The organism is Pseudomonas sp. KH_024_B2 (assembly GCF_057839965.1).
The window spans coordinates 1,005,001-1,061,900 of the sequence record NZ_CM174502.1 but is presented as its reverse complement, the minus strand read 5'-3'; the positions used below and the strand labels follow the sequence as shown (position 1 = coordinate 1,061,900).

Here is a 56,900-nt window from a genome sequence, read left to right as displayed (position 1 = left end):
CTTCTTGGCTGATACGCAGCATCGCGGGGGCTCCCGAGCGGGAAAATGGAAGCGCGCCATTATACTCAGACACCCCCCTGAGCTCAATGTAAACCTTGGCCTATTATTGACAGAGCGATAGGAGGGGGATTTCAGGACCGCAGCGCCTGCATCGCGAGCAATCGAGCGTCGACCGGCTGCTCCTACAAGGACCGCGCGTATTCTGTAGGAGCGAGCTTGCTCGCGATAAACGATAACGCGGTAATCGGGGTTATTTAAAGCTCGACCTTCACCCAGGTCACCGGCTGATCGAGCCAGTCGGCAAACTCGTCGATAAAGCTCTGTTTGAACCCGGCCTCGGCCCAGTTATTAAAGATGAAGCCCAGATTGGAAAAGCCGCATTCCTGCAAAAACAGAAAGCCGTTGATGTCGTCCTCATGACCGCATTCCGGGCAGATGAAGTTGTCCGTGCGCCCGGGCATCCAGTCTTCCAGGCTATCGAACAAGGCTTCGCCCACTTCTTTTCGGCATTCGGCGCAGCCGGCTTCTTCGAGAAAGCCCTTGGCCGGCGTATAGATGCAACGCTTGGTGATGATCTCCAGGCCGTTCACCGCTTCACCGAACGGCAATGCCTCAGGGTGCAGCACCACGCTGCGGGCTCCCGCTGCAATGGCATGGGCCATGCGGTTGCCCGTGCGGCCGCAGGTGGTCAGCTGTTCTTCGATAATGTTCTTGCGCACCAGCCAACGCACGATCGCCCGCGCCCGGGGTTCGTGCACCGGCAGTGTGGAAATTTTCGGGACGATGATGCTTTGGGAGTTCATGGTGGGGCCTGAAGCGTCTAAAGGGGATATTTGCGTTGCACCGTCAGCCGTCTTCGCGGGCAAGTCGGATCGCCGCACCGCCGCTCCCACAGGTACTGTGCTGACCTTGTGGGAGCGGGCTTGCCCGCGAAAGCGATCTGGAAGTCAGCAGCTTAATCCCTGACAAAACCAGGTCAAGTACTCAAATAACGGCTAATCAAGGCAATGCCACTGGCCAGTACCAGCCAGGCCACCAGCGCCGTACCGAAGCCGGCGATGCCGAACACGATATAGGCCAGGGCGACACCCAGAACTCCAGCAACACACATTCCTTTTATTACCGGGCCTGCCAACAGTCCCTTGTAGGAGCGAGCTTGCTCGCGATGACGGTTTAAAATCCAGCATAAATATTGAATGTCACACCGCAATCGCGAGCAAGCTCGCTCCCACATAAGCCCACCCCCAAGGGATTTGTGCTGACTCATGGAGATTGATTGCCGAATGCCTTTAAACTGCGCCCCATGATTAAAGATCCCTTTGCAAGACTCGGCCTCGACCGCGAAGTCCTGACTGTCAGCCAGCTCAACGGCCGTGCACGGGTGTTGCTGGAAGATGTGTTCAGCAATATCTGGGTGGAAGGCGAAATCTCCAACCTCTCCCGCCCGGCGTCCGGCCATGTGTATTTCACCCTCAAGGACAGCGGTGCCCAGGTGCGTTGCGCGCTGTTTCGGCAGAACGCCGCGCGGGTGCGTCAGGTGTTGAAAGACGGTCTGGCGGTGAAAGTACGCGGCAAAGTCTCACTGTTCGAAGGCCGTGGCGACTACCAACTGATTCTCGACACGGTGGAGCCTGCCGGTGACGGTGCGCTACGCCTGGCCTTCGATGCGCTGAAGGAAAAGCTCAGCGCCGAAGGCCTGTTCAGTGCCGAACGCAAAGTACCCCTGCCCGCCCATCCGCAGCGCATCGGCATCATCAGCTCGCCGACCGGCGCGGTGATACGCGACATCATCAGCGTCTTCCGCCGCCGTGCGCCGCACGTCCGACTGACCCTGATTCCGACTGCCGTACAGGGCCGTGAAGCCACCGCGCAGATCGTCCGCGCACTGAAGCTGGCCGACGCCCGCGGCTTCGATGCGTTGATTCTGGCGCGCGGCGGCGGTTCACTGGAAGACCTCTGGTGCTTCAACGAAGAAGCCGTCGCCCGTGCGGTGGAGGCGTGCGTGACGCCGATTGTCAGCGCCGTGGGCCATGAAACCGATGTGTCGATCAGCGACTTCGTCGCCGACGTTCGCGCACCGACGCCTTCCGCTGCCGCCGAATTGCTGGCCCCGGACTCCAGCGATCTGCAACGCCGGGTCGAAAGTCTGCATCGCCGTTTGGTGATGCGTATCCGTGATCGACTGATGCGCGACCGCTTGCGCCTGGAAGGCATGGCTCGTCGCTTGCGCCATCCTGGGGAACGCCTGCGCCAGCAAGCGCAACGCCTGGACGACCTGGACATGCGCATGCGCCGCGCTTTCGAGCGCAGCCTCAATACTCGGCGCGAGCGGCTGATTCGCCTGGAAACCCGGCTCGCCGGGCAACATCCCGGTCGCCAGCTTGCTCTTCTGAGGCAACGCCTCGACAGCCTCGCCGAACGCTTGCCGCGTGCAATGCGCGAAGGTTTGAAGGCGCGCCGCATGCAACTGCAAAGCCAGATGCAAACGCTGCACGTGGTCAGCCCGCTGGCGACCCTCAGCCGTGGTTACAGCATTTTGCTGGACGAGCGCGGCCAGGCCATTCGCAGCGCTGCACAGACCTACACCGGTCAGCGTCTGAAGGCCAAACTCGGCGAAGGCGAATTGCAGGTGCGCGTCGAAGACAACCACCTGACGCCTGTCACCCTTTCTTTACTGGATTGATTCATGTCGCGTTTTCTTGGCTCCCTGCTGTTGCTTTGCCTGACGTTCAGCGCCCACGCTGACAGTTACATCACTCGCCTGCTGAACAAACCGGTGCCCGGAGGCGTCGCGGTCGTCGACCTTGGCGCTTCGGCGCAAGCACCCAAGGCCAGTTATCAGGGCAGACCGGTGCTGGTGGTCAAGGAACAGAACAACTGGCTGGCGATTGTCGGCGTGCCGTTGACGGTCAAACCGGGCAGCCAGCAGATCAGTGCGGGCGGCCGCAGCCTGAACTTTACCGTCGGCGACAAAAAATACCCGGAACAGCGCATCACCCTGAAAAACCAGCGTCAGGTCAATCCGGACCCGGCGGATCTGAAACGCATCGACGCCGAGTTGGCGGACCAGATTCGCGCCTACCGCAGCTTCAGCCCGAACACACCGAGCAACCTGCTGCTGGACAAACCGGTCAACGGCCCGCTTTCCAGCAAGTTTGGCGTGCGCCGTTTCTTCAACGGCGAAGAGCGCAATCCCCACGCCGGGCTGGACTTCGCCGTGCCCGCCGGCACTCCAATCAAGACCCCGGCCGCCGGCAAGGTGATCCTGATCGGCAATTACTTCTTTAATGGCAACACGGTGTTCGTCGATCACGGCCAGGGCTTTATCAGCATGTTCTGCCATATGTCGAAAATCGACGTGAAGGTTGGCCAGCAACTGGCCCGCGGAGGTGTGGTCGGCAAAGTCGGCTCCACCGGCCGGGCGACCGGGCCGCATATGCATTGGAATGTCAGCTTGAATGATGCTCGGGTTGATCCGGCGATTTTTATCGGTGCATTCCAGCCCTGAATCATTGGCGCGACACCCGGCCTCTTCGCGGGCAAGCCCGCTCCCACAAGGACACCGCATTCACCTGTGGGAGCGGGCTTGCCCGCGAAAGCGGTTGCAAGGTCACATCGCAACAAAGCCAGGCAAACTCTTCAAAACTCAATTGCTGACCTTCAAACATCAGCGCAATTTAACCAACGACAAACTCAATCCACAGCTACAAAATCTCGATAGATCCTCAAAAATCAGAAATCCTCTCAATTTTTTTCACCTGCTTGCCATCTTTCCCCCCAATGGTTAGGGTTGAAGGCATGAAAACCTCTCACACCCTCATTCAGCGTCGCCAACACCGCAGCCTCTGCCTAGTCAGTGCACGACTGCCAGGGTGAATCGCGGTGCCTCGCCCCCAGCTTCATCGATAGAACATTTGATTCAACGGCAGGCCGCCTCTTTTCGGCCAACACCATAGGGATTTCCTGATGACCATGCTCAAAGACCCGTCTTCCAAGTACCGCGCGTTCCCGACCATCAACTTGCCGGATCGCACCTGGCCGTCGAAAACCATCACCGCCGCGCCGATCTGGTGCAGCTCGGACTTGCGCGACGGTAACCAGTCGCTGATCGAGCCGATGGATGCGGTCAAGAAGCTGCGTTTCTGGAAAACCCTGGTCGCCGTTGGCGTGAAGGAAATCGAAGCCTCCTTCCCTGCCGCTTCGCAAACCGACTTCGACTTCGTGCGTACCCTGATCGAAGGCGGCCACATCCCGGACGACACCACCATCCAGGTGTTGACCCAGGGTCGTGAAGACTTGATCGAGCGCACTTTCGAATCCCTGCGCGGTGCGAAAAAAGCCATCGTTCACTTGTACAACGCCACCAGCCCATCCTTCCGCAAGATTGTCTTCAATCAGGACAAGGACGGGATCAAGGCGATTGCCGTGAACGCCGCCAAGCTGTTCGTCAAATACGCAGCCCGGCAGCCGGAAACCCAGTGGACCTTCGAATACTCCCCTGAGACTTTCAGCGCCACCGAGCTGGAATTCTCCAAGGAAGTCTGCGACGCAGTGATCGAGGTCTGGAACCCGACGCCTGAAAACAAGGTGATCCTCAACCTGCCGGCCACCGTCGAATGCGCAACGCCGAATATCTATGCCGACCAGATCGAATGGTTCGGTCGTCACATCAATCGTCGTGACAGCGTGTTGATCAGCCTGCACACCCACAACGACCGTGGCACCGGCGTTGCCGCCACCGAACTGGGCCTGATGGCCGGTGCCGATCGCGTCGAAGGCTGCCTGTTCGGCAACGGTGAGCGTACCGGTAACGTCGATCTGGTTACCGTGGCGTTGAACCTCTACACCCAGGGCGTCGATCCTGAGCTGGACTTCTCCGATATCGACGGCGTGCGCAAGGTCGTTGAGGAGTGCAACCAGATTGCGGTGCACCCACGTCACCCGTATGTCGGCGATCTGGTTCACACCGCGTTCTCCGGCTCGCACCAGGACGCCATCCGCAAAGGCTTCACCCAGCAAAAACCCGACACCCTCTGGGAAGTGCCGTACTTGCCGATCGACCCGGCCGACATCGGTCGCAGCTACGAGGCGGTGATCCGCGTCAACAGCCAGTCGGGCAAGGGCGGTATCGCTTACCTGCTGGAACAGGAATACGGCATCAACTTGCCACGTCGCATGCAGATCGAGTTCAGCCAGGTGGTACAGCGTGAAACCGACCGTCTGGGCCTGGAAATGACTGCCCAGCAGATCCACGCCTTGCTCCACACCGAGTACTTGCAGGCCAACCTGCCTTACGCGCTGGTCAGCCATCGCTTGCAGGAAGAGAACGGCCACAGCGCGGTCGATGTCGAGGTTCACTGCGACGGCGAAACCCAGCACTGGCGCGGCAAGGGCAATGGCGCCCTGGAAGCATTGGTGGCCGGTCTGCCGATCGCCGTGGAGATCATGGACTACAACGAACACGCCATCGGCGCGGGCACCAATGCCAAGGCTGCGGCCTACATTGAACTGCGCGTGAACGGCGAACGTGCGGTGCACGGCGTAGGCATCGATGAAAACATCACCACCGCCAGCTTCAAGGCCCTGTTCAGCGCGCTGAACCGCTCCCTGAGCCAGACACAAGCCCAAGAAGCGGCATAACCAGTCGTTGAAATACAAAAGGCCCCGGGGTGAATACCTCGGGGCCTTTTGCTTGCCTGCAGTTTTTGTGTTGCCTGTCCGGGCCTCTTCGCGAGCAAGCTCGCTCCCACAGAGGATTGTTGGGTACACAAGATCTGTGTTCACATCGGTCAAATGTGGGAGCGGGCTTGCCCGCGAAGAGGCCCTGACTGGCGGTGATGTTTTCAGGTGAACTGAAAGGTATCGGCATCCAGATTGGCCGGGAACCGCGTCCGGTAAGCCGCCAGCTCGGCAGCGTTCAGGCATACCTGAAACACCCCATCCGCCTCGCCCGCGCTGAGCAGGGTTTCGCCCTGGAAATCCAGCACCTGGCTGTCACCGGTATAAGCAAAGCCTTTGCCATCGGTTCCCACCCTGTTCACCGCTGCCACATAGCAGAGGTTTTCGATGGCGCGCGCCGGCAGCAGGCGGTTCCAGTGCTGACGCCGGGCGCCGGGCCAGTTGGCGGTGTACAGCAGCAAGTCGGTGTCCTGAGCATCGCGGCTCCACACCGGAAAGCGCAGGTCATAGCAAATCAGCGGACGAATCCGCCAGCCTTTGAGCTCGAACTGCACCTGACGCTCGCCCGGCGTGTAGTGGTTGTGCTCACCGGCCATACGGAACAAGTGGCGCTTGTCGTAATGCCAGACTTCACCGTCGGGACGTGCCCACAACAGGCGGTTGCGATGGCTGCCATCGGCGGCCTGGACGATTATGCTGCCGGTAATCACCGCGTCCAGTTTCGCAGCCTGAACCCGCAACCATTTACTGGTGGGACCGTTTTCCGGCTCGGCCAGGGCTTCGGACTCCATGGAAAAACCGCTGGTGAACATCTCCGGCAGGATGATCAGGTCCGCGCCTCGGGCTTGTTCGAGCAGTTGCTCGAAATGCTCGAGGTTGGCCTGACGGTCATGCCAGGCCAGTGTCGTCTGAATCAACGCAACGTTCAGATTCGGTAAGGCACTCAGATCACGCATAGTTTTTCCGCTGCCTGACGCAACGTCTCCTCGCGTTTGGCAAAACACAGACGGACCAGGCGCTGCTCTTGCGGTGGGTTCTGGTAGAACACCGAGATCGGGATGCTCGCCACACCGTGCTCACGGGTCATCCATAGCGCCATGTCGACATCATTAAGGTCCGGGCGAATCTGCGAATAGTCCACCAACTGGAAATAGGTACCGGCGGCGCGAGTGAAACTGAACCGCGAAGGCATCAGCAAATCGCAGAACAGATCGCGCTTGGCCTGATAGAAATCCGGCAGTTCTTCGACATGTTCAGGGTGCTCGGCCATGAAGTCGGCCAAGGCATATTGCAGCGGCGTGACACCGCAGAAACTGACGTACTGGTGGACCTTGCGCAACTCGGCGGTCAGGGCCGGCGGTGCGACCACGTAGCCGGTTTTCCAGCCCGTGACGTGGTAAGTCTTGCCGAACGAACTGACCACAAAGGCCCGCTGATAAAGTTCTTCATGGGCCAGCACGCTGACGTGAGGCACGCCGTCGAACACCAGGTGCTCGTAGACCTCGTCGCTGACCAGGTAAATATCGCGATCGCGGATCAGCGCCGCCAATTGATCCAGCTCGGCACGCGATATCAGTGCGCCACTGGGGTTGTGCGGAGAATTGAGGATGATCATCTTCGTACGCGGGCTCAGCGCTTCGCCGAGTTTTTGCCAGTCGATGGCGAAGTCATTCAGGCCCAGTTGCACATGCACGCAGCGACCGCCGGCCAGTTCCACCGACGGTTCATAGCTGTCGTAGCACGGATCGAAAACGATGACTTCGTCGCCACTGTGGATCACCGCTTGAATGGCGCAGAAAATCGCCTGAGTCGCGCCGGGGGTAATGGTCACTTCGCTGTCGGCGTCCACCGTGCAGCCATAGCTGCGGGCGATCTTGGCGGCGACTTGCTGGCGCAGCGCCGGCAGACCGGTCATGGGTGAATACTGGTTATGGCCACTGGCGATATGCCGGCCAACGGCATCCCGCAAGGCCTGCGGGCCATCGAAATCAGGAAAACCCTGGGACAGATTGAGCGCGCCGGTTTCCACCGCGAGCTGCGACATACGAGTGAAGATGGTGGTGCCGACATTCGGCAGCTTACTGGTGATCATCGGTGATTCCCTGCTGAACACCCGGCTCTACGGCGGCACGGGAGAGCCCGAGGATAGCCCAAACGGCAGGCGTGAAAAAGGGCGCCATGGGCGCCCTCTTCCTGATATCAACCTGTGGGAGCTGGCTTGCCCGCGAAAAAGGTGCTGCGGTTTATCAGGTACACCGCGTCATCGTTCTTCGCGGGCAAGCCCGCTCCCACATAGGCTAATTTCACATAGCCCAATCAGCGTTTGTCTTTACGCTTCTTCTCGGCTTTCTTGTGGTGGGTCATCAAACGACGCTTCTTGTTGACCTGACGGTCGGTGAGCGTGTTCTTGAGGCCTTCGTACGGGTTCTCGCCACCTTTGAACTCGATCCGGATCGGTGTACCGACCAGTTTCAAGACACGGCGGTAAGTGTTTTCCAGATAACGGACGTAGGACTTCGGAACGCGCTCGACCTGGTTACCGTGGATCACGATGATCGGCGGGTTGGCGCCACCCAAGTGGGCATAACGCAGTTTGATCCGGCGGTTGTTGACCATCGGTGGCGCGTGCTCGCCGACCGCATCTTCAAGAATCTGAGTCAGGCGGTTGGTCGGCCAGCGGGTAACCGCCGACTTGAACGAGTTCTGCACCGATTGGTACAGGTTGCCCACACCCGTGCCGTGCAAGGCCGAGATGAAGTGAATGTCGGCGAAGTCGACGAAGAACAGCCGACGTTGCAGCTCAATTTTCACGAACTCGCGTTCGCCAGGCGTCATGCCATCCCACTTGTTCAGTGCGATAACCAGCGCGCGACCGGCTTCCAGGACAAAGCCCAGCAGGTTGAGGTCGTGATCGACCACACCTTCGCGGGCGTCCATGACGAAGACCACCACGTTGGCGTCTTTGATCGCCTGCAGGGTTTTCACCACGGAGAACTTTTCGACTTCCTCGTGGATCTTGCCGCGCTTGCGCACACCGGCGGTGTCGATCAGCGTGTACTTCTCTTCGTTACGCTCGAAGGGAATGTAGATGCTGTCACGCGTGGTGCCGGGCTCGTCATACACGATAACCCGGTCTTCACCGAGCATACGGTTGACCAGGGTCGACTTGCCGACGTTCGGGCGACCAATGATGGCGATCTTGATACCGTCTTTTTCGCTCGGGCCTGGAATGCGCTTGGCTTCCTGACCTTCGGCAACGATTTCAGCTTCTTCACCTTCTGCCGGCTCTTCCTCGTCTTTCGGGAAATCGCGCAGGCAGATTTCCAGCATCTGAGTGATGCCGCGGCCGTGAGCACCGGCGATCGGGATCGCGTCGCCCATGCCCAACGGGCTGAACTCGGCGCGAGCCAGTTCAGGGTCGATGTTGTCGACCTTGTTGGCGACCACGTAGGAACGCTTGTTGCGCTTGCGCAGGTGCTCGCCAATCATTTGGTCAGCGGCAGTGAAACCTGCGCGGGCGTCTACCAGGAACAGGACGACATCGGCTTCTTCGATGGCCAGCAGCGACTGCTCGGCCATCTTTTCGTCCATGCCATGCTCGTCACCGGAAATACCACCGGTGTCGACCAGAATGTAGGAGCGCCCTTGCCACTTTGCCTCACCGTATTGGCGATCACGGGTCAGACCGGACAGGTCGCCGACAATGGCGTCACGGGTCCTGGTCAGGCGGTTGAACAAGGTGGACTTGCCGACGTTCGGTCGGCCCACCAGGGCGATTACGGGAACCATGCGGCTCTCCACTTCGTTATTTCAGAAAATACAAAAGCCGCTGCTAGGCAGCGGCTGGTGCTCGGGGCAACGCTTGAAGGCGCTGCGAGGCCCGCAGAACGGGGCCGCTTGGGGGTTAACCCCAAGCATAGTCAAACCATTACTTGATGGTCAGGGCTTCCAGCTTGCCACTGTTGCCATACACATAAATCGTGTCACCCATCACCAGCGGACGGGCACGCAGGCCATCGCTGTCGATGCGTTCACGAGCGACGAAGCGGCCATCCACCTGACTCAGCAGGTGCAGGTAACCTTCCATATCACCGATTGCAACGTAGCTGGAAAACACTTCCGGTGCCGACAGTTGACGGCGAGCCAGCGAATCGTTGCTCCACAATGCTGTGGTGGAACGCTCGTCGACGCCTTCAACGGTGCCCGAAGCCAGGCTCACGTAAACGCTGCCAAAGCCCTGTGCCACGCCGGCGTTGCTGGAAGCATCACGCTGCCAGAGCGGACGACCGCTTTCCAGGTCCAGGGCCGCAACACGACCTTGATAGCTGGCCACATACAGGGTACCGCCGGACAACAGCAGGCCACCGTCGATGTCGACCACGCGATCGAGTTCCGAACGACCTTGCGGGATAGCCACCCGTTGTTCCCAGACCGGTACGCCGTTCTGAGTATCAAGAGCGACGACTTTACCCGTCGACAAACCAGCAACCACCAAACGGTTGGTAACGATCGGCGCACTGGTGCCGCGCAGCGTCAGGACCGCAGGGGTGCTGTCGTACAGCCAGCGTTGATTACCGGTAGCGGCGTCGAGGCCAATCAGACGGTCATCCTGAGTCTGGACCACCACCACATCACCGTTGGTGGCAGGCGGCGCGAGGACTTCACTGGTCACGCGAGCGCGCCATTTCTCTTCACCGGTGCTGGAATCCAGCGCCACCACTTCGCCTTTCAGCGTACCGATCATGACCAGACCGTAACCCACGCCAACGGCGCCGGAAACAGGCAGTTCAAGATCTTTCTTCCATTTGACGTCGCCGTTGCTGCGCTCCAGCGCCATCACCACGCCGGTTACATCGCCTGCGTAGATGGTGTCGCCATCGATGGCCGGCACCAGCATGTTGTAGGTTTTGCCCTGGCCATCGCCAATCGAACGGCTCCACTGCTTCTGCAGGACCACTTCTTCCTTGAAGTCGACCAGCTCAGCCGGTGGCAGTTCTTTTTTGCTGTTGCTGCTGCAACCCGCGGCCAGAATGGCCAGAGCCAGCAATGCTGCATGCTTCCAACGGATCACGTCACGCATCCCCTTTGGCCAGGTCGTCCAGCTTGATTTGTAAGCCACCGACCGCTGCTTCATCAGACAGCGCAGCCTTGGCCTTTTGATACGCAGCATAGGCTTCGTCGGTACGACCCAATTGGACCAGAAGGTCGCCTTTGAGCTCTTCACGAGTGGCCAGGAATGCCTTGTCAGCATCGCCTTCGAGCAGCTTCAGCGCTTCGTCGGCCTTGTTCTGTGCTGCCAGCACCTGAGCCAGACGCTGACGCGCGACTTCGCCCAGGGTCGGGTTGGCCGGTTTGTCGGCAACCGCTTTGAGCTCGCTCGCCGCGTCGTCCAGCTTGCCGGTATCGACGGCTACTTTGGCCACGAACAGGCTGCCGTATTGCGCGTAGGCACTGCCGCCGAACTCTTTGTTGAGCTTGCCGGCCAGATCTGCAACGCGCGCCGCATCCGGTTTGCCATCAGGGGTCAGCGTGGTTTCCAGCAATTGCTGATAGAGCATCGAGGCGCCTTGCGACTGGTTGCTCTGATACTTTTGCCAGGCCTGCCAGCCGAACACGATGACCAGCGCCAGCAAGGCGCCAGTGACCAAGGGTTTGCCGTTACGCTGCCACCAGTCTTTCAACTCTGCCAGATGTTCATCTTCGCTACTCGACACCCCAATACTCCTTATTCGCTAAATCGGCTGTTTGACAGCTTCAACCCTGCACGACGCAGGTGGCCAAGTGCGCAGCAAGCGCATCCCAGGCAATGCTTTGTTGTTCGCCCTGGCCACGCAGGGGTTTGAAACCTACCACTTGTTGGGCCAATTCGTCGTCGCCGAGGATCAGAGCATACAGCGCACCGCTCTTGTCGGCTTTCTTGAACTGGCTTTTGAAGCTACCGGCGCCGGCGTTGATCTGCAGGCGCAGGTTTGGCAATTGATCGCGCACCCGCTCGCTCAGGGTCAGGGCTGCGAGTTCGGCAGCTTCACCGAAGGCGCAGAGGTAGACATCGACCTGACGGGAGATTTCTTCCGGGATCTGTTCCAGGGTTTCCAGCAGCAGAATCAAACGCTCGATCCCCATGGCGAAACCAACGCCCGTGGTCGGCTTGCCGCCCATCTGCTCCACCAGACCGTCGTAACGGCCACCGGCACACACGGTGCCTTGAGCGCCCAGCTGATCGGTGACCCATTCGAAAACGGTCTTGCTGTAGTAATCCAGCCCGCGCACCAGCTTGGGGTTGATCACATAAGGAATCCCGGCGGCATCCAGACGCGCCTTGAGGCCCTCGAAGTGAACGCGGGACTCTTCGTCGAGGTAGTCGGCCATTTTCGGTGCATCCATCAGCACCGCCTGGGTTTCCGGGTTCTTGGTATCGAGCACCCGCAACGGGTTGGTTTTCAGACGGCGCTGGCTGTCTTCGTCCAGTTGATCCAGGCGAGCGGACAGGTAGTCGACCAGAGCTTCGCGATAGCGACCACGGGATTCGCTGGTACCCAGGCTATTGAGTTCGAGCTTCACCGCACCGCGAATGCCCAGCTCGCCCCAAAGGCGCCAGGTCAGCACGATCAGCTCGGCATCGATGTCCGGACCGTCGAGGTTGAAGACTTCGCAACCGATCTGGTGGAATTGGCGATAACGGCCTTTCTGTGGACGCTCGTGGCGGAACATCGGGCCGATGTACCAGAGTTTCTGCACCTGGCCACCGCCAGTGATGCCGTGCTCGAGCACTGCGCGCACGCAGGCCGCGGTGCCTTCCGGACGCAATGTCAGGGAGTCGCCGTTGCGGTCGTCGAAGGTGTACATCTCTTTTTCGACGATGTCGGTCACTTCACCGATGGAGCGCTTGAACAGCTCGGTGAATTCAACGATCGGCATGCGGATCTGCTTGTAACCGTAGTTATCCAGCAGACGCGAAACGGTACCTTCGAAATGACGCCACAGGGGAGTCTGCTCGGGCAGGATGTCGTTCATGCCACGAATGGCTTGCAGAGACTTGCTCACTATAAATCCTTAAATTCGTTCGATCAGCCGCGGGCGATCAGCGCCGCGTCGGCTTCGACCTTTTCGGCCGCCTTCTGCCGGATCAGCCTTTCGAGCTCATCCACCAGGTTGTCATTCGTCAGTTTCTGCGCCGGCTTGCCGTCGATATAGATCAGGTTCGGCGTACCACCGGTCAGGCCGATATGGGCCTCTTTGGCTTCACCCGGACCGTTCACTACACAACCGATGACCGCAACATCCAGCGGTACCAGCAGATCTTCAAGGCGAACTTCCAGTTCATTCATGGTTTTAACCACATCGAAGTTCTGCCGCGAACAGCTTGGGCAGGCGATGAAGTTGATCCCACGGGACCGCAGATGCAGGGATTTGAGAATGTCGTAGCCGACTTTCACTTCCTCGACCGGGTCGGCCGCCAACGAGATGCGAATAGTATCGCCAATCCCGTCGGCCAGCAGCATACCGAGGCCCACGGCAGATTTCACTGTGCCTGAACGCAAACCACCGGCTTCGGTGATGCCCAGGTGCAGGGGTTGAATGATTTCCTTGGCCAGCAGGCGATAGGCTTCGACGGCCATGAACACGTCCGAAGCTTTCACGCTGACTTTGAAGTCCTTGAAATTCAGCCGTTCAAGGTGCTCGACATGGCGCAATGCAGACTCGACCAGCGCGGCTGGGGTCGGCTCGCCGTATTTCTTTTGCAGGTCTTTTTCCAGGGAACCGGCGTTGACGCCGATACGGATCGGAATCCCGCGATCACGGGCGGCATCGACCACGGCACGCACCCGGTCTTCGCGACCGATGTTGCCCGGATTGATCCGCAGGCAATCGACACCCAGTTCGGCCACGCGCAGGGCGATCTTGTAGTCGAAGTGAATGTCGGCGACCAAGGGCACTTTGACCAGTTGCTTGATCCGGCCGAAGGCTTCGGCAGCGTCCATATCCGGCACAGAGATGCGCACGATATCGACGCCGGCGGCTTCCAGGCGGTTGATTTGGGCTACGGTCGCGGCCACATCATTGGTGTCACTGTTGGTCATGCTCTGCACCGCAATGGGCGCATCACCACCCACGGGTACCGAGCCGACCCAGATCTTGCGGGACTCGCGACGTTTGATTGGAGATTCGCCGTGCATGACTTATTGACCTAACTTCAGGCGAGCAGTCTCGCCACTGGTGAACGGAGCGAGATCGACCGCCTGGCCGTTGTAGCTGACCTGCGCGCCACGGGCATAGCCCAGACGCACGGAGAACGGTGGCTTACCGCTGACTTCGGCGGTCTCGCCTTTGTGCTTGAGACCGCTCAACAGCACTTTGCCGTTGCCATCGGTCACTTGTGTCCAGCAATTGGCGACGAATTGCAGCCGAACCTGACCGGTACCGGCGACTGGCATCGTTGCGGCAGCAGTAGGCGCTACCGGTGCAACTGGTGCTACCGCTGCTACCGGTGCAGCAACAGCTACGACGGGAACTGGCGTCGCCACAATCGGAGCCGGAGCGGTGCGAGTCACAGCAACAGGAGCGATTGGCGCTACGACTGGCACGACCGGGACTGGCGCGCCTGGCGTCGGTGCAGCTTCATTGGCCGGGATCTCGGCCGGTGGCTGACCCACAGGCAGTGCCAGAACGGTCCCCGCTTCAGCCTGACCTTCAACCACCGCTTGATCTTCCGGCTCGTCGAGCGGGTGAATCTGTGTGGTGCCATCAGCCCCTTCGACTTCGACGTGCTCCGGGTTGATGCCGATCAGGTCCTTGGCGCGTAAGGACGTCTGATCCTGCCACCAGATAAAGCCACCGCCGAGCACTGCAATCAGCAACAGCAGGCTGACGATACGCAAAATGGTGTGGGAAACCCGTACAGGTTCTTCGATACGACCCAGGCTATGCACGCTGCTGCCCTGGGAATCGGTACCGGAGTACTGGTCGAATTGCTGGACCAATCTGGTCTGGTCCATGCCGAGCAATTTGGCATAGGCACGAATATAGCCACGGGCAAAGGTGTGCCCTGGCAGCTTGTCGAAAGCGCCGGTTTCCAGGTTGCCCAATGAACCCACAGTGAGGTTGAGCTTCAGAGCCACTTCCGCCAGCGACCAACCATTGCTTTCGCGGGCCTGACGCAAGGTCTCACCAGGGTTTACGCGAGTCGCTGCTACAACTTCGGGATGCGCCGCTTTCATCATTGCTCCGACAGGTATTGCTGATATTCCGGCGTACCGGGATAGAGTCGTTTTAATTGCAGGCCTGCACTTGCGGCCTTGTCGCGATCTTCGAACACTTTGGCCAACCGAATGCCGAGCAATAGACTACGTGCATTTTGCTCGGTCAGCTGGCTAAAACGATCGTAATAGTCACGCGCGGGCACATAATGCCTGTCTTCGAATGACAACTCAGCCATTTCCAGCAATGCGCGGGGTTGTTGGCGGTTCAATCGCAGGGCTTTTTCCAGTTGCTGGCGGGCCAGATCGCGCTGGCCGAGCATCGAAGCGGTCATCCCCAGATTCTCGAAAACCCGCGAGCGTTCAGGATAAAGCGTATCGGCAGCCGCCTGTTCAAAGCGCTCGTAAGCTTCTTTGTAACGTTTTTCTTCAAAGAGAAAGCTGCCGTAGTTGTTCAGGATACGTGCATCGCCGGGCCGCGAGGACAATGCCTTGCGAAAATGCTTGTCAGCGAGCTCCGGCTCCATCTCGGCCTGAAACACCAGCCCCAGGGCTGCGTTGGCATCGGCGTCCGAGTCATCCAGCTCGAGGGCTTTCTTCAACGGGACTTTCGCCCGCTCGGTCATGCCCTGTTGCAGATAACCCAGCCCCAGCTGAACGTAGGCCGTACGCGCCTCGTCTCGCCCCTTGCCCGTTTTCATCGGGTTGAAATCACCCGATAAAACACAACCAGCCAACAGGCTGGCGAAAAGCACAAGCAGCGCGATGCGCAGGGGCATGGAGATCCTCTCTTAAGTACGATTCGCAGCGCTTTGCGGCATATCGGACTCGGCGCTCAACTCGCGCACGGCGATATAACGTTCGCTACGACGGGTGCGATCCAGCACCTGTCCTACTAATTGGCCACATGCGGCATCGATGTCTTCACCGCGAGTGGTGCGCACGGTGACATTGAAGCCGGCATGATGCAGTTGATCCTGGAAACGGCGAATGGCGTTGTTGCTCGGGCGCTCGTAACCGGAATGGGGGAACGGGTTGAACGGGATCAGGTTGATCTTGCACGGAATGTTCTTGAGCAACTCGATCATTTCCACAGCGTGCTCGACCTTGTCATTGATGTCTTTGAGCAAGGTGTACTCGATGGTCAGCACGCGCTTTTCGCCCAGGGACGACATGTAGCGCTGGCAGGACTCGAGGAGCATCTTAAGCGGATACTTCTTGTTGATCGGCACCAATTGGTTACGCAATGCGTCATTCGGTGCGTGCAACGATAACGCCAGGGAGACGTCGATGTGCTTGGACAGCTCATCGATCATCGGCACCACGCCCGAGGTGGACAGAGTCACCCGGCGCTTGGAGATGCCGTAGCCCAGATCATCCATCATCAGATGCATGGCGGCGACGACGTTGTCGAAGTTCAGCAGCGGCTCACCCATGCCCATCATCACCACGTTGGTGATGGCACGGTCGGCGGTTGCCGGGATGCTGCCAAACGATTTGTTGGCAATCCACACCTGACCGATGACTTCGGCGGCGGTGAGGTTGCTATTGAAGCCTTGCTTGCCGGTGGAGCAGAAACTGCAATCCAGGGCACAGCCTGCCTGGGACGAAACGCACAAGGTGCCACGTTTGCCCTGGGGAATGTAAACGGTCTCGACGCAGCTGCCGGACGCCACACGCACCACCCACTTACGGGTGCCGTCGGTGGAGATGTCCTCGCTGACCACTTCCGGACCGCGAACTTCAGCAATGACCTTGAGCTTGTCGCGCAAGGCCTTGCTGACGTTCGTCATGGCATCGAAATCATCGACGCCAAGGTGGTGAATCCACTTCATTACCTGACCGGCACGGAAACGCTTCTCCCCGATTGAGTCGAAGAATTTTTCCATTTCCAGCTGAGTCAGACCCAGCAGGTTAATTTTTGCAGTCGATGTAGTCATGGATTCACCTTCACTCATAAGCCAATGCTTAGCGAGTGGTTACTTCAGTAGCTGCGAAGAAGTACGAGATTTCGCGAGCAGCAGCGGCTTCGGAGTCCGAACCGTGTACAGCGTTGGCGTCGATGGAGTCAGCGAAGTCAGCGCGGATGGTGCCGGCAGCAGCTTCTTTAGGGTTGGTAGCGCCCATCAGCTCACGGTTCAGAGCGATAGCGTTTTCGCCTTCCAGAACCTGAACGACAACCGGACCGGAGATCATGAAAGCAACCAGGTCGTTGAAGAAACCACGAGCGCTGTGCTCAGCGTAGAAGCCTTCAGCTTCAGCCTTGGACAGTTGCTTCAGTTTCGAAGCTACAACGCGCAGGCCAGCTTTTTCGAAACGAGTGGTGATCTCGCCGATAACGTTTTTAGCAACGGCGTCAGGCTTGATGATGGAGAAAGTACGTTGAACAGCCATGGTGTAACTCCAGAAACGATGATTAATGCGAAAAATTAAACCCGCGAATTATACGCGGGTTTAGGGGGATTGCCTAACTGCGTAGGGTGCGCTCAGTCTGCTTCTTCGATCCAGGCAGCCTGAATGGCCTCGAGCACTTTCTCGCCGCCATGCTTGGGATCGTCACTGAATTGCGGCAAAGCCAGAACCCATTGGTGCAGATCGACAAAATTCACGTAACGCGGATCCACATCCGGCTTGCTTTCAGCCAGCTGGATCGCGATTTCCAGCACATCAACCCATTTAAGACTCATGACAGCTCCTTGAATCAGTGCGGCGCTTCGGCGGCATGGTTGAGTGAGTATTTCGGAATTTCGACGGTCAGGTCTTCGGTCCCGACGATTGCCTGGCAGGTCAGGCGCGACTGCGCTTCCAGACCCCAGGCCCGATCAAGATAGTCCTCTTCCAGCTCGTCGGCCTCATTCAGCGACTCAAAGCCTTCGCGAATGACGCAGTGACACGTAGTGCAGGCACAGACGCCGCCGCAGGCGCTCTCGAGCTCGATATGGTTGTCATGGGCCACTTCGAGAATGGACTTACCAGTCTCAGCCTCGACAACCATACCGTCCGGGCAATGCTCGGCGTGTGGCAGAAAAATGATCTGCGGCATCAGTTATTCCTCGATTTCATTCAGGTTGCGCCCCGCCAGAGCGGCTTTCACCGTCGAGTCCAGGCGGCGGGCTGCAAAGGCATCGGTCACTTGCGACAGACGCTTGGTCTGCTGCTCGATGGCATACCCATCGGTGCCCTGCATCAATTCACTCAATTCCTTCATCTGCAATTCGATGACCATGCGCTCTTCGGCATCGAGCAAACGCTCGCCGTCGACGTCGAGGGCGCCCTGCACCGCTTCGATCAGGCGCTGGGCATCGACCTGCTGCTCACGCAGTACCCGGGCGACCTTGTCGTCGTTGGCGTGCTGGAACGAATCCTTGAGCATCCGGGCGATTTCGCCGTCGGTCAGACCGTAGGACGGCTTGACCTGGATGCTGGCTTCAACGCCCGAACCCAGTTCACGGGCCGCGACGCTGAGCAGGCCATCGGCATCGACCTGGAAGGTCACACGAATTTTCGCCGCACCGGCGACCATGGCCGGGATACCGCGCAATTCAAAACGCGCCAGAGAGCGGCAATCGCTGATCAGCTCGCGCTCACCCTGCAGCACATGAATCATCATGGCCGACTGGCCATCTTTGTACGTGGTGAAGTCCTGAGCCCGCGCGACCGGGATGGTGGTGTTGCGCGGAATCACCTTCTCCATCAACCCGCCCATGGTTTCCAGCCCCAGGGACAGCGGAATCACGTCGAGCAGCAACAGCTCGTCGCCGTCACGCTTGTTGCCGGCCAGCGTATCGGCCTGGATCGCGGCGCCAATGGCCACCACCTGATCCGGATCGATCTCGGTCAACGGCTGACGACCGAACATCTCGGCCACGGCTTCACGCACGCGTGGAACGCGGGTCGAACCGCCGACCATGACCACCGCCTGAACATCTTCCAGCTCGATAGCCGAATCGCGAACGGCGCGTCGACACGCTTTCAGGCTCTGCGCAACCATCGGCTCGATCAGCGCATCGAATGCCAGACGGCCCAGTTCGGCACGCCAGTCGCCGTAGACGACCTCGACCGAATCGGCATAGGTCAGCGCTTCCTTGGCCACACAAGCGGTTTGCAACAGGTTGCGCTGCGCGCCCGGATCGAGATCGGCGGACAAGCCCGCCTGTTCGATAATCCAGCCAGCGATCGCGTGATCGAAGTCATCGCCACCCAGGGCGCTGTCGCCGCCGGTGGCCAGCACTTCGAAAACACCGCCCGTCAGACGCAAAATCGAAATATCGAAGGTGCCGCCGCCCAGGTCATAGATCGCCACGACGCCTTCGGCGTGTTGATCCAGGCCATAAGCCACCGCCGCAGCGGTCGGCTCGTTGAGCAGGCGCAGGACATTCAGACCGGCCAGTTTGGCCGCATCCTTGGTGGCCTGACGCTGAGCGTCATCGAAATAGGCCGGAACGGTGATTACCGCGCCCACCAGCTCACCGCCCAAGGTCTCTTCAGCGCGCTGACGCAGCACTTTGAGGATATCGGCGGAGACTTCGACCGGACTTTTCGGCCCTTGCACGGTGTCGATGAACGGCATGTGCGATTCGCCGTCAACAAAGCGATACGGCAGTTGCTCGCCCAGCTGCTTGACGTCGGACAGACCACGACCCATCAAGCGCTTGACCGACAATACGGTGTTGAAGGGGTCGCTTGCGGCAGCCAGTTTGGCCGCCGTGCCCACTTCTATACGGTGGCCAGCGTGATAGCGCACGGCAGACGGCAGAATGACCTGCCCGTCAGCGTCGGCCAGAGGCTCGGAAAGACCACTGCGCAATGCAGCGACCAGCGAATTGGTAGTGCCCAAGTCGATACCGACAGCCAGACGACGCTGGTGCGGTTGAGGACTTTGGCCGGGTTCGGCGATCTGCAGTAGGGCCATCGTTATCAGGACTTATCTGTATATCAGGCGTGCGACCGGAGCGGCACTGGGTTAATCGTCGAGGCGCTCTTCTAACTGGCGCACTTCGTAGGTGAGCTTGTCGAGGAACTGCATGCGTCGCATCAGGCGTTCGGCCTGTTCGCGTTGCGCTGCATCATCCCAACAGGCTGCGAAGCTTTCGTTCAGCTCATCCTGAGCGATCTTCAGGCGGCACTTGAACACGGCAATGCCGGCCAGGTCGGCGCTGTCTTGCAGGTCTTCGAGCTCTTCACGCAACTCCATCTGCTGCAGAAGAAACTCCGGATCATGCACCGTGACCTCCAGCGGCAGCTCATGACCGCCCAAGGCGAGCAAATAACGTGCGCGCTTCGGGGGATTCTTGAGCGTCTGATAGGCCTCGTTGAGGCTCGCGGAGTGCTCTAGCGCCAGCCGCTGCTCGCGCTCGGAAGCGTCTGCAAAGCGGTCCGGATGAACACCGCGCGCCAACTCACGGTAGCGCGTGGCCAACTGCTCGAGATCCAGACGGAAACTCGGTTTCAGTTCAAATAAAGCGAAATGACAAGGAGTACCCACGAGCAGCCTCAGATGTTGAAGCTTTCGCCGCAGCCACATTCACCGCGCACGTTGGGGTTGTTGAACTTGAAGCCTTCGTTCAACCCTTCCTTGACGAAATCGAGTTCGGTGCCGTCCAGGTACGCCAGGCTTTTCGGGTCGATGATCACTTTCTCGCCGTGACTTACGAACACCTGATCCTCTGCAACCACCTCGTCGACAAACTCCAGCACGTAGGCAAGGCCGGAACAGCCTGTGGTGCGAACACCCAGACGAATCCCCTCACCTTTGCCGCGCCCATTGAGGGAGCGTCGCACGTGTTGAGCAGCCGCTTCTGTCATGCTGATAGCCATCGGTGACTCCTTACTCGTCGCCAAATCTTGAAAGTCAGATCAAGCCTTTCTTCTGCTTGTAATCGCGAACGGCCGCTTTGATAGCGTCTTCAGCGAGTACCGAGCAGTGAATTTTTACCGGCGGCAAGGCCAGTTCTTCAGCCAGCTGAGTGTTCTTGATGGTCTCTGCTTCATCCAGAGTCTTGCCTTTCATCCACTCGGTCGCAAGCGAGCTGGAGGCGATAGCCGAACCGCAACCATAGGTCTTGAACTTGGCGTCTTCGATGATGCCTTGTTCGTTGACCTTGATCTGCAGGCGCATCACGTCGCCGCAGGCTGGAGCGCCGACCATGCCGGTGCCGACATCAGGATCTTCTGCGTCCATCTTGCCGACGTTGCGCGGGTTCTCGTAGTGGTCGATGACCTTTTCGCTGTAAGCCATGGTTCTTAATCCTCACTCATCAGAGAGTCGCTCTTGGGATTCCGCAAATCGCCGTAGTCGATGCGTTCTGCAGAACCCGTTGGCGGCGACTTATATATCAGTGTGCCGCCCACTCGATTTTCGAGATGTCGACGCCATCTTTGTACATGTCCCACAGCGGCGACAGAGTGCGCAGCTTGGTAACAGCCTCGCAGACTTTCTGCGCGGCGTAGTCGATTTCTTCTTCGGTAGAGAAACGGCCGAAGGTGAAACGGATCGAGCTGTGCGCCAGTTCGTCGTTGCGGCCCAGGGCGCGCAGAACGTACGAAGGCTCAAGCGATGCCGAGGTGCAGGCAGAACCCGAGGAAACCGCCAGATCCTTGAGCGCCATGATCAGCGACTCGCCTTCAACGTAGTTGAAGCTCAGGTTCAGGTTGTGCGGTACACGGGAAGTCATGCTGCCGTTGATGTACAGCTCTTCCAGGCCTTCGACCTGCTTGAAGAAACGGTCGCTCAGGGCTTTGATTCGCACGTTTTCGCTAGCCATGTCTTCCTTGGCCACACGGAACGCCTCGCCCATGCCGACGATCTGGTGAGTCGCCAGGGTGCCGGAGCGCATGCCACGTTCGTGACCGCCGCCGTGCATGGTCGCTTCGATGCGAACACGCGGCTTGCGGCTCACGTACAGTGCGCCAATGCCTTTAGGGCCGTAGGTTTTGTGGGCCGAGAAGGACATCAGGTCGACCTTCAGCTTCGACAGGTCGATCTCGACCTTGCCGGTGGACTGCGCGGCGTCGACGTGGAACAGGATCCCTTTGGAACGGGTCAGTTCGCCGATAGCTGCGATGTCGTTGATGGTGCCGATTTCGTTGTTTACGTGCATGACCGACACCAGAATGGTGTCCTCACGCAGTGCGGCTTCAATCATGGCCGGAGTGATCAGACCGTCTTCAGTCGGATCGAGGTAGGTGATTTCGAAACCTTCGCGCTCCAGTTGGCGCATGGTGTCGAGAACCGCCTTGTGTTCGATCTTGGAGGTGATCAGGTGCTTGCCTTTGGTGGCATAGAAATGCGCGACACCCTTGATTGCCAGGTTGTCGGACTCGGTGGCACCGGAGGTCCAGACGATTTCACGCGGATCGGCGTTGACCAGGTCAGCGACCTGACGACGGGCGTTTTCCACGGATTCTTCGGCTTTCCAGCCAAACACGTGGGAACGGGACGCCGGGTTACCGAAGTTTCCGTCGACCAGCAGGCATTCACTCATCTTTTGCGCGACACGCGGATCAACCGGGGTGGTCGCAGAGTAATCAAGGTAAATCGGCAATTTCATGGACTATCTCCTAAATCAGGCTGGCTGGCGTGCCGCTAGCTCTATGGCTGTCATTCGACGGCGGACGCTTCAATCTTTTCCAGACGCGGCGCCTTGCTATTACTGCGGCGCAGGTCCTGACGCTGGGCTACTTCCTGCACCTCACGGCGAGTCACAAGGTCAGCCAAGCTGATACCGCTCAGAAATTCATGGATCTGCAGGCTCAGATCGCACCACAAGTGGTGGGTCAGGCAAGTGTCACCGGCATGGCAGTCGCCAAGGCCCTGGCAACGGGTTGCATCGACCGACTCGTTCACCGCATCGATCACCTGAGCGACCTGGATCCCCTGCATATCGCGCGATAGCTGGTAGCCACCACCCGGACCACGGACGCTGGACACCAGATTGCTGCGGCGCAATTTGGCGAAAAGCTGCTCGAGGTAGGACAGGGAGATGCCTTGGCGCTCGGAGATATCGGCCAGGGACACCGGCCCGTTCTGCGCGTGCAACGCCAGGTCAAGCATGGCGGTTACGGCGTATCGGCCTTTTGTAGTCAGTCTCATGGACAGGTACCACGGAGTTTCGGAATGGGGGCGAGTATGCAATTCCCGAGTATTTAAGTCAACTATAAGACCTAGCGTTTTACTCGGGTTTACCAGCAAAAAGAGCGCGCGAATGATAGCAAAGCCGGGCGAGGATCGACCAGCAATACCGCGTTATCGTTCATCGCGAGCAAGCTCGCTCCCACATTAGATTGGCACCGGACACAAAATCCATGTCCACACGCGATCAAGTGTGGGAGCGAGCTTGCTCGCGATAGGGTCGCCGCGGTTTAGCTGGCCTGACTCTCATCCTTGCCTTTCACACAGGCGAAGTCTTCTTCGCGCAGTTCGGGCAAGTCCTTGGCGCAGTAGTTACTGCCCAAATCCTTGAGCGCACCGCACATGCCTTCGAGACGACCGTCCACCGCCTGCAAATGATCGAGCAATTGACCAATGGCCCGCGCGATCGGGTCCGGCATGTCCTCGCCGACACCGTAGGCATCGAAGCCGATTTTTTCCGCCATCGCCTTGCGCCTGGCTTCGAGCTCGTCATCGGACTTCATGATGATCCGCCCGGGAATGCCGACCACCGTCGCACCGGCTGGCACCGCCTTGGTCACCACCGCATTGGAGCCGACCTTGGCCCCGGCACCGACCGTGAACGGCCCCAGCACCTTGGCGCCCGCGCCCACCACTACGCCGTCTTCCAGCGTCGGGTGGCGCTTGCCTTTGTTCCAGCTGGTGCCACCCAGGGTCACGCCCTGGTAAAGCGTCACGTCATCGCCGATCTCGGCGGTTTCGCCGATCACAATGCCCATGCCGTGATCGATGAAAAACCGCCGACCGACCTTGGCACCCGGGTGGATCTCGATCCCGGTCAGCCAACGACCGAAGTTCGACACCACCCGCGCCAGCCACTTCCAACCCATGCCCCACAAAGCCGAAGCCAGGCGATGGATCCAGATCGCATGCAGGCCGGGATAGCAGGTCAGCACCTCAAAAGCGTTACGCGCCGCCGGATCACGGTGGAAAACACTCTGGATATCTTCACGCAAACGCTCGAACATCATTAATCCTTCCGTTTAAGAAGCTCGCCACGGGCCGCTTTCTGGGTTTCCGTGAGGATGCCACGCAAAATATTCATTTCCGCCCGGCTGACCGAGCTGCGTCCGTACAACCGGCGCAGGCGCGCCATCAAGTGCCGTGGTTTTTCCGGGTCGAGGAACTCGATGGCCACCAGGGTCTGCTCCAGGTGCTCATAGAATCGCTCCAGTTCATCCATGGTCGCCAACTCGCCACTTTTAGTGGACGCCACTTCATCCTTCTCGACCTTGCTCGGCTGGCCTTGAGCCGCCAACCAGGACATACGCACTTCATAGCTCAACACCTGCACCGCCGCCCCCAGGTTCAGCGAGCTGAACTCAGGGTCTGATGGGATGTGCACGTGATAATGACATCGCTGCAGCTCTTCATTGGTCAGGCCGGAATCTTCACGGCCGAACACCAGAGCAATCTCGGCGTCCTGCGCGGCTTCCTCGACCACCTTCACCCCGCATTCGCGGGGATCGAGCAACGGCCAGGGAATGCGCCGATCACGGGCGCTGGTGCCGAGCACCAGATTGCAGCCGACCAAGGCCTCTTCCAAGGTGGCGACGACTTGCGCGTTTTCAAGGATGTCCCCGGCGCCGGAGGCTCGGGCATCGGCCTCGTGGTGCGGGAACAACCGCGGCTCGACCAGCACCAGCCGCGACAGCCCCATGTTCTTCATGGCACGCGCAGCCCCGCCGATATTCCCGGGGTGGCTGGTATTGACCAGGACGACACGAATGTTTTGCAGCAAGGGAGGCGCTCTCGAACACATTAATTGGGAGCAGAATCTTACAGAGCATCCTACCGTTAAGCTATGAAAGCGAACGTCGACCTTCATCTGTAGAAAGTTTCTGATAGAATGCTCGGCTTTCTTTAACAACCTTAGGTGACACATCCATGCAGCCCATGCTGAATATCGCGCTGCGCGCCGCCCGCAGCGCCAGTGAATTGATTTTCCGCTCCATCGAGCGCCTGGATACCATCAAGGTCGACGAAAAAGACGCCAAGGACTACGTGTCCGAAATTGATCGTGCTGCCGAGCAGAAAATCATCGACGCGCTGCGCAAGGCTTACCCGACTCACGGCATCCTTGGCGAAGAAACCGGCATGCACCCCGGCAGCGGCGAAGGCGAAGACTACCTGTGGATCATCGACCCACTGGACGGCACCACCAACTTCCTGCGCGGCGTTCCACACTTCGCTGTCAGCATCGCCTGCAAATACCGCGGCCGCCTGGAACACGCAGTGGTTCTGGACCCGGTTCGCCAGGAAGAATTCACCGCCAGCCGTGGTCGCGGCGCTCAGCTCAACGGTCGTCGTCTGCGCGTCAGCGGTCGCACCAGCCTTGAAGGCGCCCTGCTGGGTACCGGTTTCCCGTTCCGTGATGAGCAGATGGACAACCTCGACAACTACCTGGGCATGTTCCGCAGCCTGGTTGGCCAGACCGCCGGCATCCGCCGCGCCGGTGCCGCCAGCCTCGACCTGGCCTATGTTGCCGCCGGTCGCTACGACGCGTTCTGGGAGTCGGGCCTGTCCGAGTGGGACATGGCTGCAGGTGCCCTGCTGATCCAGGAAGCTGGTGGTTTGGTGAGCGACTTCACCGGCGGTCACGACTTCCTTGAAAAAGGCCACGTCGTTGCCGGTAACACCAAATGCTTCAAGGCAGTACTGACGGCCATCCAGCCGCACCTGCCAGCTTCGCTGAAGCGCTAAGCGTCAGGCACAAAAAAAGCACCTTGCGGGGTGCTTTTTTTATGGGCGGGATTTGAGCGTTAAACTTGCAAACCACAATCCCTGTGGGAGCGAGCTTGCTCGCGATAGCGGACTGTCAGGCGGCATCAATGTTGAAAGTCAGGCCCTCATCGCGAGCAAGCTCGCTCCCACATTAGATTTCAGTGCGCTCACTTATTGAGCAGGCTCACCCTGCCCCAGAATCAGCTGGCCGTCCTTGTTGACCGGAATCTGGTTGCCCGGATCACGATCCATACGGACCTTGCCTTCCTTGCCATCCAGCGAATACCTCACGTCATAACCCACGACCTTCTCGCTGATGTCATTCACGGTGTTACAGCGCGTCTGAGTGGTGGTGTAAGTGTCCTTGTTCTGCATGTTTTCCTGGACCTTGTTGCCGGCGTAACCGCCGCCAACCGCGCCCGCAACGGTGGCTATCTTCTTGCCAGAGCCGCCGCCGACCTGATTACCCAGAAGGCCGCCAGCCACTGCACCGAGCACCGTACCGGCAATCTGGTGTTGATCCTTCACCGGCGCCTGCCGGGTCACGGCAACGTCCTTGCAGACCTCTCGCGGTGTCTTGATCTGTGTCTTGACCGGTTCGACAGCCAGCACTTGCGCATACTCAGGGCCTTTATTCACCAGCTTATAGGTAGCAATAGCACCCCCGGCAGTCACACCGACAGCACCCAATACCGCTCCTACCAGCATCGACTTGTTCATCATGAACCTCCTGACCATCACAAGCGGGACATACCCGCGCTTCTCCTAGCCTTGGAGCACAAAAAAAGGCGCGAGTTCAACACTCGCGCCTTTTGGGGTGAAGCCTGAAGAGTCGATTGCCGTTATGGGCGGTCGTCGACTTCCTGTTCAGTGCTGACCGAAGGAATCAAGTCCTCGGTCGTCAGGCTCAGCCAGATCAGCACCACGTTGGCGATGTAGATCGACGAGTAAGTACCCGCCAGAACACCGACAAACAGCGCGATGGAGAAGCCGAACAGGTTGTCGCCACCGAAGAACAGCAGAGCGGCGATCGCCAGCAAGGTGGAGATCGACGTGGCCATGGTCCGCAGCAGGGTTTGCGTGGTCGAGATGTTGATGTTCTCGATCAGCGTCGCCTTGCGCAAGACCCGGAAGTTCTCACGAACCCGGTCGAATACCACAATGGTATCGTTCAGCGAGTAACCAATGATCGCCAGTACCGCCGCCAGCACCGTCAGGTCGAAGGTGATCTGGAAGAACGACAGGATACCCAGGGTCACGACCACGTCGTGGATCAGCGAGACGATGGCACCGACCGCGAACTTCCACTGAAAGCGGAAAGCCAGGTAGATCAGGATGCCGCCCAGCGCCATCAGCATGCCAAGGCCGCCCTGATCGCGCAGCTCTTCACCCACTTGCGGGCCGACGTACTCCACGCGCTTGACCACCGCCGGGTTGTCCCCGCCGACCTTCTGCAGCGCTTCAGCGACTTGATGACCCAGTTGCGGGTCTTCACCTGGCATACGCACCAACAGGTCGGTGGTCGCACCGAAGCTCTGAACGATGGCATCGTTGTAACCCGCCTCCGTCAGCTGGCTACGAACCTTCATTACATCCGCCGGACGCTCGTAGGTCAGCTCGATGAGCGTACCGCCGGTGAAGTCCAGACCGTAGTTGAGGCCCTTTTGAGCCCAACTGAACAGAGCCAGAAGAGTGAGGAGCAATGTGACGCCGAACGCAATGTTGCGAACGCCCATGAAGTTGATTGTACGTGTACCTAACATGGCAGCCCCTTAAATCCACAACTTCTTGAAGTCACGACCGCCGAAGATCAGGTTGACCATCGCGCGGGTCACCATGATGGCCGTGAACATCGAGGTAAAGATCCCGAGGGACATGGTCACCGCAAAGCCTTTGACTGGACCTGTGCCCATGGCAAAGAGAATCCCGCCGACCAGCAGTGTGGTCAGGTTGGCGTCGAGAATCGCGGTAAATGCCCGGCCGAAGCCTTCGTTGATTGCCCGCTGCACGGACATGCCGGCAGCGATCTCTTCACGTATCCGCGAGAAGATCAGTACGTTGGCGTCGACCGCCATACCCATGGTCAATACGATACCGGCGATACCCGGCAGGGTCAGCGTCGCACCCAGCAAGGACATCAAGGCCAGCAGCATCACCATGTTCACCGCCAGCGCAACCGTGGCGATCAGACCGAAGAAGCGGTAGATAGCCATGATGAACAGCGACACGAACAGCATGCCCCACAAGGAAGCGTCGATACCCTTGACGATGTTGTCAGCACCCAGGCTCGGGCCAATGGTGCGCTCTTCAGCGAAGTACATCGGCGCCGCCAGACCACCGGCACGCAGCAGCAGCGCCAGCTCGGAAGACTCGCCCTGACCGGTCAGGCCAGTGATACGGAACTGACTGCCCAGTGGCGACTGGATGGTCGCCAGGCTGATGATCTTCTTCTCTTCCTTGAAGGCCTGGACCGGCACGTCTTTCTCGACACCGTTGACCACTTGCTTGACGTAGGTGGTGATCGGCTTCTGCTCGATGAAGATCACCGCCATGCTGCGGCCGACGTTGCTGCGAGTCGCACGACTCATCAGCTCGCCGCCGTGGCCATCAAGCTTGATATTCACCTGCGGACGGCCTTGCTCGTCGAAACCGGCCTGAGCGTCAGTCACCTGATCACCGGTGATGATCAGGCCACGTTCGATCTGCGCAGCCGGACGGCCACCTTCACGGAACTCGAAAGACTCGGAAGTGGCTTTCGAAGCACCCGGCTCGGCGGCCAGACGGAATTCAAGGTTGGCAGTCTTGCCGAGGATCCGCTTGGCTTCAGCGGTGTCCTGCACGCCCGGCAGCTCAACCACGATACGGTTGGCACCCTGACGCTGAACGATAGGTTCGGCAACACCCAGCTCGTTGACGCGGTTACGTACCGTGGTCAAGTTCTGCTTGATGGAGTATTCACGGATTTCCGCCAGCTTGGCCGGGGTCATCGCCAGACGCAGCACCGCCTGACCATTGAGGTCGGCCGGGGTCAATTCGAAATCGTTGAAATTCTTGCGGATCAGCACACGGGCCTGTTCGCGGGAAGCCTCATCACTGAAGCCCAGCTGAATGGCACCGTCCAGTTGCGGCAGGCTGCGATAGCGCACACGCTCTTTACGCAACAGGCTCTTGACGTCGCCTTCGTAGACTTTCAGGCGTGCATCGAGGGCTTTATCCATGTCCACTTCCAGCAGGAAGTGCACACCACCGGACAAGTCCAGACCCAGCTTCATCGGATGCGCGCCAAGGCTGCGCAGCCATTGTGGAGTGGTCTGTGCCAGGTTCAGTGCGACAACGTAGTCATCACCCAGGGCCTTGCGCACGACATCTTTGGCTGGAAGTTGATCTTCCTGCCTGGTCAGACGCAACAAACCGCCCTTGCCGCTCTCAGCCAGAGAGGAGGCCTTTACAGCGATCCCGGCGTCGGTGAGCGCTTTGCTCGTGCGGTCCAGATCAGCCTGAGTGACCTGCAGCGCAGTGCTTGCACCGCTGATCTGAATGGCCGGATCGTCAGGGTATAAATTGGGAGCGGAATAAATAAAACCGATCACCAGCACCGCCAGGATCAGTACGTATTTCCACAGAGGGTATTTGTTCAGCATCACGCCGCCCGCTTATGACGCGGGGCGCCTTGCGCGCCCCGTCGATTGGTAAAAGTTGAAACCTAGATCGCTTTCAGCGTGCCTTTTGGCAGCGTGGCGGCAATGGCGCCTTTCTGGAACTTCAGCTCTACCGTGTCGGAAACTTCGAGAACCACGAAATCGTCAGCCACTTTAGTGATCTTGCCGGCGATACCGCCGGTGGTCACAACTTCGTCACCTTTTTGCAAGTTGCCCAGCAGGTTCTTCTGGTCTTTGGCGCGCTTGGCCTGTGGACGCCAGATCATCAGGTAGAAGATGACCAGGAAGCCGACCAGGAAAATCCATTCAAAACCGCCACCCATTGGGCCGGCAGCAGGTGCAGCAGCATCAGCCATGGCATTAGAGATAAAAAAGCTCATTTAGCACTCCAGTTGCAATATTGAATCTTAGGGTCGGAAAACTCAGTCCAAAGGCGGTACAGGCAACCCGCGTTTGGCATAGAAGGCCTCAACAAAGGCGGCCAATGTACCCTGTTGAATAGACTCGCGCAAACCAGCCATAAGCACCTGGTAATGGCGCAAATTATGGATGGTATTCAACATGCTACCCAGCATTTCGCCGCATTTGTCCAGATGGTGCAGATAAGCGCGGGAGAAGTTCTGGCAGGTATAGCAATCGCAAGTCGGATCCAGCGGCGAATCATCATGGCGATGGAACGCGTTGCGGATCTTCAGCACGCCGGTGTCAATGAACAGATGCCCATTGCGAGCATTGCGGGTTGGCATCACGCAATCGAACATGTCCACACCGCGGCGCACACCCTCAACCAGATCTTCCGGTTTGCCAACGCCCATAAGGTAACGAGGTTTGTCAGCCGGCATCTGGCCCGGCAGGTAATCCAGCACCTTTATCATCTCGTGCTTGGGCTCGCCCACCGACAAACCGCCGATGGCCAGGCCGTCGAAGCCGATCTTGTCCAGACCTTCCAGGGAGCGCATGCGCAGATCCTGGTGCATACCACCCTGAACGATACCGAACAGTGCAGCGGTGTTGTCGGCATGGGCATTCTTCGAACGCTGAGCCCAGCGCAACGACAGCTCCATGGACACCCGCGCGACGTCTTCATCGGCCGGGTACGGCGTGCATTCGTCGAAAATCATCACGATGTCCGAGCCCAGGTCGCGCTGAACCTGCATCGACTCTTCCGGGCCCATGAACACTTTCGCGCCATCGACCGGCGAGGCGAAGGTCACGCCCTCCTCCTTGATCTTGCGCATGGCGCCCAGGCTGAACACCTGGAAACCACCGGAGTCGGTCAGAATCGGGCCTTTCCACTGCATGAAATCATGCAGGTCGCCGTGCTTCTTGATCACCTCAGTGCCAGGACGCAGCCACAGGTGAAAGGTGTTGCCCAGGATGATTTCAGCGCCGGTGGCGGTGATATCCCGCGGCAGCATGCCCTTGACCGTGCCGTAGGTGCCGACCGGCATGAACGCCGGAGTTTCGACGGTACCGCGGGGAAAGGTCAGACGACCGCGACGAGCCTTGCCATCAGTGGCGAGCAACTCAAAAGACATACGACTCATGCTTGATCCTCAGGGGCCAAACCCTTGGGGGCAGTTGGCGCAGGGTTACGGGTGATGAACATCGCATCACCGTAGCTGAAAAAGCGGTACCCATGCTCGACGGCCGCTGCATAGGCAGCCATGGTCTCGGGATAACCGGCGAACGCCGAAACCAGCATCAACAATGTGGATTCGGGCAAATGGAAGTTGGTCACCAGGGCATCGACCACATGGAACGGCCGACCCGGGTAGATAAAGATATCGGTGTCACCACTGAACGGCTTGAGCACACCGTCGCGGGCCGCGCTTTCCAGCGAGCGCACACTGGTGGTCCCTACCGCAATCACCCGCCCGCCACGGGCACGGCAAGCGGCGACCGCATCCACCACATCCTGACCGACTTCCAGCCATTCATTGTGCATGTGGTGATCTTCGATACGCTCCACGCGCACCGGCTGAAACGTCCCGGCACCGACGTGCAGGGTCACGAACGCGGTCTCGACGCCCTTGGCGGCAATCGCCTCCAGCAGCGGCTGATCGAAATGCAGCCCCGCCGTCGGCGCCGCCACCGCGCCCAGGCGCTCGGCGTAGACCGTCTGATAACGCTCGCGGTCCGAGCCTTCATCCGGGCGGTCTATATAAGGAGGCAACGGCATGTGCCCGACGCGATCGAGCAACGGCAGCACTTCCTCGGCAAAGCCCAGCTCGAACAACGCGTCATGACGCGCCAGCATCTCGGCTTCGCCGCCGCCGTCGATCAGGATCTTCGAACCTGGCTTGGGCGACTTGCTGGAACGCACATGGGCCAGCACGCGATGACTGTCGAGCACCCGCTCGACCAGAATTTCCAGCTTGCCGCCGGAAGCCTTCTGGCCAAACAGCCGCGCCGGAATCACCCGGGTATTGTTGAACACCATCAAATCGCCCGGGCACAAATGCTCGAGCAAATCAGTGAATTGACGGTGTGCCAGGGCGCCGCTGACCCCATCCAGGGTCAACAGGCGACTACCACGACGCTCAGCCAAAGGATGGCGAGCGATCAAGGAATCAGGGAGCTCGAAGGTAAAGTCAGCAACGCGCATGATGGGGTTCGTCTAGCAGGGCCGGAAAGTTTAGCGGAAATAGTAAAAATTCTCCACGAAACGTGATTGACCAACGGTAATCTCATCTCTATACTTCGCCGCCATTGAGCCCTGATGGCGGAATTGGTAGACGCGGCGGATTCAAAATCCGTTTTCGAAAGGAGTGGGAGTTCGAGTCTCCCTCGGGGCACCATTTGCAGTACATAGACGACTACCAGCGTCTACGCAACACCCCTAGAGCCCGCTAACTGCGGGCTTTTTGGTCTCTGGGGTTCCATCCCCGTCCCTTGCAAGCCAGCCTCTTTTTGGTACATTTTCTGTACAGATTCCAGTTCGAGAACCGGAGGTGTACAGCCATGCCCCTCACTGCCTTGCAAGTCAAAGCGTCCAAGCCTGCCGACAAGCAATACACGCTGAGTGATAGTTCGGGTCTTGCCCTTCTAGTCCAGCCGAACGGCCACAAGTACTGGCATTTCCGCTATTCGTATCATGGTCGCCCGGCGCGCATGTCATTGGGCGTCTACCCGAGCATCTCCTTGCAGGAAGCTCGCGAACGGGCTGCCGAATGCCGCAAGCTGCTCAAGGAAGGAACCAATCCTGGAGCCAAACGCCGGGATGACAAGCAGCAGCAACGGGAGGCTGGCCTCAACACCTTCAGGCGAGCTACGGAGTACTGGTATCAGTTCAAGGCCGACTCCGGCCGCAGCCATGCGACGCTAAAGAAGATTCGCGACTACCTCGACAAGGATCTGCTACCGGCACTCGGCGAGATGCAGCTGGAGCACATTACTCGCGCCGACTGCGCGAAGTTGCAGGCCAGCATCGAAAAGCGCGGGGCGTTCAATGTGGCAGACAAGGCTCGGACCTGGCTCAAGCAGATTTTCAGTCAGGCGATTGCGCGGGGGTTGTGCGAACACAATCCGGCTTCAGAACTTCATGCCATCGCGTTGGCGCCGCCTTCCCCTGAGCACTATCCGCATTTGCGTGAAAGCGAGCTGCCGGAATTTCTTCAGGCACTGAGCAAGACCACCAGCCGGTTGCCGTCGAGGATTGCTTCGTGGATGGCAATACTGACGGCGAGCCGACCCGGCATGGTTCGGTATGCGACGTGGGATGAAATAGATTTTGAAGAAGGGACGTGGACCATACCGGCTGAACGCATGAAGATGCGCCGGGACTATGTCAGTCCCCTGCCCCATCAACTGATCGAGATGCTGATCAAGCTGCACCAATGCACTGGACGCAGCCGCTACCTGTTTCCGGGTAGTGGTGAGAAACGGCCCGTCATCAGCGAGAACACGATCAATCTGGTGTTTGCCAAGATTGGCTATAAAGGGCGGATGGTGAGCCATGGCGTTCGCCACACCGCGAGCACGCTGCTGCGCGAACATGGGTGGCTGAAGGATCATGTTGAAAGTCAACTGGCTCATGTCGAGGGTGGCATTGCTGGGGAGTACAACCAGGCGCTGTACCTGACGCAACGGCGGATCATGATGCAGTGGTATGCCGATTATCTCGATGCGCTCAGGGCTGGGATTACGGCGAGTCTGCGGGATCAGTTTGATACGCGGGTTAATCAGTTTCTGTCGCGTAAGTCTTCGGAGCTTCTCGGAGTTAACTCGGCCGGTGGTGGCATCAGCGCCTTGGAAGATGAGCGTGGCGCATTCCAGCGCTAACACGTCAGTGAAATCTCCACAGCTTTGCCTTCCACGCGGGCCCTTCCAAGCAGGGCTGCAAAGCCGCCCTGCTTGGAAGGGCCTCACTTGAAAAATCTAAAAATCAGCATAACCGTCTTCTAGAAACCACGGATTTCCATAGACGGCTTATGCCATTCGCAGCCGCAGAATTCTCGAAAAATCGAGCCTTGACCCTGTCTATCGGAGAGCGTAGAAAAGATCGTGCAAACGCTGTCGTTGACAGCAACCCAGGTAGCCAGAACCTTTAAGGCTACGCCACACCGTGGTGGTTCTCCCAAAGTGCGATTAGCGTCCGGCGGCTCGCACGGTCACAGCGATGTGATGGATGCCTACTTTTACCAGTTGCCCACTGCGGCAACTCATCCCCTTTCATAGCTGCTCTGCAGCAACCTATCCGCTTGGCCATTTCCTTGCGCCAACCTGCGCCCGTCTCTTTCTCCCGGAAAGAGACGGGCGCTCCAACCGCTGCTGCAGCCCAACTCGTACAAGGCTTTGCGGCATTCCCCCTCGTGACAATCGGCGTGACAAACACCGAAGTCACCAGCCACAGCGATGCAAATGATGGTGCCGCAGCCCACGGAATGGACTGCACCTGACTGACAGTCAGGCATGCCCCGGTCACCGCATCACTGCCTTCACCTGACTCCGTATCTCGCGGCGCTGGTCTCGTCAGCCAGCGCAACCTCCACCCGCCCACTCCTTTGGAAGTGCTCAGGAGGTCAGATCATGAGATGCCCAAGCTCCCGGTCGTAAAGAGCCGCCAGTCCCGCGTTAGTGGACAACCCTCACAGGTCGCAGGGGCCTTGATCCCTGATAACACTCAGCATTCTTGGCGGGATGACGTGGGGAAAGACTTCAAACGGTTTGGCTTCGAGAGGAGTTTGATCATGGCGTTGGTCGGTAGACGGGATGGGCGCAATTTTGGCTATGGTCGGCAGCTGAGCTATGCCGGTCCGCAGGCCTTGAAAGACCTATTCGGCAGCGGGCACTACGGCACGGTTAAGGCGCACAGCGATCGTTGGCAGGCGTTTGTGCGCTGGTGTCGGTCGGAGGATGGCCCGGGGTTTAACAATGCGCGGCAGATTGATCGGCAGACCTTGATGGACTACGCCGGACATCTACGCCAACAAGTTGAACGAGGTGAGCTGGCCATCGCAACTGCGCAAAACCGGTTGTCCAGTGTGAATCGGACCATGGCTGCGCTTCGCGGTGATCAATATGTGAAAGTGCCAAGTCCGAGCAAGGCTTTGGGAACGCAGCGCATCACCGTGCGCACGACAAATCCTCAAGGCCAAGATCACGAGCAAGTGATACTCACTGTCGATGCGCTCCGCGAACAGCATCCGCGTGCCGCTGCCATCGCACAATTGGCACGTGCCACCGGCATGCGTTTGCGTGAGGCGATTCTGGCCGACCTACCGCGACTCAAGCGTGAAGCCGAACACTACGACAAGATCAACATCCAGGACGGCACCAAAGGTGGCCGCGGCGGCGCAACCGCGCCTCGTTGGATCAGGGTGGATGACCATATTCGCGAAGCGCTCAGGTACGCCGAACAGGTCTCTCCCGACGGTAGCCGCAACCTGCTGGCACCGAACGAGAGCTACCTCGATTTCCAACGGGAAATCGTCCGCCCCGCCCGACACATCCTCCATCAGCACAATCTCAAAGGTTTCCACGAACTGCGCGCGGCTTATGCGTGCGAACGCTATGAGCAGATCACCCATCACCTAGCGCCCATCAACGGTGGCAGGTGTAGGCGCCTCGATCCACGCCTTGATCGAGAGGCACGCTTACAAATCAGCTATGAGCTGGGACACGGTCGAATCGACGTGGTATCGGCGTACATCGGTGGTCGGGTATGAATAAACCATTCGATATGGAGATCTTCTTGGCTGGGGTGCTGACTGGAGCACATGCCACACGCGAACGTCACATCCGCCATGCCAAGACTATTCAAGCAGCGATTTCTGAACGCTGGAACCGAGATAATCCATGGACATGGCAAAGAAAACATCTCGTTTGGTTTTTGAACAGCCACATGAACTCAAACTCGAAATCGACGCGCTACTACTACCTGCTGACCACAAACCTGATCACTCTGCGCCTAGGAAAATCCTGGAATTTTCAACGTTAGCCGAATGCCAGCAACTGCGCGCTCTGTATCCCTAACTGGCAGATTGAGCCAGCCAACGATTTGATTGGGATTAGGGCGGGCCTCTTGAGCCCCTGAACCTAACCTCTGTTGTTTGATAACCTCTATGTTTTACTGATGGACTGAGGGTTGTAGCTCGAGGCTACAGGCTTCACTTGAGACGTAGAGGCTGAAGGCGGTGATAGACACTAGTCTGGTGGCGAAGCTAAGGGCTGAGAATGCAAGATTAGTTGCCTTGCTGGATGCTCATGGCATCGAATGGCGCCCGCCTGCTAAGCCAGGCAAGATAGCGATTGTCCAAGCAGAACAATCACAGCAACTCGATACTGATGGAAAGCTTGCCCTATTCCGAAGCTTGTTTCGTGGTAGGACGGACGTTTATCCCATCCGCTGGGAAAGCAAGGCAGGCAAATCAGGATACGCACCCGCTTGCGCAAACGAATGGAGGCCTGGCGTTTGTGAGAAGCCCCGAATTAAATGTGGCGACTGCGGTAACCGCCAGCTGCTTCCGCTGACCGATGAGGTGGTCTATCGCCATCTGGCGGGCGAAGTGGTCGTCGGTATCTACCCCCTACTCTCTGATGACACTTGTTATTTTTTGGCGGTCGACTTCGATGAGGCCGAATGGCGTGATGATTCCAAAGCTTTTGTGCAGTCATGCCATGAGCTGAACGTCCCGGTGGCGCTGGAAATATCGCGCTCAGGCCAAGGGGCTCATGGCTGGATTTTCTTTGAGCGTAATGTTCCTGCCTGCGATGCGCGCCGCCTCGGTGCCGCAATCATCAGTCATGCCTGTGAGCGCACCCGGCAGTTGGCGCTCAGCTCCTATGATCGACTGTTTCCAAACCAGGACTATATGCCCAAAGGCGGCTTTGGAAATCTCATCGCGCTCCCTTTACAAAAGCGGGCCAGGGCCCAAAACAATAGCGTTTTTGTAGACGACTCGCTTGAGCCTCATCCTGATCAATGGGCCTTCCTGGCATCGATTCAGCGCATGAGTCCAGAAGATATCCAGCCCGTTATTAACCAGGCGATGGGTAATCGGGACCCTTTAGGGGTCGCCTATGTCGATGACGAAGGTGATGCAGAACCTTGGAAAGATCGTGAATCGAGATCACGTAAATTGACATGCCCGTTGCCTGCTGCTGTGAACATCACGCTGGCTAACTTAATTTACTTTGAAAAGTCGGAATTGCCACAGCCATTGGCAAACCAGCTTGTCCGGCTCGCTGCCTTTCAAAATCCTGAGTTCTACAAAGCTCAGGCCATGCGCATGTCAGTGTGGAACAAGCCAAGGATTATCGGCTGTGCCCAGAACTTCCCCAAACATATTGCGTTACCACGTGGCTGTTTGGATGCTGCGCTGGAGCTTTTAGAGGAAAACGGGGTTACCCCTATTCTTAAAGACGAACGCTTCGCGGGCGACCCCATCGACGTGAGCTTTCTCGGGACCCTGCGTTCTGACCAAGAGGCTGCTGTCAGCGCAATGCTAAGTCATGACACCGGTATCCTCTGCGCACCGACAGCTTTCGGTAAAACGGTGAGTGCTGCTGCGTTGATTGCCGCACGTGGCATTAACACGTTGGTGCTTGTGCATCGGACGGAACTGTTAAGGCAGTGGCAAGAACGCTTGCAGGCGTTCTTGGGAGTCGGGAATGGTGTCGTTGGTACTCTTGGGGGCGGAAAAGCGAAGCTTACCGGCATCATCGACATTGCCGTAATGCAGTCGTTATCGCGAAAAGGCGAGATCAGCGATCAGGTAAAAAACTACGGCCAGATCATCGTTGATGAGTGTCATCACCTATCAGCAGTGTCATTCGAGGCACTACTGAGGAGCGCGACCGCGCGGTACGTACTGGGACTCACAGCAACCCCAGTGCGCCGAGATGGGCAGCAGCCCATTATTTTCATGCAGTGCGGACCGATCCGACATTCTGCTGCTCGACCAGCGAGTGCGCCCCATGACCTATCTGTCGTGCCTCGATTACTGCCCAAACCAATAGTGGTCCCCGACGGCTTTGGGATTCAGGACGTTTTTCGGCGTCTAGCCGACGACTCTGAGCGGACAGCCAAAATCGTCTCGGAGATTGAGCTGGCGTACAACGAGGGTAGAAAAATTCTAGTGCTAACGGAGCGGACGGAACATGTGGATGCCCTTGAATTAGAATTGAAGCCGCGCGTGCATAACCTTTTCACGCTTCATGGGCGAGTGCCTAAGAAACAGCGGATTTCCTGTATGCATGAGCTTGAGTCCCTTCCCCCTGATGCTCCACGGGTGCTGTTGGCAACAGGAAAACTAGTAGGTGAAGGCTTCGATCACCCGCCGTTGGACACGCTGGTACTGGCGATGCCCATCTCATGGAAGGGAATCCTTCAGCAATATGCGGGGCGGTTGCATCGATCGCATGCCGATAAGGCCGACGTGCGAGTGATCGACTTCGTTGACGAGGGTAATGTCGCGCTGCTGAGGATGTGGGATAAGCGCCAGGCGGGTTACAAAGCGATGGGCTACCGTATGGCTGATTCCATGGCCACCATGGACCTACTCTAACGTGGTTGACAGTTGACATATCAACGACCCCACTTTCGTAGACGAATGACCGGCCGCTGTGGGCCCAGGCTGTGTAAAAACGCAGACACTGTTTTGAAGCCTGCGTCGCTACGTAAAATTTGCCAATGATTGGTGTATCAGCGGACCTGAAATTTGCGTAGGAACGCGATTTTCGTTCTGGTTCTGACTGTCAAACCTGCTCTAAACCGTTTTTACAGCCTCAGTCGAAAGCGGTCGGTATCCACGGTTTGGAGCTGATCCGGCGCGGATACCCTGGGTGGTGACCACCACCAGTGACCACTTTTTGCTGGTCACATAGGACAACAACTCTCGTGCGCGAAAGGAGCCTAAGAGTAGGGCGCTGAGTTTCTACTCAGGGTAAAAATGTCCCATGAACGTAAGTGCTTCAATCGCCCGGGCGTAAGGGGCAAACCTCGGATCTCCACCCTCGAATGCCTGTGCGACTTTCTGAGCATTTTCAAGGCTGTCCCATTTAGCCAGGTCAGCGAAAACACGGCCTTGTGGTTCGGGACAATAACCTGAGAACTCAATCAACCCATCAAACCCTTTGAGGGTTTCCCGAAGCATCAACCGCAACTCAGGCATTTGGCTTTCGAAGCCTTCCTTGACTGTAAAAATTGCTAGCTCGAGTACATGGCTGTTCTGCATCATATGTCACTTCAATTGTGTGGTGAGGAGCGACCAGTATCCTGGGGTCGTACTGACACCGTACTGTCAGTGCTTGAGAGGTTGTTGGGCCGCCCATTGATCAGACTGAAACTGCATGTATGACCGCAGGTTCCATTCCGCCTCAAGCTTCTGACCATCCGTCATGATCTGCAGGCTTCGTATCCGGTCAACTCGAAAGTCTCTGTATGCCTTTCTGGACGTACACCATGTTCCGACAGTCCACTTTCCTCCCCAGTAGAAAAGGCCCAAGGGGAACACCATCCTGTCCGAGATCTCTTCACTCAAGCTGAAATATGAAAAGCGGACGGCTCTCGCCTGTTGAATAGCGCGGTGGAGATCGTCCAAATATCGTTGGTCTGGAGTGACGGGCTTAGCCCTCAACGCGCGGATATTGGAGAGTGATGGTTCTGTATTGCGGAACGGTAATACGGCAGCAACTTTGCTCAACAGCGTCCTTGCAGAAGAAGCGAGTTCAGCGCCTGCGGAATTTGAAAGCATCTCAACGCCCAACATCAGCGCGTCGAGTTCATCCTGGGTGAGTGTCAGAGGCGGCAGCTCAAACCCTTCGTGCAGAGCATACCCAACGCCAGCGACGCCATAGAGAGGAATACCGCTCACAGACAGGTCGTCGACATACCGATAAATCGTGCGGACTGAGACCCCGATACGCCCTGCCAAGTCTTCCGCTGTAATCGGCTGATGTACCCGGATCAGGTTTACTACCTGGAATAGCCGATCTGATTTACGCATGTACTGAAGGACCAATGTGCTCGATTTTAGGAAGGGCGTTGCCATCGCCTCCGAAGCATCCCATGTGTCGGGCGCATCTCGTCTGCGGGGCACTGGAGTGAATCAAAACCTGCTCTACTCAGAGCCAAAGTGTTCATTCTCCCCCATTTGGGGAAAAAACCTCATGAATGAGCCGCGTCAAGTGCCTAACGGCGTGTTTTCAAGCAGTGTTTCACGCAGACTTTTCACGCAGGTGGAATGCGCGAAACTGTCTCTGAGACAGAATTGTCCGGCATTGGTACGCAGCCAGGTACGCACCATTGGTACGCACTCGCCAATGCGTACCGGCCACGAGTTCGCAGCCAAGTTCGCACTTCTGGTTCGCAGTGCTGGCGTGCGAAATTGCACTCCACTTGATCACCCGTTTGCATTCGACCTGACCAGTCATTTGCATTGCATCTGACCACCGATTGCATCGGATTTGACCAGCACGCTTCGTAACCATGATCGACAGAGAACTGCACATTGCGGCCGGTGGAGACAGGCAGCAACCGCCCCATAGCTGCCCATCGCATGAGGCAGAAAACGGCTAATAGGAGCCAGTCGCAAGTGTCCAGCAACAAGATTCGAGGGACCTGTACTTATATTCATTAGTGTCAGGATGCCCCACTACACGGTATAAAAACGTTTGCTCACTGTTGAAAGTCTCCTGGACTGCTCTACGCTCCACGACAGGACGTCCCGACCAACTCGCAGGCCTGGCCTGACGTTGGTGCCCTGTTGTCAGTAATACTCAGCCCCAAGACTGTACTGAGGCCCTCAGCTGATAACAGGGGTGCGCCCTGCCTTTTCACCGCGAATTATGTCAAATGGAGAATTGCAAATATTCGGCCTATAGGTGGTCCCTAAATTGAACGAATTCATTCCTGACGCTGTGCGGTTGTCGCAAATCTTTTCACAAGCAACAGCCCCGACGTTTTTCCTCGGTGCAATAGCTGCGTTCGTTTCGTTAATGACTTCGAGGTTATCAGTTGTCATCGACCGTACACGGGTACTCAATGCGATCCCCGAAGACGACCAGAGGCGTGCGCACCTCAGGGCCGATCTGGAGCGATTGAGGCGGCGGGCTGAATTATTAAACGCTGGTATCCTGTCTTCTTTGCGCGGCGGACTTTGCGCCACCCTGCTGCTCGCTGTCATCTTTCTAACTGAGTTCATGGGCTTCAAGTACGCCTATGGTGCCGGCCTTCTTTTTGTAGTTGCCACATTCTTCCTCGGTGTGGGTCTGTTTCGCTTCGCCCAGGAAGCTAAAATCAGTGTCAGTGCGGCGGATGAACACCTTTGACCGATTCAAATTCTTGGTGCTAAGTCCGGAGCCCCCGAGGCACTGCCCCCAGACGCGACGAATTTCCCCTGACTTCGGGGGCATCTCTGATAGTCCGCTATAGGTTCATTACAACCCTTCGTGACAGACTGCAATCGGCCGATTGTGACGAAAAAGTCGGCCGGGCCTGGCTAGCAATGCATTGAACGGTGAAAGCATCTTTTTTTTGCACGCGGCTACATCAAATCTGGTCCTGAATCTTCTGCGCAAGTCTCGGACTTTAATCTCAAACGCGTACTTTTCAGCCATGACAACCGAAGTCGACTTTTTCAACAGAATTGGCTCAATGTGAAGTCTCCCTGGTCATTGCTCGCATCAAAAGTACCGTCATGACTCCGTGCAGGATGACCACGGGCCACAAGAGAACCCCACTCGAATTGCCCGAGATGCCAACGTAGGTGAGATACACCGTCACGGCTGCGTTATAGATCAACATGCCGAACAAGGGTGAGCCGGGCCAGCAGGCGACGGCCAATGCGATGAGGGCGATACCGGCAACGCGGACGATGACGCCCGTTAGTTCGATGCCAAGCAAAAGTTGCCCTACCAGCGACGGGACAAGTATCAGCGCCACGCCAGTGGCTGCCTCGATGATCGCGGCGAAAACAAGCAGTCCTTTCATCATATGGGCGCTCCATCCCGGCTGCATGGGTGCAAGACTGCACAGCCCTGAGGAATTGGTTAATCCGATTGCGACTAAGCCTTAGTGCTTATCGTGATTAGTCTTGGTGGAAAGTTCCAATCCAGCAGCAATACTCCACTGTGCTCGAAAACCATTCGAGTATAGCGTGGGGTAATAAGTCATGAGCTTAAGCGTCTGCGAAGTGAAAGAATCTCGTCTTTCGTTAATCAAGCGATGCCTTCGCCAGCCGTTATTGCACTTTCTAATCGCCGGTTTTGCACTCTTTGTGCTGTACGGAGGTTTGCACCGTTCACCCCTAAATCAAGATCCGCAACGCATCGAAATTACCCCTGAAGTTGTTCAGCGGATCGCGATTTCCTGGCTGGCACGATGGCAACGACCCGCATCGGAGCAACAGTTGCAGGGCATGATTGATGAATATGTGAAAGAGGAAATCCTTTTTCGCGAAGCACTGAAACTTGGCCTGGATAAAGACGACACCATCATTCGCCGCCGACTGGCGCAAAAAATGGATTTCCTCGCAGAGGATGTAGCGTCGCTTCGCGAACCTGCACCCGGCGCACTTGAGGCTTGGTACAACCAGCATCAGGACCAATATGCCCCACCGCCACTTGCGACCTTCCGTCATTTGTTCTTCGCTATGGACAAACGCGGCTCGGATGCGCAAGTGCAGGCTCAGGCTGCATTAAGTGGCCTGACAGACAAAAACAGTGGTGAAGGCGATGCCTTCATGTTTAAAAGCGCCTACACAGAACAATCCCAGGATCAGGTGGTGCGGGTCTTTGGTTCAAAGTTCGCCATTTCATTGTTCAAGCAAACGCCGGGTAGTTGGGTGGGACCTGTGGAGTCAGGTTTTGGTTGGCATCTGGTGTGGATTGATACGCTGGCCAAACCATCGGCACCGCCCTTCGAAACCTTGGCCCAGCAGGTCAAGTCCGATTGGTTGTCCAAGCAACGCAGCGAATCGAAACGCGCCAATTTCGATGCCCTGAAAGCACGCTATGAGATCGTGGTGATGATGCCGACGTCGACCAGCGGGATTGCCTCCACTCAAACGGGGCGGCCGTGATGAGGTGTACGGTCTGGCTGCTGTTGGTGCTTTTGTTCATGGGGCAGGCGACCATGGCCCATGAGTCCCGCCCCGCTTACCTGGAAATCAACGAAACGGCCGCCGGAAGCTATAACGTACTGTGGCGCACGCCGGTGCTTTCAGGCATGCGATTGCCGATCGCGCTCCGGTTTGCCGAAGGTGTGCGCACTGTCGTTGAACCCGTGGAAAGCGAACTGAACGACTCATTGATCGAGCGTCGGGTCATTGAAGCCGGTCCCGCAGGACTGGTCGGGCAACGTATTGAATTCATCGGCCTGCAAGCGAGCATCACCGATGTGCTGGTGCGTGTCTCGCGCCTAGACGGCAGCCTGACGACCACCCTCGTCCACCCTGCGCAACCCTGGATAGAGATTGCTGCCACGCCGGGAGCGTTCTCGGTGGCCGGTGCATTTCTGCTTCATGGCATCCAACACATCCTGGGGGGCTTCGACCACCTGCTGTTCGTCTTCGGTCTCCTGCTGCTGGTGAGTAATGGCTGGATGCTGGTGAAGACCATCACCGCATTCACCCTCGCCCATTCCATCACTCTGGCACTCGCGACACTGGGTGCGGTGCGGCTGCCCGGCCCTCCTGTTGAAGCGACGATTGCGCTGAGCATTCTGTTGCTGGCAGTGGAAATCGCCCGCAAGAACCGTGACGAAACCAGTTTCACCATCCAATGGCCATGGGTGGTGGCTTTCTGTTTTGGCTTGTTGCACGGCTTTGGTTTTGCTGGTGCGCTGACGGAAATTGGCTTGTCGCAACGTGACCTGCCCCTGGCGCTGTTCACCTTCAATGTCGGCGTGGAAATCGGCCAGTTGATGTTCGTCGCCGCTGTGCTGAGCCTTCGCGCACTGTTGCTGCGTTTTCGACTGGCACGGTCCACGCTCCTTTATGCCCGACCGGTTGCGTCTTACGGGTTGGGAACGCTGGCTGCTTTCTGGTTTTTCGAGAGAGTCTCGAGTTTCTGGAGCTGAGTTGCACCCTGTCACTGCCGTATTCCGGAGATGTGGAATATGAAAACCCCTACACACTTCACCGCGTCACTGTTCAGTTGCGCCGTGCTTGCTGTCAACACGCTGGCAATGGCAGAGGGCAACCCGGATCGTGAGGTTTACTTTGGCCAGACGCACTCGCACACCTCCTGGTCGATTGATGCCTACCTGATCGGCAACCATCAGGTCGATCCCGAGCAGGCTTACCAATACTCACTTGGGATGCCGGTCAAGCATCCGATGGGGTTTGAAGTGCAGCTCAAAGGCCGACCTCTGGATTTCCATGGCGTGACCGATCATTCGGAATACGTGGGCGTGATCGCCCTGGCCAACGATCCGAAGTCAGACTTCAGCAAGCTGCCCATCGCACAAAAGCTGATTGTCAAAACCCCGGAAGATTTCAATCGGGTGTTCAAATGGATCGTCGGCAGCTTGAGCCACCCGATCAAGGAGCTGATTGATCCGAAGGTTGCCGGCAACATCTGGCAGCAGAGCATCACCATTGCCGACAAGTACTACAAGCCCGGCAAGTTCACCACGTTTGTCGCCTATGAATGGACCTCAGCCCCCAACAATCAAAACATGCACCGCAATGTGTTTTTCCGCGACTCGAAGAAGGTGCCGGACCTGCCCTTCACGGCCATCGATTCGGACAAACCCGAGGATTTGTGGGGCTGGATGGACGATCAACGCAAAAAAGGCAACGAGGTGCTGGCGATCTCCCACAATGCCAACCTCAGCAATGGCCTTATGTTTCCGGTGGACGTAGATGACCGCGGCCGCCCCATTGATGCCGCCTGGGCCGAGACGCGGATGCGTAATGAATCCCTCACCGAAATTCACCAGGTAAAGGGCACCTCAGAAACCCACCCCGAACTGTCGCCGACCGACGAATTTGCCAATTATGAAATCATGAATTTCCTGCTTGGCATCGACAACAGCACGTCGAAACTCAATGGCAGTTACATCAGGCAAGCCTGGCAAAACGGCATGGCTTTGCAACAAGCCCGTGGATACAACCCGTACAAAATGGGCGTGGTTGGCGCCAGCGACTCGCACAATGGGGTGATTCCTTATTCGCAGAGCAACAACTTCGGCTCCCACGGTTTTACCGACAGCACCCCGGCGGCGCGTCTTTCCGGCAAACAGAACTCGGGCTTGTTGGCCTTGCAAACCAGCACGTCCGGTTTGGCCGGTGTCTGGGCCGAAGAAAACACCCGTGAATCGATCTTCGATGCCATGAAGCGTAAAGAAGTCTATGGCACCAGCGGCGTACGCATTCCCGTGCGTATGTTTGGTGGCTGGGGCTTCGACAGCAGTGTGTGGAACGAAAAAGACTGGGTGCACGCCGCCTACGCCAAGGGCGTTCCCATGGGCGGCGACTTGCCAGCAAAACAGGGTAAACAGACTCCGTCCTTCGTGGTGTGGGCGGTCAAGGATGTCGACGATGGCAACCTCGACCGAATCCAGATCATCAAGGGCTGGACCAAAAACGGCCAGACCTTCGAGAGGATCTACGACGTCGCCTGGTCTGGTGATCGCCAACTGGACCAAGACACTGGCAAGGTCCCACCGGTGGGTTCCACGGTCGATGTTTCCAAGGCGACTTACACCAATAATATCGGTGCCACCGAGCTGAAAAAAGTTTGGGTCGATCCGGATTTCGATCCGGCCCAGCACGCGTTCTACTACGCCCGAGTGCTACAGATCCCGACACCGCGTTGGAGTACCTATGACGCGGCCAAGCTGCAAGTACCGCCGCCGGCCGACGTTTCGGCCACCGTCCAGGAACGCGCGTGGACTTCGCCGATCTGGTACACGCCGAATGCTGAGGACAGCAAGCTTGTCACTGGTGGCAAAACCATCGATCAGCTGAAAACCGAAGGTGGCAAAGCGCTCACTAACGAGCAGTTGCAAGCCTACGTGGAGGGCAAAACCTTGAAGGTGCGCAACACGGTCACCGACCAGACGTTTGAAATCGTTTATGGCTCCGACGGACAACGCCTGATCACCAGTGTCGATGGCAAGCCGCCTGCGCAAGGGGAATACCTGAACATGCTGCATGACGGACAGTTTGGCGTGCCGGCCAAATATGAAATCAAGGATGGGCATCTAATGACAACACTCGGCGGCACACCCTTCGAGGTCACGGTATTCGAGCAAAACGGCAAATACATGGCGGCTCGCAGCAACGAGTTCGGCTACGTGAATTATGAGGTTGAGGAGGTCAAGTAGCGCCGAGGCCAGCACCGATGTTCTGCATCCATCGGTGCTGGCAGATTGACGCGGAATGACTGATCAAGAGGGTGCGTGGGGGCAACTATTGATGAGACCATCGACAGGTGGACATCAGCTACGCTCATTCAAAAATGGATTTGCCGAGGTAGTTATGCAAACCAGAACAACCGCCTTGCCCGCCCTTACGCTCCTTGCGTTTTGCTGTCAGCAAGCGTGGGCTGGCGGCATCATGCTCTACGAAATCGGCACCGATAACGCCGGCCTCGCCAACGCCGGTGCAGCCGCTCGCGCCCAGGGCCCTTCGACAATCGCCAGTAACCCCGCGGGCATGAGCTACCTGCCGGGCACGCAGATCACCGGCGGTTTGCAAGTGCTTTACGGTGACCTGACCTTCGATCGAGATTCCGGCACCAATGGCCCCGGCAGCGGAAGTGGCAACGCCCTCGATCCAATTCCCGGCGGCAGCTTCTTTATCACGCATGAGATTGACGATCACTGGAGTGTCGGTTTCGGCCAGTACGGCGATTTCGGTCTGGCGGTCAATTATGACAACGACTGGTCCGGGCGTTACTTCGCGCAAAACTCCAGCCTGCTCGGTTTGTCCCTGGTGCCCAGCGTGGCGTACCGCTTCAACGAACAATGGTCGGTGGGCGTGGGCATCAAGGCCATGTACGGCATGTTGCAGGCGCAAACGGCTATCGACCGCTCCCCCTTCGGTTTCACCGACCGTACGGACGGTCAGTACAAATACGAGGATGGCACCTGGGGCTATGGCGCCAACGTTGGGGTGATCTACGCCCCGCAAGCCGGCACGCGCATCGGCCTGACCTATACCAGCAAAGTCGACCTGAACTTCGAAGACCGGCTGGATGTGAAAGGCGACGGCCGTCTGCTGGAGCGCGTCAACAACACCAACACCAAACTCGACACGACAGTGCCGCAGACCGTGACCCTGAGCCTTTTCCAGCAACTGGACCGGCAATGGGCGTTGCTGGCCTCAGTCAACTGGCAGGACTGGTCGGAGTTCGGCGATATCGGCGTACAGGTCGACACCACCGCGCTCGGGGCGCAATCGAAATCGGTCGATGCCGGTTTCAAGGACACTTGGCACTTGTCACTTGGCGCGCAGTACCAAGCCACCGAGCAATGGCTGTGGAATGTTGGTGTGGCCTACGACAGTAGCGCAGTCTCAGACAGCAAACGCAGCGTAATCGTGCCCATGGGCGAATCTTGGCGGATTGCCACAGGAGCCACCTATGCTCTGAACAGGGACACCGATGTCAATGTCAGCTGGGCCATGGTCTGGCTCGGCGACATGCCGGTGGACCAGACCAAGTCGATCTCGGGCAATCAAATCTCCGGTCAGTTCGACAATGCCTGGATTCAAGCGCTGACCGGCAACATGACCTGGCGATTCTGAAGCGTTGCTAACGAAAAAAACGACTTTATCCATGGAGCACTTACCACTATGAACCTGTCCCTAAACCTGCTCGTCGGTGCCGCACTGGCCGGTCTGTTGCTTGGCGGTTGCACCTCGCAAGTCACCGAACAAGATCAATACTCCGGTTTCCTCCCCAACTACAACAACCTGGAAGAAGTAACGACTACCACTGGCGAGAAAGCCATGCGTTGGGTGAGTCCGTCATGGAACCCTAATGCGTATGACACAGTAGTGTTCAACAAACTAGAACTCTATCCGGCGCCCAAACCCAACGAGCGGGTCAACCAGCAGACACTCGACGAATTGCAGAACTACATGACCAACAAGGCCAAAGGCGTGCTGGGCCAGAAATACCGAGTGGTATCGAACGAGAGCGCAGCACCCGTCGGGTCAACCCCTCTGATCCTTCGCGCAGCGATCACCGGGGTGAGCGCCTCGAATGAAGGCATGAAATGGTATGAAGTGGTGCCGGTTGCGGCCGTAGTCGGGGCGACCCAAGCTGCCACTGGTCATCGTGATCAGGACACTAACCTGTTCATCGAAGCCGAGTTCATCGACGCGAAAACCAATCAGACCGTGGCCAAAGTAGTACGCAAGGTCTTTGGCAGCCAGCTTTCGAACGAGAGCCAGAAAATCACCACGAAGGATTTCAAAGCCGCGATCGATAAATTGAATGCTGATCTCCGGGCGTTTATCCGCAGTTGATTTCTGGCGCAGACGACCGCTTATGTCGGGGTCGAGCATCCCGCACCGACCCTGCCCAACGAAGTCCAGGTATTACGTACAGAACCGACGCGCCCCAATGTGCGGCTGGGCGAAATCCTGCTCGATGCCGCGATCATGAAGCGATTCATCGAAGGTGAGACTCGGACGCAAGTGACGCTTCTGCCGGAGTGCCTGGACGATTACGTAGCCAAAGAAAATCCAGTCCGAGTGGTCGACGTTTTCGTCGATGAACTCGACCTGGGTGTACTTGGGTTTGAAGGTGTTGATCCTGCTGCAACGGGGCGTCCGGCCTACCATCCTGTGATAGCGCGGCTTGCCGGTCTTTATCCATCGAATCAGACCAGGTGACTCTCGATTTTCCTGAGCCACCACCGGGCATTAGTAAACAACCAGCATCAGACAAATGTCTCACTAATGCATGAATGGAATGTAGCGTAAGCCCTAAGTTTTTCAAAGCCCTCCGCCGAAGCGATACTGCCAGACGATGCCAATGACATCGTATTCGCTGCCCGTGCGAGTATGTCCGCCATTACTCGCATTCAGCTTCACCGAATGGTTCCGGTTCAACGGCAGCGTGAGGGTGCATCCGTAGCGTGTGTTTTCCTGAAAATCGTGGTTACCGACGCCATCGATTGAAGTACTCCCGCCAGCGAAGTAGGTCGCATCCAGCGCAGCCCAAACACCGTTGCTAAAGGCATAGATAAGATGCCCCTGTACCTGGTAAATCGGGTTCTGGGAAAATGTGTGGCCGCCGAGGAACTCGTCATTGTCGGTGTAAAAGGTTCCCGCGCCGGATAACTCCACGGTCACTGGCCCCAGACGCTTGGAAATCCCTAGTTCAGGCTTGAATGACCAGCGGTTGTTGCCGAGGTTTATCAGCTTGCTCGCATCGTATTGGCCGAGTGGCGCCGTGATCGCCAGGCTGGCGCCGATAATCACATCCTGTTGATAGCTGGGGAATTCAGCCAGGGACAGCGCCGGGGCGCCATATAAGTTGACCGAGAACCGGAATCTTGGATCGATCAACCCCGTAACATTACGCTCCTTGGGTTCACCGGCGAATAGGGCAGAGCCAGTCAATCTTGCCTCAGGCGCGATGATATCGAACTTCCCGGAGCGGCCCCAGACGTCCAGGGATCTGGCAAAGGCAAACACGACAGTCTTGATGTTGAGTTTGGCATCTTGGAGCGGGACAGAGGGGTTGGCCGTCACGTTGCCATGGAGATCGCTGTAGCCCATGAGCAAGAAATTGATACCGACCGGCGTATTGGCGTAGGACCTAGGTTCGAGATCCTCTGCGCCTGCACCGGGAGTTACGATGATGAGCGAAGCGGATGCGAACCGAACCAGCCTGACGACGCAGAGTTTGGGTTTCATCCACATTCGCTCGCTTCCTGTCAGGCCCCCAGAGTTCTATGTATTGTTGTAGCGCATCTACATTCGTTTGGCACTTACAGCTGCCACCAGCACCGTGTGGCCGCGCTTACTGTTTGATCGGATACTCCTGGCCAATCAGTTCTTGGGCATACGCTCATTGGATGAGTTTGCCCTCACCTGGTTTCGTGGACAACTCGAAGTCTTATAACAAGGCGCGGCAAGAGACAGATCGTCTGGGTTTCCTCAGACGAAATTGACAGGCAGCTGTTGGCCGTTTTTGACTATCGCCACCGGCAGCAATGGGTCGACAGTTGCCTATAGCGGCAGGCCAGACTCCGCCAACCTGATTGCTTTGTTAACAACATTGACTCACACAACATGCATCTCGTCGGAAACTCAAAAGACGGAAACATAAATTTTCCCCGCCCACCTGCTCGCGTCAAAATACATGCCAAGTATAAATTCATGTACACAAAAAGATGTACATCCAATTTAATCTATACCAATCAAGTCATTAATGTTAGTTTCGAGTCTCCCTCGGGGGCACCAAAATTAAGAAAGGCCTTGCTTTGCAAGGCCTTTTTTTATGCCTGCAGGAAAGTGCTCATGGCAGACGTTCGCCTCGTCCTGGCCGACATCACAAGGATTGCCCCTATGGAATTGCCGCTGGAAACAGTCGCCCTTTTCTCCCTCAAGCTGGCTTACGAGACGGAAGATCAAAGTCCGATTTTGCGCGACGATCTGATGATGAGCGACTATCAGCGGGACGTATTTGGCTTGCTGGTGCGTAGAGGTGATGTCGAGGCTATCCAGATCAAAGTGGATGAATGCCTGGGTCTGGCGCTGGAAGCTGTAGGCGGTGTTGATACAACCTTGGGCCGCGAGCTGCATCGGTTGGCAGCAGATTTTGGCGCTGCGCAGACGATGGAGCAGCTTGATACCCCGCTCCTTGCGCTCAAGGGTTACTTGAAAGATATTCAGTGAATGATGGGGCCGCCCGAAAACAGGGTACGTCCCTACATGTCAACGGGAAGCCGAGCAACTCGGGAGGATCAACATCCAGGACGGCACCAAAGGTGGCCGTTCAGGCGCGTCAGCACCTCGCTGGATTACGGTAGATGATCATATTCGTGACGCACTGAGGTTTGCCAAACAGGTCTCGCCCGACGGTAGCCGCAACCTGCTTGCACCGAACGAAAGCTACCTCGATTTCCAACAAGGAATCGTCCGTCCCGCACGGGACATCCTCCATATGCACAACCTCAAAGGCTTCCACGAATTGCGGGTGGCCTATGCGTGCGAACGCTATGAGGACACGGCCGTATCGACGTGGTTTCGGCTTACATTGGTGGTCGAGCATGAACACGGCATTCGATATGGAGCTGTTCCTGGCAAGCATCCTGACCGGGTCGCATACCACACGCCAACGCCACCTTCGTCAGGCGAAGGCTATCCAAATAGCAATCGCTGAGCGCTGGCAACGCGACAATCCATGGACTTGGCAGAGAAAACACCTTGCGTGGTTTTTGAATCGCCACCTAAACCAGCACACTGAATCGACGCGCTATTACTATTTGCTAACCATACAATTACTCACTCATCGCCTAGGAAAATCCTGGCAGTTCAACCCCTAAGCGAAGGTCAGAAAACAGCCAACAGCGGTCATTCAGGACAGCACCAGATCCAAGTAGAAACTTAGATGCTCTGATTGCACTTCTAAATGAATACTTCCACCCCATACTTGCCCTTCACCCTGAAGCAATTCTAGGACTTCTTCGCAGCGAACAAGAACTCTTCTATTTCCTGTGCGACCAGGCTTTGTATGCGCCACATATTACGGTCACGAATGCCATGCTCTTTCAGCATTGTCACGGTCCGGAATAGATATTGGGCTGCCGAGCCCCAGTGCCCGGCTGCGCGAGCCAATACATGTGCAACCTTTTCCATGGGCAACTTGCCTGCATAGGCCATTCCGTCGCGTGCTGCGACAAAGGCTAATGCACGCAATATCCCAGTCTCGGTTTTAACCGAAATCCAGCGCGGAACATTGGTCGGTGGGTTTGCGTCAATTTCCCGGAACATTAACAGTCCCAGTTGTTTGAAGTGATCTTGCGCTGGAAGCCGGTATGCTAACCCGTTGCAGCTTCCGCCGCGGTCGAGGGCCAACATCAGGGCTGGCAACTCGCGTGTGCCGCGCCAACGAGTAAGTTTCAGGCAGAACGACCGATGCCACCCATAGGCGGTGGCGCTACGGCTCTCCACAAATTCGAACTCCGGATTCCATATCAGAGAGCCATAAGCAAAGATCCAAAGATCTTCCGGTTTGTATTCACGTAAAAGTGCCTCCACCATCGCATCAAACTCTGCTTTGGTGTGTTCGGTCGAGCCCGGTTCGGGTCCAGGATCGGGCTCAAACCGCTCAACACAAGCGACGAGTTCCGCTGTCAGGTTTCGCCCTTTGAATCTCGTAGTTTTTTTCATCGTCCATACCGGGCTCTCAGGGCTGATCAACCAGAAAGTCTAGCACCGCGTGCTGAATGAGTAGACATGCTCTGAGCGTCCGTATTGGGTCCAGAAACGGTCACTCAAACCTATGCGCATCAATTGCAGCGGTCGCTAAAAGAAGCCACAGATAGCACAGGATCTCTTCGGGTCCGCCCCGAAGAGATCGACTTGCGTCAGAGTTAAAAGCTACGCCAGCAACCGGGCATACCGATCTAAGTCAATATTACCTCCGCTCACGATCACACCGACGCGTTTACCCTTCAGCACCTTGCCCATCTCACGTACAGCGGCCAACCCCAAGCATCCGGTAGGCTCCACTACCATCTTCATGCGCTCGGCAAAAAAACGCATCCCCTCGACCAGCTGTACGTCTGTGACAGTCAGGATGTCATCAACGTCGCGGCGAATGATTGGGAATGTATAGTGCCCCAGATGCTGGGTCTGGGCGCCGTCGGCCAAGGTATCTGGTGTGTCGATATGTACAATTTCTCCCCTGCGAAACGACTGTTGACCGTCATTCCCCGCCTGCGGCTCTACACCGTAAAGTTTGCAGTCAGGCGACAGTGCACGGGTTGCCAAGGCACCGCCCGCCAACAGTCCGCCGCCACCGAGGCAAACGAATAGTGCGTCCAGCGGGCCGGTCTCTTGCAATAACTCCATGGTCGCCGTCCCTTGTCCAGCGATGACATCCGGGTGGTCATAGGATGGAATCAAGGTGTAACCATGCTCATCAGCCAGTTTTCGACCAATGGCTTCGCGGTCCTCGCTGTAACGATCATAGAGCACCACACTGGCTCCGTATTCGCGTGTCGCTGCCATTTTCGAGGCCGGAGCGTCATGGGGCATCACGATGGTCGCGGGAATACCCAGGATACGTGCAGACAAGGCGATGCCCTGGGCGTGATTGCCGGAAGAAAACGCCACCACGCCGGCTTTACGCTGGCGCTCGTCGAAACGGGCCAATGCATTAAAAGCACCGCGGAATTTGAAAGCGCCCATGCGCTGATAGTTCTCGCACTTGAAGAACACCTCGGCACCCAGTTGTCCGTTCAACGTACGTGAGGTCAGCACCGGGGTGCGATGAGCGTGGCCCTGGATACGTTCGGCGGCGTCAAGGACGTCTTGATAGGTAGGAAGCGTCAGTTGCGTCGTGGTCATAGGGTCCTCGCTTTTGATATGAAAATTTTCAGAGGTGTGCGCAGTTAATACGCTCAGGCAGTCGCAGCAAGTGCCATGGCTTCCACCTCGACGACTGAGCCAAAATGCAATTGAGACACTCCTGCAACGGCTCGGGCGGGCCGGTGATCACCTAACCATTGCTCGTAGAGACGATTGAAAGCTGGCCATTGATCAATGTCGGTGACATAGACGCGTACTTGCACCAGGCTGTCTTTGCCCACACCCGCCCGAGTCAGACAATGCTCAAGATTGGCCAGGACTTGGCGGGTCTGTTCCTCGAAACTCCTGTCTGCCAACGCCTGCCCTTGGGCATTGACAGGCAACTGTCCCGAAATCATCACAAACCCGCCGACGATACAGAGGTGAGCATAGTGCCCCGTGGGAGGACTGATGGAGCTACTGTTGGCGCACTGGATGGCGGGGATAAGCATGGCGATACCTTTATTCAGGGCGAGGAGAAGCTGAAGACGCAAATGAAGTAGCTTCAAGCGATTGAAATCCAGCTCAACGAATCGCCGGATAAACAGGTCTCACTGACCGATCCAGACGCCCGATCCATGATGACTCGCAGCACGGGAATCGTCGGCTATAACGTGCAGACAGCGGTCGACACTCAGCACCATTTGACGTTGCGCACGAGATGACTAACGTCGGTTCCGACCGCGATCTACTCAGCTCAATGGCCAAGCAGGCCCGCGAGGCGATGGCGTCAGAAACTTCGAAAGTTGGCGATGGTCTTGAAATCAGGCATCAAACGCCCGGTCAGCGACATCAGCTCGACATTGCGCTGGGCTTCTCGCTCCAGGCGCCGACTCGACTGAATACGGTTGAGATAGCCGTAGATGTAGATCTTCAGCAGGGTCGCGGGATGATAAGCAGGCCGGCCAGTATCGGCTGGAATGATGCCTTCAAAACCCAGCTTGACCAGGTCGAGTTCGTCGACAAAGACATCGACTACGCGCACCGGATTAGTATCCGTTACGTAATCGTCGAGGCTTTCAGGCAGTAAGGTGCTTTGACCTCGATGTTCACCTTGAATAAAGCGCTTCATGGGCGATCCTTGCGATGAAATCCTCAGAAATCATAGCAAGGGTTCACGGAGGCATTTTTACACACTCTGGGTTGATAGCTGCCCTTGGCGGCAGACAGCAATCGGCCATTTCCGGTCAGTCGTGACAGATACAAACTCGCCAGCGCGTCTTGTGTTGGGATTGCGAGTATGCCAAATCCAGATAGTAGGTGTAATAACCGGAGTCACGTACATAACCGCATCACGATTAAGTACCGACAACGATCATTCCATATAATCACCCACTGGCTAAATTCTGGCAGAGCCGGCTCTGGCGGAGAGGGGTCATCGAAAAAAAATTTGGAATGCACAGAGTGCTAAAGTCGGTGATGAGCGGCGAGCTGATCAGGGGATCGGCAGAACTGACATGCAACCCTTACACTCAAGGAAGCTCAATCTGCGCGTTTACGCTCACCCAAAAAACAAAACCCCTACCTGCATACGCAGATAGGGGTTTTGGAATTTAATCTTGACGATGACCTACTCTCACATGGGGAAACCCCACACTACCATCGGCGATGCATCGTTTCACTGCTGAGTTCGGGATGGGATCAGGTGGTTCCAATGCTCTATGGTCGTCAAGAAATTCGGTAGCCGGCTCGTTTACTCAGTTGAGTTCACGCTCCAGCGAATGGGTATGTAATAGATTTGTGTGTTGCTTTTGAATTTTCGACTGTTGCGTCTTCACACACACCGCAATCTGGCGCCCTTTCGGACAAGCAAATTGCTTGGGTGTTATATGGTCAAGCCTCACGGGCAATTAGTATTGGTTAGCTCAACGCCTCACAGCGCTTACACACCCAACCTATCAACGTCGTAGTCTTCGACGGCCCTTCAGGGGACTCAAGGTCCCAGTGAGATCTCATCTTGAGGCTAGTTTCCCGCTTAGATGCTTTCAGCGGTTATCTATTCCGAACATAGCTACCCGGCAATGCCACTGGCGTGACAACCGGAACACCAGAGGTTCGTCCACTCCGGTCCTCTCGTACTAGGAGCAGCCCCTCTCAAATCTCAAACGTCCACGGCAGATAGGGACCGAACTGTCTCACGACGTTCTAAACCCAGCTCGCGTACCACTTTAAATGGCGAACAGCCATACCCTTGGGACCGGCTTCAGCCCCAGGATGTGATGAGCCGACATCGAGGTGCCAAACACCGCCGTCGATATGAACTCTTGGGCGGTATCAGCCTGTTATCCCCGGAGTACCTTTTATCCGTTGAGCGATGGCCCTTCCATACAGAACCACCGGATCACTAAGACCTACTTTCGTACCTGCTCGACGTGTCTGTCTCGCAGTCAAGCGCGCTTTTGCCTTTATACTCTACGACCGATTTCCGACCGGTCTGAGCGCACCTTCGTACTCCTCCGTTACTCTTTAGGAGGAGACCGCCCCAGTCAAACTACCCACCATACACTGTCCTCGATCCGGATAACGGACCTGAGTTAGAACCTCAAAGTTGCCAGGGTGGTATTTCAAGGTTGGCTCCACGCGAACTGGCGTCCACGCTTCAAAGCCTCCCACCTATCCTACACAAGCAAATTCAAAGTCCAGTGCAAAGCTATAGTAAAGGTTCACGGGGTCTTTCCGTCTAGCCGCGGATACACTGCATCTTCACAGCGATTTCAATTTCACTGAGTCTCGGGTGGAGACAGCGCCGCCATCGTTACGCCATTCGTGCAGGTCGGAACTTACCCGACAAGGAATTTCGCTACCTTAGGACCGTTATAGTTACGGCCGCCGTTTACCGGGGCTTCGATCAAGAGCTTCGCGTTAGCTAACCCCATCAATTAACCTTCCGGCACCGGGCAGGCGTCACACCCTATACGTCCACTTTCGTGTTTGCAGAGTGCTGTGTTTTTAATAAACAGTCGCAGCGGCCTGGTATCTTCGACCGGCATGAGCTTACGGAGCAAGTCCTTCACCCTCACCGGCGCACCTTCTCCCGAAGTTACGGTGCCATTTTGCCTAGTTCCTTCACCCGAGTTCTCTCAAGCGCCTTGGTATTCTCTACCCAACCACCTGTGTCGGTTTGGGGTACGGTTCCTGGTTACCTGAAGCTTAGAAGCTTTTCTTGGAAGCATGGCATCAACCACTTCGTGTACCAAAGGTACACTCGTCATCAGCTCTCGGCCTTAAGATCCCGGATTTACCTAAGATCTCAGCCTACCACCTTAAACTTGGACAACCAACGCCAAGCTGGCCTAGCCTTCTCCGTCCCTCCATCGCAATAACCAGAAGTACAGGAATATTAACCTGTTTTCCATCGACTACGCTTTTCAGCCTCGCCTTAGGGACCGACTAACCCTGCGTCGATTAACGTTGCGCAGGAAACCTTGGTCTTTCGGCGTGGGTGTTTTTCACACCCATTATCGTTACTCATGTCAGCATTCGC

The 56,900-nt window shown here is 57.3% G+C and carries 53 protein-coding genes, 1 tRNA gene, 2 rRNA genes and 4 pseudogenes (2 of these 60 only partly in view); 20 read left to right on the top strand and 40 right to left on the bottom strand.

Annotation, left to right across the window (positions count from 1 at the left end):
- The 3 genes from guaB to AC3I0A_RS04970 form a co-directional block, all read right to left on the bottom strand.
- On the bottom strand, positions 1-22 hold the start of the coding sequence (gene guaB / locus AC3I0A_RS04980; RefSeq protein WP_489376506.1) for an IMP dehydrogenase. The gene continues 1,448 nt to the left of window position 1, outside the view; 22 of the gene's 1,470 nt are visible here — the first part of the coding sequence; its start codon is at positions 20-22; its stop codon lies beyond the left edge, outside the window.
- 232 nt (positions 23-254) lie between these two features.
- Positions 255-803: a sugar ABC transporter ATPase gene (locus AC3I0A_RS04975; RefSeq protein WP_489376505.1), complete on the bottom strand. Its 549-nt coding sequence runs from the start codon at positions 801-803 to the stop codon at positions 255-257.
- Positions 804-976: 173 nt separating this feature from the next.
- Positions 977-1,111 (bottom strand): hypothetical protein, encoded by a 135-nt coding sequence (locus AC3I0A_RS04970; RefSeq protein WP_489376504.1) that lies wholly within the window; start codon positions 1,109-1,111, stop codon positions 977-979.
- Between the two features lie 192 nt (positions 1,112-1,303).
- On the opposite strand from AC3I0A_RS04970, the gene xseA reads away from it, so the two are divergent.
- The 3 genes from xseA to leuA all read left to right on the top strand — a co-directional run bounded on the left by xseA (position 1,304) and on the right by leuA (position 5,640).
- Positions 1,304-2,683, top strand: a complete 1,380-nt coding sequence (xseA, locus tag AC3I0A_RS04965; RefSeq protein WP_489376503.1) for an exodeoxyribonuclease VII large subunit — start codon at positions 1,304-1,306, stop codon at positions 2,681-2,683.
- A gap of 3 nt (positions 2,684-2,686) precedes the next feature.
- Positions 2,687-3,508 carry a peptidoglycan DD-metalloendopeptidase family protein gene (locus tag AC3I0A_RS04960; protein ID WP_489376502.1) on the top strand — a complete coding sequence of 274 codons (822 nt, stop codon included), beginning with the start codon at positions 2,687-2,689 and terminating at the stop codon, positions 3,506-3,508.
- Positions 3,509-3,966: 458 nt separating this feature from the next.
- Positions 3,967-5,640: a 2-isopropylmalate synthase gene (gene leuA / locus AC3I0A_RS04955; protein ID WP_489376501.1), complete on the top strand. Its 1,674-nt coding sequence runs from the start codon at positions 3,967-3,969 to the stop codon at positions 5,638-5,640.
- 203 nt (positions 5,641-5,843) lie between these two features.
- On the opposite strand, the gene AC3I0A_RS04950 is transcribed toward leuA, so the two are convergent.
- From AC3I0A_RS04950 to trmJ, 21 genes are all read right to left on the bottom strand, one after another.
- Positions 5,844-6,635 carry an amidohydrolase gene (locus AC3I0A_RS04950; RefSeq protein ID WP_489376500.1) on the bottom strand — a complete coding sequence of 264 codons (792 nt, stop codon included), beginning with the start codon at positions 6,633-6,635 and terminating at the stop codon, positions 5,844-5,846.
- The gene (locus tag AC3I0A_RS04945; protein WP_489376499.1) at positions 6,623-7,771 is read right to left on the bottom strand and encodes a pyridoxal phosphate-dependent aminotransferase; all 1,149 of its coding nucleotides are present in this window, start codon (positions 7,769-7,771) and stop codon (positions 6,623-6,625) included. Before AC3I0A_RS04945 ends, AC3I0A_RS04950 begins: the two co-directional genes overlap by 13 nt.
- Before the next feature lie 224 nt (positions 7,772-7,995).
- On the bottom strand, positions 7,996-9,468 hold the full coding sequence (der, locus tag AC3I0A_RS04940) for a ribosome biogenesis GTPase Der (RefSeq protein WP_489376498.1): 1,473 nt from the start codon (positions 9,466-9,468) through the stop codon (positions 7,996-7,998).
- Positions 9,469-9,607: 139 nt separating this feature from the next.
- Positions 9,608-10,759: an outer membrane protein assembly factor BamB gene (gene bamB, locus AC3I0A_RS04935; RefSeq protein WP_489376497.1), complete on the bottom strand. Its 1,152-nt coding sequence runs from the start codon at positions 10,757-10,759 to the stop codon at positions 9,608-9,610.
- A complete protein-coding gene (locus AC3I0A_RS04930; protein ID WP_489376496.1) occupies positions 10,752-11,393 on the bottom strand; it encodes a tetratricopeptide repeat protein in 642 nt (213 codons plus the stop codon). Before AC3I0A_RS04930 ends, bamB begins: the two co-directional genes overlap by 8 nt.
- Before the next feature lie 40 nt (positions 11,394-11,433).
- The gene (gene hisS, locus AC3I0A_RS04925; protein WP_489376495.1) at positions 11,434-12,723 is read right to left on the bottom strand and encodes a histidine--tRNA ligase; all 1,290 of its coding nucleotides are present in this window, start codon (positions 12,721-12,723) and stop codon (positions 11,434-11,436) included.
- Positions 12,724-12,746: 23 nt separating this feature from the next.
- Complete coding sequence (ispG, locus tag AC3I0A_RS04920) at positions 12,747-13,856, bottom strand: flavodoxin-dependent (E)-4-hydroxy-3-methylbut-2-enyl-diphosphate synthase (RefSeq protein ID WP_419118416.1); 1,110 nt, start codon at positions 13,854-13,856, stop codon at positions 12,747-12,749.
- 3 nt (positions 13,857-13,859) lie between these two features.
- Positions 13,860-14,897 carry a RodZ domain-containing protein gene (locus tag AC3I0A_RS04915; protein ID WP_489376494.1) on the bottom strand — a complete coding sequence of 346 codons (1,038 nt, stop codon included), beginning with the start codon at positions 14,895-14,897 and terminating at the stop codon, positions 13,860-13,862.
- On the bottom strand, positions 14,897-15,655 hold the full coding sequence (gene pilW / locus AC3I0A_RS04910) for a type IV pilus biogenesis/stability protein PilW (protein ID WP_489376493.1): 759 nt from the start codon (positions 15,653-15,655) through the stop codon (positions 14,897-14,899). Before pilW ends, AC3I0A_RS04915 begins: the two co-directional genes overlap by 1 nt.
- A 12-nt stretch (positions 15,656-15,667) precedes the next feature.
- The gene (gene rlmN / locus AC3I0A_RS04905) at positions 15,668-16,816 is read right to left on the bottom strand and encodes a dual-specificity RNA methyltransferase RlmN (RefSeq protein ID WP_489376492.1); all 1,149 of its coding nucleotides are present in this window, start codon (positions 16,814-16,816) and stop codon (positions 15,668-15,670) included.
- A 28-nt stretch (positions 16,817-16,844) separates the two neighbouring features.
- Positions 16,845-17,270, bottom strand: coding sequence for a nucleoside-diphosphate kinase (gene ndk, locus AC3I0A_RS04900; protein ID WP_007903599.1), 426 nt, complete (start codon positions 17,268-17,270; stop codon positions 16,845-16,847).
- A 92-nt stretch (positions 17,271-17,362) separates the two neighbouring features.
- Complete coding sequence (gene iscX, locus AC3I0A_RS04895) at positions 17,363-17,563, bottom strand: Fe-S cluster assembly protein IscX (RefSeq protein ID WP_489376491.1); 201 nt, start codon at positions 17,561-17,563, stop codon at positions 17,363-17,365.
- Positions 17,564-17,577: 14 nt separating this feature from the next.
- Positions 17,578-17,919 carry an ISC system 2Fe-2S type ferredoxin gene (fdx, locus tag AC3I0A_RS04890; RefSeq protein ID WP_489357653.1) on the bottom strand — a complete coding sequence of 114 codons (342 nt, stop codon included), beginning with the start codon at positions 17,917-17,919 and terminating at the stop codon, positions 17,578-17,580.
- A gap of 3 nt (positions 17,920-17,922) precedes the next feature.
- On the bottom strand, positions 17,923-19,788 hold the full coding sequence (hscA, locus tag AC3I0A_RS04885) for a Fe-S protein assembly chaperone HscA (protein ID WP_489376490.1): 1,866 nt from the start codon (positions 19,786-19,788) through the stop codon (positions 17,923-17,925).
- Between the two features lie 51 nt (positions 19,789-19,839).
- On the bottom strand, positions 19,840-20,361 hold the full coding sequence (gene hscB, locus AC3I0A_RS04880; RefSeq protein WP_489376489.1) for a co-chaperone HscB: 522 nt from the start codon (positions 20,359-20,361) through the stop codon (positions 19,840-19,842).
- An 8-nt stretch (positions 20,362-20,369) separates the two neighbouring features.
- Complete coding sequence (gene iscA / locus AC3I0A_RS04875) at positions 20,370-20,693, bottom strand: iron-sulfur cluster assembly protein IscA (protein WP_150641549.1); 324 nt, start codon at positions 20,691-20,693, stop codon at positions 20,370-20,372.
- A gap of 34 nt (positions 20,694-20,727) precedes the next feature.
- Complete coding sequence (gene iscU / locus AC3I0A_RS04870; protein ID WP_003443374.1) at positions 20,728-21,114, bottom strand: Fe-S cluster assembly scaffold IscU; 387 nt, start codon at positions 21,112-21,114, stop codon at positions 20,728-20,730.
- Between the two features lie 97 nt (positions 21,115-21,211).
- Entirely contained in the window at positions 21,212-22,426 is a 1,215-nt protein-coding gene (locus AC3I0A_RS04865) for an IscS subfamily cysteine desulfurase (protein WP_489376488.1), read from the bottom strand.
- Positions 22,427-22,476: 50 nt separating this feature from the next.
- Complete coding sequence (iscR, locus tag AC3I0A_RS04860) at positions 22,477-22,968, bottom strand: Fe-S cluster assembly transcriptional regulator IscR (RefSeq protein WP_489376487.1); 492 nt, start codon at positions 22,966-22,968, stop codon at positions 22,477-22,479.
- 269 nt (positions 22,969-23,237) lie between these two features.
- Entirely contained in the window at positions 23,238-24,014 is a 777-nt protein-coding gene (gene cysE, locus AC3I0A_RS04855; RefSeq protein ID WP_489376486.1) for a serine O-acetyltransferase, read from the bottom strand.
- 2 nt (positions 24,015-24,016) lie between these two features.
- Entirely contained in the window at positions 24,017-24,787 is a 771-nt protein-coding gene (gene trmJ, locus AC3I0A_RS04850) for a tRNA (cytosine(32)/uridine(32)-2'-O)-methyltransferase TrmJ (protein WP_489376485.1), read from the bottom strand.
- A 146-nt stretch (positions 24,788-24,933) separates the two neighbouring features.
- Between trmJ and suhB the strand changes: the two genes are divergently transcribed.
- Positions 24,934-25,749, top strand: coding sequence for a type III secretion system regulator SuhB (gene suhB, locus AC3I0A_RS04845; RefSeq protein ID WP_489376484.1), 816 nt, complete (start codon positions 24,934-24,936; stop codon positions 25,747-25,749).
- Between the two features lie 192 nt (positions 25,750-25,941).
- On the opposite strand, the gene AC3I0A_RS04840 is transcribed toward suhB, so the two are convergent.
- The 6 genes from AC3I0A_RS04840 to queA form a co-directional block, all read right to left on the bottom strand.
- Positions 25,942-26,490: a glycine zipper 2TM domain-containing protein gene (locus AC3I0A_RS04840; RefSeq protein WP_489376483.1), complete on the bottom strand. Its 549-nt coding sequence runs from the start codon at positions 26,488-26,490 to the stop codon at positions 25,942-25,944.
- Between the two features lie 122 nt (positions 26,491-26,612).
- The gene (gene secF / locus AC3I0A_RS04835) at positions 26,613-27,533 is read right to left on the bottom strand and encodes a protein translocase subunit SecF (protein WP_489376482.1); all 921 of its coding nucleotides are present in this window, start codon (positions 27,531-27,533) and stop codon (positions 26,613-26,615) included.
- 9 nt (positions 27,534-27,542) lie between these two features.
- Entirely contained in the window at positions 27,543-29,411 is a 1,869-nt protein-coding gene (gene secD, locus AC3I0A_RS04830; protein ID WP_489376481.1) for a protein translocase subunit SecD, read from the bottom strand.
- A gap of 62 nt (positions 29,412-29,473) precedes the next feature.
- Positions 29,474-29,809 (bottom strand): preprotein translocase subunit YajC, encoded by a 336-nt coding sequence (gene yajC / locus AC3I0A_RS04825; protein WP_489376480.1) that lies wholly within the window; start codon positions 29,807-29,809, stop codon positions 29,474-29,476.
- 42 nt (positions 29,810-29,851) lie between these two features.
- A complete protein-coding gene (gene tgt, locus AC3I0A_RS04820; protein WP_489378416.1) occupies positions 29,852-30,967 on the bottom strand; it encodes a tRNA guanosine(34) transglycosylase Tgt in 1,116 nt (371 codons plus the stop codon).
- A 5-nt stretch (positions 30,968-30,972) separates the two neighbouring features.
- A complete protein-coding gene (queA, locus tag AC3I0A_RS04815) occupies positions 30,973-32,037 on the bottom strand; it encodes a tRNA preQ1(34) S-adenosylmethionine ribosyltransferase-isomerase QueA (protein WP_489376479.1) in 1,065 nt (354 codons plus the stop codon).
- Positions 32,038-32,145: 108 nt separating this feature from the next.
- On the opposite strand from queA, the gene AC3I0A_RS04810 reads away from it, so the two are divergent.
- From AC3I0A_RS04810 to AC3I0A_RS04790, 5 genes are all read left to right on the top strand, one after another.
- Positions 32,146-32,230: transfer RNA gene (locus tag AC3I0A_RS04810), tRNA-Leu, on the top strand.
- Positions 32,231-32,393: 163 nt separating this feature from the next.
- Complete coding sequence (locus AC3I0A_RS04805; protein WP_489378415.1) at positions 32,394-33,713, top strand: tyrosine-type recombinase/integrase; 1,320 nt, start codon at positions 32,394-32,396, stop codon at positions 33,711-33,713.
- A 908-nt stretch (positions 33,714-34,621) separates the two neighbouring features.
- Positions 34,622-35,599, top strand: coding sequence for an integrase domain-containing protein (locus AC3I0A_RS04800; RefSeq protein ID WP_489376478.1), 978 nt, complete (start codon positions 34,622-34,624; stop codon positions 35,597-35,599).
- Positions 35,596-35,871, top strand: coding sequence for a hypothetical protein (locus AC3I0A_RS04795; protein ID WP_489376477.1), 276 nt, complete (start codon positions 35,596-35,598; stop codon positions 35,869-35,871). Before AC3I0A_RS04800 ends, AC3I0A_RS04795 begins: the two co-directional genes overlap by 4 nt.
- A 196-nt stretch (positions 35,872-36,067) precedes the next feature.
- Positions 36,068-38,440, top strand: a complete 2,373-nt coding sequence (locus AC3I0A_RS04790; RefSeq protein ID WP_489376476.1) for a TOTE conflict system archaeo-eukaryotic primase domain-containing protein — start codon at positions 36,068-36,070, stop codon at positions 38,438-38,440.
- A 369-nt stretch (positions 38,441-38,809) separates the two neighbouring features.
- Here AC3I0A_RS04790 and AC3I0A_RS04785 read toward each other — a convergent pair whose 3' ends face one another.
- Together AC3I0A_RS04785 and AC3I0A_RS04780 are read right to left on the bottom strand one after the other, a co-directional pair.
- The gene (locus AC3I0A_RS04785; RefSeq protein ID WP_288074740.1) at positions 38,810-39,112 is read right to left on the bottom strand and encodes a hypothetical protein; all 303 of its coding nucleotides are present in this window, start codon (positions 39,110-39,112) and stop codon (positions 38,810-38,812) included.
- Between the two features lie 63 nt (positions 39,113-39,175).
- On the bottom strand, positions 39,176-39,880 hold the full coding sequence (locus AC3I0A_RS04780; protein ID WP_489376475.1) for a helix-turn-helix transcriptional regulator: 705 nt from the start codon (positions 39,878-39,880) through the stop codon (positions 39,176-39,178).
- An 889-nt stretch (positions 39,881-40,769) separates the two neighbouring features.
- Here AC3I0A_RS04780 and AC3I0A_RS04775 point away from each other — a divergent pair.
- On the top strand, positions 40,770-41,204 hold the full coding sequence (locus AC3I0A_RS04775) for a DUF2721 domain-containing protein (protein ID WP_176471624.1): 435 nt from the start codon (positions 40,770-40,772) through the stop codon (positions 41,202-41,204).
- A 322-nt stretch (positions 41,205-41,526) separates the two neighbouring features.
- On the opposite strand, the gene AC3I0A_RS04770 is transcribed toward AC3I0A_RS04775, so the two are convergent.
- A complete protein-coding gene (locus AC3I0A_RS04770; RefSeq protein ID WP_489376474.1) occupies positions 41,527-41,868 on the bottom strand; it encodes a hypothetical protein in 342 nt (113 codons plus the stop codon).
- 178 nt (positions 41,869-42,046) lie between these two features.
- Here AC3I0A_RS04770 and AC3I0A_RS04765 point away from each other — a divergent pair, with 178 nt between their 5' ends.
- The 6 genes and pseudogenes from AC3I0A_RS04765 to AC3I0A_RS04740 form a co-directional block, all read left to right on the top strand.
- The gene (locus tag AC3I0A_RS04765) at positions 42,047-42,955 is read left to right on the top strand and encodes a peptidyl-prolyl cis-trans isomerase (RefSeq protein WP_489376473.1); all 909 of its coding nucleotides are present in this window, start codon (positions 42,047-42,049) and stop codon (positions 42,953-42,955) included.
- Positions 42,955-43,953, top strand: a complete 999-nt coding sequence (locus AC3I0A_RS04760) for a HupE/UreJ family protein (protein ID WP_489378414.1) — start codon at positions 42,955-42,957, stop codon at positions 43,951-43,953. The genes AC3I0A_RS04765 and AC3I0A_RS04760 overlap by 1 nt, the downstream gene beginning before the upstream one ends.
- Before the next feature lie 39 nt (positions 43,954-43,992).
- Positions 43,993-46,206, top strand: coding sequence for a DUF3604 domain-containing protein (locus AC3I0A_RS04755; protein WP_489376472.1), 2,214 nt, complete (start codon positions 43,993-43,995; stop codon positions 46,204-46,206).
- Positions 46,207-46,360: 154 nt separating this feature from the next.
- Positions 46,361-47,629 carry an OmpP1/FadL family transporter gene (locus AC3I0A_RS04750; RefSeq protein ID WP_489376471.1) on the top strand — a complete coding sequence of 423 codons (1,269 nt, stop codon included), beginning with the start codon at positions 46,361-46,363 and terminating at the stop codon, positions 47,627-47,629.
- A gap of 48 nt (positions 47,630-47,677) precedes the next feature.
- On the top strand, positions 47,678-48,355 hold the full coding sequence (locus tag AC3I0A_RS04745) for a DUF3313 domain-containing protein (RefSeq protein WP_489376470.1): 678 nt from the start codon (positions 47,678-47,680) through the stop codon (positions 48,353-48,355).
- 135 nt (positions 48,356-48,490) lie between these two features.
- Positions 48,491-48,682 (top strand): annotated as a pseudogene (locus AC3I0A_RS04740) (IS5/IS1182 family transposase); the annotation flags it as partial.
- 144 nt (positions 48,683-48,826) lie between these two features.
- Here the strand turns inward: AC3I0A_RS04740 and AC3I0A_RS04735 are convergent.
- Positions 48,827-49,759 (bottom strand): transporter, encoded by a 933-nt coding sequence (locus AC3I0A_RS04735; protein WP_489376469.1) that lies wholly within the window; start codon positions 49,757-49,759, stop codon positions 48,827-48,829.
- A gap of 648 nt (positions 49,760-50,407) precedes the next feature.
- On the opposite strand from AC3I0A_RS04735, the gene AC3I0A_RS04730 reads away from it, so the two are divergent.
- From AC3I0A_RS04730 to AC3I0A_RS04720, 3 genes and pseudogenes are all read left to right on the top strand, one after another.
- Positions 50,408-50,737, top strand: a complete 330-nt coding sequence (locus AC3I0A_RS04730) for a hypothetical protein (RefSeq protein WP_489378413.1) — start codon at positions 50,408-50,410, stop codon at positions 50,735-50,737.
- Positions 50,738-50,765: 28 nt separating this feature from the next.
- Positions 50,766-51,115 (top strand): annotated as a pseudogene (locus AC3I0A_RS04725) (site-specific integrase); the annotation flags it as partial.
- A complete protein-coding gene (locus AC3I0A_RS04720; protein WP_489376468.1) occupies positions 51,112-51,387 on the top strand; it encodes a hypothetical protein in 276 nt (91 codons plus the stop codon). The pseudogene AC3I0A_RS04725 and the gene AC3I0A_RS04720, both read left to right, overlap by 4 nt.
- Before the next feature lie 130 nt (positions 51,388-51,517).
- Here the strand turns inward: AC3I0A_RS04720 and AC3I0A_RS04715 are convergent, their stop codons facing one another.
- The 3 genes from AC3I0A_RS04715 to AC3I0A_RS04705 form a co-directional block, all read right to left on the bottom strand.
- Complete coding sequence (locus AC3I0A_RS04715; protein ID WP_489376467.1) at positions 51,518-52,234, bottom strand: gamma-glutamylcyclotransferase; 717 nt, start codon at positions 52,232-52,234, stop codon at positions 51,518-51,520.
- 210 nt (positions 52,235-52,444) lie between these two features.
- Positions 52,445-53,416: a threo-3-hydroxy-L-aspartate ammonia-lyase gene (locus tag AC3I0A_RS04710; protein ID WP_489376466.1), complete on the bottom strand. Its 972-nt coding sequence runs from the start codon at positions 53,414-53,416 to the stop codon at positions 52,445-52,447.
- Positions 53,417-53,469: 53 nt separating this feature from the next.
- The gene (locus tag AC3I0A_RS04705) at positions 53,470-53,775 is read right to left on the bottom strand and encodes a RidA family protein (RefSeq protein WP_489378411.1); all 306 of its coding nucleotides are present in this window, start codon (positions 53,773-53,775) and stop codon (positions 53,470-53,472) included.
- A gap of 120 nt (positions 53,776-53,895) precedes the next feature.
- Between AC3I0A_RS04705 and AC3I0A_RS04700 the strand changes: the two are divergent.
- Positions 53,896-54,164, top strand: a pseudogene (locus tag AC3I0A_RS04700) (IS5/IS1182 family transposase); the annotation flags it as partial.
- Here AC3I0A_RS04700 and AC3I0A_RS04695 read toward each other — a convergent pair.
- From AC3I0A_RS04695 to AC3I0A_RS04685, 3 genes and pseudogenes are all read right to left on the bottom strand, one after another.
- Positions 54,156-54,488, bottom strand: a pseudogene (locus AC3I0A_RS04695) (transposase); the annotation flags it as partial. The pseudogenes AC3I0A_RS04700 and AC3I0A_RS04695 sit on opposite strands and share 9 nt — an antisense overlap.
- 485 nt (positions 54,489-54,973) lie before the next feature.
- A 5S ribosomal RNA gene (gene rrf, locus AC3I0A_RS04690) occupies positions 54,974-55,089 on the bottom strand.
- A 156-nt stretch (positions 55,090-55,245) separates the two neighbouring features.
- Positions 55,246-56,900 (bottom strand): 23S ribosomal RNA (locus AC3I0A_RS04685) (it continues 1,237 nt past the right edge of the window).

Excerpts from the sequence above, each read along its gene's own strand:
- iscU (WP_003443374.1), bottom strand. The coding sequence starts at position 21,114 with ATGGCTTACAGCGAAAAGGTCATCGACCACTACGAGAACCCGCGCAAC.
- AC3I0A_RS04785 (WP_288074740.1), bottom strand. The coding sequence starts at position 39,112 with ATGATGCAGAACAGCCATGTACTCGAGCTAGCAATTTTTACAGTCAAG.
- AC3I0A_RS04750 (WP_489376471.1), top strand. The coding sequence starts at position 46,361 with ATGCAAACCAGAACAACCGCCTTGCCCGCCCTTACGCTCCTTGCGTTT.
- AC3I0A_RS04755 (WP_489376472.1), top strand. The coding sequence starts at position 43,993 with ATGAAAACCCCTACACACTTCACCGCGTCACTGTTCAGTTGCGCCGTG.
- yajC (WP_489376480.1), bottom strand. The coding sequence starts at position 29,809 with ATGAGCTTTTTTATCTCTAATGCCATGGCTGATGCTGCTGCACCTGCT.
- ndk (WP_007903599.1), bottom strand. The coding sequence starts at position 17,270 with ATGGCTGTTCAACGTACTTTCTCCATCATCAAGCCTGACGCCGTTGCT.
- AC3I0A_RS04765 (WP_489376473.1), top strand. The coding sequence starts at position 42,047 with ATGAGCTTAAGCGTCTGCGAAGTGAAAGAATCTCGTCTTTCGTTAATC.
- AC3I0A_RS04975 (WP_489376505.1), bottom strand. The coding sequence starts at position 803 with ATGAACTCCCAAAGCATCATCGTCCCGAAAATTTCCACACTGCCGGTG.
- secD (WP_489376481.1), bottom strand. The coding sequence starts at position 29,411 with ATGCTGAACAAATACCCTCTGTGGAAATACGTACTGATCCTGGCGGTG.
- bamB (WP_489376497.1), bottom strand. The coding sequence starts at position 10,759 with ATGCGTGACGTGATCCGTTGGAAGCATGCAGCATTGCTGGCTCTGGCC.
- AC3I0A_RS04800 (WP_489376478.1), top strand. The coding sequence starts at position 34,622 with ATGGCGTTGGTCGGTAGACGGGATGGGCGCAATTTTGGCTATGGTCGG.
- AC3I0A_RS04710 (WP_489376466.1), bottom strand. The coding sequence starts at position 53,416 with ATGACCACGACGCAACTGACGCTTCCTACCTATCAAGACGTCCTTGAC.
- leuA (WP_489376501.1), top strand. The coding sequence starts at position 3,967 with ATGACCATGCTCAAAGACCCGTCTTCCAAGTACCGCGCGTTCCCGACC.
- AC3I0A_RS04780 (WP_489376475.1), bottom strand. The coding sequence starts at position 39,880 with ATGCGTAAATCAGATCGGCTATTCCAGGTAGTAAACCTGATCCGGGTA.
- iscR (WP_489376487.1), bottom strand. The coding sequence starts at position 22,968 with ATGAGACTGACTACAAAAGGCCGATACGCCGTAACCGCCATGCTTGAC.
- AC3I0A_RS04970 (WP_489376504.1), bottom strand. The coding sequence starts at position 1,111 with ATGTGTGTTGCTGGAGTTCTGGGTGTCGCCCTGGCCTATATCGTGTTC.
- AC3I0A_RS04715 (WP_489376467.1), bottom strand. The coding sequence starts at position 52,234 with ATGAAAAAAACTACGAGATTCAAAGGGCGAAACCTGACAGCGGAACTC.
- AC3I0A_RS04960 (WP_489376502.1), top strand. The coding sequence starts at position 2,687 with ATGTCGCGTTTTCTTGGCTCCCTGCTGTTGCTTTGCCTGACGTTCAGC.
- AC3I0A_RS04705 (WP_489378411.1), bottom strand. The coding sequence starts at position 53,775 with ATGATTTCGGGACAGTTGCCTGTCAATGCCCAAGGGCAGGCGTTGGCA.
- der (WP_489376498.1), bottom strand. The coding sequence starts at position 9,468 with ATGGTTCCCGTAATCGCCCTGGTGGGCCGACCGAACGTCGGCAAGTCC.
- AC3I0A_RS04945 (WP_489376499.1), bottom strand. The coding sequence starts at position 7,771 with ATGATCACCAGTAAGCTGCCGAATGTCGGCACCACCATCTTCACTCGT.
- iscX (WP_489376491.1), bottom strand. The coding sequence starts at position 17,563 with ATGAGTCTTAAATGGGTTGATGTGCTGGAAATCGCGATCCAGCTGGCT.
- xseA (WP_489376503.1), top strand. The coding sequence starts at position 1,304 with ATGATTAAAGATCCCTTTGCAAGACTCGGCCTCGACCGCGAAGTCCTG.
- AC3I0A_RS04805 (WP_489378415.1), top strand. The coding sequence starts at position 32,394 with ATGCCCCTCACTGCCTTGCAAGTCAAAGCGTCCAAGCCTGCCGACAAG.
- queA (WP_489376479.1), bottom strand. The coding sequence starts at position 32,037 with ATGCGCGTTGCTGACTTTACCTTCGAGCTCCCTGATTCCTTGATCGCT.
- hscA (WP_489376490.1), bottom strand. The coding sequence starts at position 19,788 with ATGGCCCTACTGCAGATCGCCGAACCCGGCCAAAGTCCTCAACCGCAC.
- cysE (WP_489376486.1), bottom strand. The coding sequence starts at position 24,014 with ATGTTCGAGCGTTTGCGTGAAGATATCCAGAGTGTTTTCCACCGTGAT.
- fdx (WP_489357653.1), bottom strand. The coding sequence starts at position 17,919 with ATGCCGCAGATCATTTTTCTGCCACACGCCGAGCATTGCCCGGACGGT.
- AC3I0A_RS04745 (WP_489376470.1), top strand. The coding sequence starts at position 47,678 with ATGAACCTGTCCCTAAACCTGCTCGTCGGTGCCGCACTGGCCGGTCTG.
- AC3I0A_RS04735 (WP_489376469.1), bottom strand. The coding sequence starts at position 49,759 with ATGTGGATGAAACCCAAACTCTGCGTCGTCAGGCTGGTTCGGTTCGCA.
- AC3I0A_RS04760 (WP_489378414.1), top strand. The coding sequence starts at position 42,955 with ATGAGGTGTACGGTCTGGCTGCTGTTGGTGCTTTTGTTCATGGGGCAG.
- rlmN (WP_489376492.1), bottom strand. The coding sequence starts at position 16,816 with ATGACTACATCGACTGCAAAAATTAACCTGCTGGGTCTGACTCAGCTG.
- pilW (WP_489376493.1), bottom strand. The coding sequence starts at position 15,655 with ATGCCCCTGCGCATCGCGCTGCTTGTGCTTTTCGCCAGCCTGTTGGCT.
- AC3I0A_RS04770 (WP_489376474.1), bottom strand. The coding sequence starts at position 41,868 with ATGATGAAAGGACTGCTTGTTTTCGCCGCGATCATCGAGGCAGCCACT.
- suhB (WP_489376484.1), top strand. The coding sequence starts at position 24,934 with ATGCAGCCCATGCTGAATATCGCGCTGCGCGCCGCCCGCAGCGCCAGT.
- AC3I0A_RS04795 (WP_489376477.1), top strand. The coding sequence starts at position 35,596 with ATGAATAAACCATTCGATATGGAGATCTTCTTGGCTGGGGTGCTGACT.
- AC3I0A_RS04840 (WP_489376483.1), bottom strand. The coding sequence starts at position 26,490 with ATGAACAAGTCGATGCTGGTAGGAGCGGTATTGGGTGCTGTCGGTGTG.
- secF (WP_489376482.1), bottom strand. The coding sequence starts at position 27,533 with ATGTTAGGTACACGTACAATCAACTTCATGGGCGTTCGCAACATTGCG.
- ispG (WP_419118416.1), bottom strand. The coding sequence starts at position 13,856 with ATGCACGGCGAATCTCCAATCAAACGTCGCGAGTCCCGCAAGATCTGG.
- iscA (WP_150641549.1), bottom strand. The coding sequence starts at position 20,693 with ATGGCTATCAGCATGACAGAAGCGGCTGCTCAACACGTGCGACGCTCC.
- AC3I0A_RS04915 (WP_489376494.1), bottom strand. The coding sequence starts at position 14,897 with ATGAAAGCGGCGCATCCCGAAGTTGTAGCAGCGACTCGCGTAAACCCT.
- AC3I0A_RS04720 (WP_489376468.1), top strand. The coding sequence starts at position 51,112 with ATGAACACGGCATTCGATATGGAGCTGTTCCTGGCAAGCATCCTGACC.
- AC3I0A_RS04730 (WP_489378413.1), top strand. The coding sequence starts at position 50,408 with ATGGAATTGCCGCTGGAAACAGTCGCCCTTTTCTCCCTCAAGCTGGCT.
- tgt (WP_489378416.1), bottom strand. The coding sequence starts at position 30,967 with ATGTCTTTTGAGTTGCTCGCCACTGATGGCAAGGCTCGTCGCGGTCGT.
- AC3I0A_RS04950 (WP_489376500.1), bottom strand. The coding sequence starts at position 6,635 with ATGCGTGATCTGAGTGCCTTACCGAATCTGAACGTTGCGTTGATTCAG.
- AC3I0A_RS04865 (WP_489376488.1), bottom strand. The coding sequence starts at position 22,426 with ATGAAATTGCCGATTTACCTTGATTACTCTGCGACCACCCCGGTTGAT.